Raw genomic sequence first — 57,671 nt, 5'->3', positions numbered from 1 at the left:
GGTCCCCATGACATCAAGCGGTTGCCGGGGTCAGACACGCTGGTCGTCGCCAATGGCGGCATCGACACCCATCCGGACAGCGGCCGGACCAAGCTGAACATTCCCACGATGCGGCCCAACCTGAGCTATATCGCGCAAGGGCGCGCAATCGAAACGGCAGCGCTACCCCCCGAGATGCGCAACAATTCGATCCGCCACCTGGCGGTCAATGCGCGCGGTGACACGGCTTTGGGCATGCAATGGCAGGGGGATGGGCCGGTGAAGGCTTTGGTCGGTCTGCACCGAAGCGGCGCAAAGATCGTCCTGATGGGGGCGCCCGGTGAAGAAATACAGGCGATGAATGGATACGTGGGCAGCATCGCGTTCTCGAAGGACGGGCGCACCATCGCAGCCACCTCGCCAAGAGGTGGCAGGCTGCATGTATATGACGCCGAAATGGCCCGCCTGGTTCACGTAACGCCTCTGGAGGACGTGTGCGGTGTTGCACCACACGTCGATGGGTTCGCGGTCACCTCCGGCACCGGCAGTTTGCAGAGTTTGAAAGCCCCGGAGGTCCGGCAAAGTGCGTACAGCATGCTCCGCTGGGACAATCATCTGATTTCAATCTGAATTGTCGGGACGCTGATCGTGTCGCACGTCATTGCGCCGGTTAAGCAGCGCACAGGCTAGCGGCTTCACGCCACCGTTTCTTCGCAGATGGGGCAGCAGCGGGAAAGACAAATGCTCGCTCAGGCAGAGTACTGACGCCCCCGCGGACCGACACCGCCAGACGATTGCTGAAAGCATCACGAGAAAGGCCCCGCTGCGAGACAGCGAGGCCTGATAGAGACGCGTGAATTCGGCGTGCGGAGGCGCGCGCGCCGCACTGTTTCAGACCCGGCGACGCAGCCAAGCCAAGCCAAGCAGGGCAACCACCAGAAGCGGCATGCCCGCAGGCAGCGGCACCGGGGAAACCTGATCATCATAGGCGTCGACCGCGCGGCGCAGGTAATCGGGGTTGTCGGTGATGAACCCATCCAACCCCCAGTCCAGAAAGGTTTCGGCAAGCTCGAATGCCTCCTTCTGATCGTCGGGCCGGAAGGTCCAGCCGTAAACGCTCAGGCCTTCGCCATGCGCAGCGGCGATCAACTCTTCGGTGATGGTTCTGAAGCTCAATGCGACAGTATCCGTATACTGGGACAGTTGCGTCAGCGTGCCAAAGGCCCCGCCGATGCTAAGCACACCCAACGTGCCATCATCCAACGGCCACCCGACGCCCAACTGTGCGACGCCCATTTCGACACCCGCCGCGTCGAGCAGCTCTGCGTAGTCGCTGACATTGTTAAAATCGAACGACTGCACGACAGATTTTTCCGGGGTGTCGTATCCCTTGTCGATCAGCGTCTGGATCACCGCCCGGCTGGTATCGATATTGTCGCTGTATTTGCCCTCGGTCAGCATGCCGACACTGGTGCCATTGGCGACGTTATAGGCCGTGAGCGCATCCAGCATGTCCGCAAAGGTGGTAATGCGGTAAGGGTTGTCGGCGGAGGGCGTGAAGCCTGGAAAGGTTTCCGCCCCGCTGCCGGTCGGGTTGACGGTCAGCGCGCGCAACTCCTCGTAGGTGAAGTCGCTCACCGCATAGCCACCGTTACGTGGCGCATAGATGTCTTCGACATTCGTCGTCCGTTCCAGCGTCGTGTCGTGCATTGCGATCAACACGTTGTCCTTGGTCATCATCACGTCGGTTTCGATAAAATCGGACCCCATTTTAGCTGCAAGCTCATTGCCGCCAATGCTGTTCTCCGGCAGGTAGGCCGGGGCCCCCCGATGCCCGATCACCAAGGGTGCCGCGCCGGTAAGGGTATTGTATGTGCCAACGGTCGCGGCCTGCCCCAGCGTGGCGGTCAGACCGGCGAAACAGAGAGCGGCGGCACCCAGATACGTCATTCTTTTCATGCTATCCTCATCCATCGGAAATGCTCGTTCATGACGCCGGACGGTAGGCACGCCAGATGTCGTTCGGGTCGCAGTAAGATGACGTATTTATGAACTCTGGCCGGACGGGTCTTTCACAATCTCGCCGACCGCGCCCCGAAAAGGGGTCGTAAGGACGGATGGAACCCGTGCATCACGCCAAGGGCCGAGGGCACATATTCACATTCCTATTCAGCGGCTTATCTCTTCAAGCTCAAGCGGCCCAGCAACGATTGAAGACGATCATAGCCGCGAAAACGCATCTTGGCGCAGCAGCACGCCCTTCAAATTTCAATTGTCTGACATTTGATTCTGTGCCAGCTTTTCCATGGACGCGATAGAATTCCGTCATCTGCGTCCGTCAGGGAGGATTAAAAATGAACCTAAGACCAGACCCGACGTTTTACCCCACACCACAGATGGCCATGCAGGCCCCGGTCGAAACGCTCGCCTTCACGCTGATGCTGAGCCCCGATGGTTCACAGCCCGACGGCCTCGCCGTGGTCGATGTGGACCCGAACTCCGACACCTACGGCCAGATCGTGCATAGCCTGTTCATGCCGAACACCGGTGACGAGTTTCACCACTTCGGATGGAATGCCTGTTCGTCCGCACTCTCGCCACTTACGGGGCACGCCTTCCTTGAACGGCGCTACCTGATCATCCCGGGCATCCGGTCGAGCCGCATCTACATCATCGACGTCAAGGAACCGCTGAAGGCCAAAATCCACAAGATCATTGAACCGGAAGAGTTGAAGGCCAAAACCGGCTATTCCCGCCCGCACACGATCCATTGCGGCCCCGAGGGCATCTATGTCTCGACCCTCGGCGGCGGTGGCGAGGATGGCACCGACGGCCCTCCCGGTATTTTCATCATGGATTGCGAGACCTTCGAGATCCTGGGGCGCTACGAGATGGACCGCGGCGCGCAGGACAAGCACTATGACTTCTGGTGGAACCTGCCGCGCGACTACATGGTCAGCTCCGAATGGGGCCTGCCGCCGCAGTTCGAAAACGGCGTGGTGCCGGAGGATCTGCTCAGCAACAAATACGGCCATTCGATCCACTTCTGGGATCTGCGCGCGCGCAAGAACATCCAGACCATCGATCTTGGCGAGAACCACCAGATGGCGTTGGAGATCCGGCCTGCGCATGATCCGGCCAAGGAGTACGGCTTCTGCGGCGTGGTGGTCGACACCACCAACCTGCAGGGTGCGATCTTCACCTGGTGGCGCAACGAAGACGGCACGTTTGAGGCGAAAAAGACCGTGACCATCGACCCTGTGCCAGCGGATGCAGACGACTTGCCCGAGTTGCTCAAGGGCTTTGGCGCCGTGCCGCCACTGGTCACCGACATCGACCTCAGCCTTGATGACAAATACCTCTATGTCGCCTGCTGGGGGCTGGGCGAGATGCACCAATATGACGTCTCCGACCCGATGAACCCGGTGCTGGCAGGCAAGGTCGAAATCGGCGGGATTGTGAAGAAGACGCTGCACCCCAATGGTAAGGAGTTCGGCTACGGCCCGCAGATGGTCGAAATCAGCCGCGACGGTAAGCGCGTCTACTGGACCAACTCGCTCTATTCCACATGGGACGACCAGTTCTATCCCGGTGACCGCGGAGCCGCGATGGTCTGCGCGGATGTGGGCAAAGACGGCGGGCTGACCCTGAATGAGAACTTCTGGGTTGAGTTCCCCGAGGGCTACCGCAGCCACCAGATCCGGCTAGAGGGCGGCGACTGTTCCACCGACAGCTTCTGCTACCCTTCCGTCTAGGCAGTGGAAAGCATGAACACGGCGGCGTCCCTCTGGTCCGCCGTCGTGGTCTCGGGCATCTATCACGGGGTCAATCCAGGCATGGGTTGGCCGCTCGCCGTGTCGGCGGCGCTGATGGCGCGGAACGCGGGCAACCTCTATAAAGCCCTCGCGGCGCTGGCTGTCGGGCATCTGCTGGCCATGGCGGCGATCCTCTTTCCCTTCTCCGCGCTCATGATGCTGGTCGAATGGCAGGTACAGATTCAGACGGGCGCTGCCCTGCTGGTCATCGGCCTCGGGGTCTACCTGCTGATCAACCGCCGCCACCCGCGCTTCCTGGCGCGCGTGCCGCCCTCGCGGCTGGCGCTTTGGTCCTTCCTCGCCGCCATGGCTCATGGCGCAGGTCTCATGTTGGTACCGATCTATCTGGGCATCTGCGGCACGCTTGAAACCGACGCAGGCCATGCCGCCGCCTATAGCCTCATGTGGAACAATGCGACCGCCGCCATCGCCGTGGCCCTTGCCCACACTGGCGCGATGATCCTCGCAGGCGGAACCATCGCCGTCGGTGTCTACCGCTGGCTCGGGCTCAAGTTCCTGCAAAAAAGCTGGTTTAACCTTGACCTGATCTGGGCCCTCAGCCTGATTATCGTCGGCTGTATCGCCTTGGTATCAGCCCACTGATTGCAGTCCCAACGATACCGTCGGGTTGAAGATGCGCGGTCGCCCGCCAGCCTGCGCGCCGTGGGAAAGGCGCTGGCAGACGGACAAAGCACAAGCGTTCAAACCCCTTAACACCCGTCAGCTGCGCATTTTGTCAAAACCTGGATCGTAAGGAGACGGCGCAATCACCTGCGCGGCAACCGCTTCACCAATGACATCCACCGACAACGCGCTGCCATGGTCCGCAAGATCCGGATCGACAAATGCGTAGGCGAGGTTCAATCCCGTCCGATGTCCCCAATCACCCGACGTGACCGTTCCGATGATACGACCGTCAGCGCGCACCGATGCGCCAGAGGTCGCAGGTGCATGGCCACACTCAAGCGCCAGCGTTACCAGTTTCCGCCTCGGTCCGGCATCAACCCGCGCAAGCAACGCGTCCTTGCCCACAAACCCGGGCTTTTGGAGCCGGACAAATCGGTCCAAACCGGTCTCAAAGGGATCGAACTCGGTCAGAATATCGGACTTCCAGTGCAGAAAGCCTTTCTCCAACCGCATCGACTCCACCGCGCGTGACCCGAACCGGCGTAATCCATGGGCCTCGCCCGCGCGGCACAGGGCCGCATAGGCGGCATGCAGGTTTTCGTTTGGAACATGAATTTCATAGGCAAGTTCCCCTGAAAAACTGACGCCCAGAACAGTCACAGGCGCAATACCTACATACGCCTCGCGCAGGGAGAGCCAGGGGAAGGCCTCGCGCGACCAATCCCCGCGAGCGGCGGACTGCAGGACATCCCGCGCCTTTGGCCCGGCCAGCACAAGGATGGTCTGCGCATTGGTCAGCGACCGGATCGACACGTCTTCATCCGCGCGCACGTGGGCCGTGAGCCAGTCCATGTCGTGATATTCGGACGCAGCCGCTGAGCCATACCAGACCCGTTCACCCCCACGATCAGAGTCCGGGAGCGTGGCAATCGTCGCCTCCGCTTTCACCATACCCTGATGATTCAGCAGATAGCCCAATCCGACCCTGCCGGTTTTTTTCGGCACGGCCCCACAGATCATGCGGTCCAGAAACGTATGAACATCCGCCCCGGTGAGCTCTAAGCGGTTGAAGCCTGACACTTCGGTCAAACCGACGCCCGTGGCCACAGCATCGACCTCTGCCGCGACGACATCATGGACTTCGTTGAACCTAAATCCGAGCGTTTCGTAGAAATCAGGCGAGGGCTTTATGTAATCTACGCGTTCCCACCCGTTGACGGTACCGAATGCAGCACCCTCGGACGCAAGGACCGCCGTCAGCGGCGTTGTTTTCATTGGTCGCCCCGCGGGACGGTGTTCATGCGGAAAATGGAAACGGAATTCGTTCTGATAGTCTTCGATCGCCTTGAGAGCCGTCAGCTCAACCGTAGCGTGGCCAGTGAAGCGCCGCGGGTCGAGCGCCCATGTGTCATACTCCGCTTCGCCGTGAACGATCTGTTGTGCCAAGAGCCAGCCATGGCCGCCTCCTTCACCCAGCCCGGCTCGCAGGCCTATGATACAGAATGCATTTCTTTTGCCCGGGACCGGCCCAACAAGAGGCGCGCCATCAATTGTATAGGTGATCGGGCCGTTCACGATCTCCCGAATGCCGGTCTCCATCAGAACAGGCATACGCTCGAAAGCGCCTTCCAGAACATCGCTCACCCGGTCCAGATCATCGGGGCAAAGGTCGTTTGAGAAATGCGGATCGATCCCGTCCAGTCCCCAGGTGCGGCAGTCCTGTTCGTAAAAGCCGAGCAGCAGGCCCCCCTTTTCCTGCCGTGAATAGTAATCGCTGATCGGGCATCGCAACAGCGGGATACGGTGCCCTGCCTCCGCAATCGCGGGAATATCCTCGGTCAAAAAATACTGGTGCTCCATCGAGGCGACCGGATGGCTGACCGCCATCATCGCGCCGATCTCATTGCAGCGATAGCCGCCGGCATTCACCACAATCTCGCATCGCACATCGCCTTTGTCAGTGTGAACCGTCCAGGTGCTGTCCGGGTGCTGTGTCAACGCTGTCACCGGCGTGTGCCGGTTCACTTCGGCGCCCGCGAGGCGGGCACGGCGAGCGAGTGCCTGACAGAGCTGTGCGGGGTCAATATGACCGTCGGTCGGGTCCCAAAGCCCACCCAGCAGGTTGTCTGTGGAAATCAGCGGATGGCGACGCGCACATTCCTGCGCGTCCAACACCTCGAAGTTGACTCCCATGCCCGCCGCCATCGACGCAAAGTGGCGATAGCCGTCCATCTGCGCTTCGGTATTGGCTAAACGGATGCCGCCATCGCCGTAGTTATACCCCACGGGATAATCCGGATCATCACGCAATTCCTTGTAGAGGGCGATCGAATGCGACTTCAGTCCAACCATGGTCTGCGACATGCCAAAGTTCGTAACCTGCGCCGCTGAATGCCAGGTCGTGCCCGAGGTCAGTTCATCCCGCTCGATCAGCATCACGTCGCTCCAACCCTCTCGGGTCAGGTGATAGAGAGCTGAGCATCCTGCAATACCGCCTCCGATGACGACGACCCGAGCTTGATTGCGCATGACTTGTTTTTCACCCCTCGATTTCCAGGTCACCACTCAGAAACCTGCTGACGTCTGACGTCAAGACAAGGTCATCACTTTCGATATTTTCGAAACTCTTTTCTTCAAAGCACATATTTTGACGCATCTTTCGAGTGCTTAAAAAATGTGCCTTGGGAACCTTGAGTGGGTCGGTTAGTCGTCGCGTTCGAGCACACTGAATGCACTCGAAAGCCACGGATAGAAGGCAACAACAGGCGCAACCGCTTCAAGCGCGATGATCTGTCGTATCAGGGCCGAAACCGCCCGGGCGATCCGCAGGTCAAAATCGCTGCGCGACATCAGGGAAATCTGCCTTGCGAAGGCAGCAACGGACAGGGGTAGAAGCTGAACCCGGTCTATGAAACGCCGCGCACGGATGAACCCCAGCGGGGTCATAACCGCCCATCCGTCACCGTTGGCGATAATTGCCATGATCGACTGCGCGCTGTCGAATGCGTATCGATCCGGAAGTGAAATTCGACTGCGGGCAAGATGCGTTTCGATCTGAGCCCCGATAAGGTGGTTTGGATTGAACCGCAGAAATGGCAAAGCGGTCGCCCCTGAAAGCAGCGTTTCGGATTGAAACTCGACACTCTTTGGTACTGCAATAACAAAGGGATCACGTACAAGCGGGTTGCATTGAACATCCGCCATGCGCTGATCCGCCTCTGACGCGATGACAATGTCGAGCTGTCCCTTGCGTAACAGCGATGGCGCTTCGTGACTCAGAACATTATGAATCGCCAGCCTTGCGCGCGGCATTTGACTTGCAAGCGCCACCGCGAGTTCCGGTGCGACACGGCTTTCGAAGTCTTCCACGATTCCAACATGCAATGAACGGGTACCGATCAGCCCACCAATTGCTGTTTCGCTGGTGGCACGCCGCAAGTGAGGAAGACCTTTGCGCAGATGATGCAAGGCCTCCTCCCCTTCGCGCGTCAGATGGAATGGTCGCGTCGCGCGATCGAGCAAGACCGCGCCCAACTGCTCTTCCAGGCGAGCGATGTGATGCGATACGGTAGAAATCGACAATCCCAGCTCCAACGCAGCTTGCTGCATCGATCCGGAGGCCGACACTCGCTCAAATGCCTCCAAAGCTTGAAGAGAAATGCGTGGGAGAGCCAAGTAAAGTCCTCGAAGAGTTGCGAATTATTCGGAACTCTGCGCGAAGCCACACCACAGGTCAAACGAATTGAAGCTGATCTGCGATATCCCGTTCCGACGCCACCACAAAGCCCGGAGAGCCACGTAAGATAGATGAACAAGAGCGCCAGCACCGACAAGCAAGCCAATGGGGCCACTGCACCCGAGTTCTGAAATCGCTGGCTGAGCCTGAGCAGGATCAGACCGGGAAGCCCGAATAATACCGGTGCAATTTCTCTGATTTGCGATACGATCATGCACCTCAACGCTTTCCACCTCCCTCCCCCTTCTTTTCCGTCGGCACCACTGTTGCGCCAGCAAAACATGCGATAGGTTTCATTTCATGCATGAAATGAACGTCAACTGGGATGATTTAAGGCTTTTTGCGGCTGTTGCGCGCGGTCACGGGTTGGCGAAAGCCAGCAAAGCCACGGGCAAAAGCGCGCCCACACTATCGCGACGCATGCTTGACCTGGAAAGGGCCACCGGACGTGAATTGTTTAGGCGACTACCCAAGGGGTATGAGCTGACTGCTGATGGTGAGGCCCTTTTTGAAAAAGTGACCACGCTGGAGGCGGGGCTATCAACGATCTGGAACCCGCCCGCCCGTGGCAAGCGCACTTTGGTCAAGATTTCAGCGGGGACTTGGATGAGCAAGTACCTGTGTGAGAAGATGGATGCCATCGTAGGATCTGATGACAGCATTTTGGTGCGCCTCATTGCAGCCGAAGAGGTGCTTGATATCAGTCGAAGACAGGCAATTATCGGCATCCGCAATCACCGTCCACACCAACGGGGGCTTGCCGGTCGTCGGGTGGGCCGTGTGCGTTTTGCGTTTTATGCGACCGACAAGGATGTGAACCCGTGGGCACGGTATACGGGCAACACCCCATCTGCGGAGTGGCTCGGCAAACACGCGGATGAAAGAGAAATTATTGAAGTTACCCACCCCCGGAACATGCTCGATTTAGCGCTTGCGGGGTCGGCGCGGGCGCTTCTTCCGACCATTGTTGGCGACAGGCAAAGCGGATTGATGAGGGTGAGCGAAACCATCGATGAACTGGACAGTGATCAATGGTTGGTGGTGCATGATGATGACCGGTTCAGCCCCGCGATTCGACGTACCGTGGATCGGGTCTTTGATGTCCTGCGTGACCTGCACCGCAACCAATCATAGCGAAGCTGATTATGCCGCGCACCGATTTTGCAACCGTACGCACGGAGGCAAAACGTCCGGATGAGTGGTCACATGATTGCAGTTCCAAACCCCGCAAAACCCCACGACACAGGAGTTCCCTTCCCAAGAACAGAGCAATACAAGGCATAATCATGTCTAATACCTGCTGACGTTATGCGGCATGCAAATCATATTGATCGCCCCATAATGTCTTTGCCGCAAAAGCATATCCAGACGTTGTACTGCGGGCCAATCTGGGTGTAGAAGATAAAAAGGCATAAGTATTTTTGATATATGGCTCGAACAGATATTCCACCGCTAACAGCTGTCCGCGTTGCAGAAGCAGCGGCACGGCACGGCAACTTTACAGCTGCCGCGAACGAATTGGGCATGACACAGGCAGCCGTAAGCTATCAGATCAAGATCCTGGAAGAGCGCGTCGGCGCTCAGCTCTTTGAACGCCATGCACGCGGTGTCAGCCTGACGACCATCGGGCGCTCATTGACCTCCAAGGCGACTGAAGCGCTGGATATCCTTGCTGATGCTTATGCCGATGCAAAAGGGTCCAGCCAGGGTACACTTGCCGTCAGTGTCATCCCGACCTTCGGCACTAATTTCCTCGCTCAGAGGCTTGGGAAATTTCAGATTGAATCCCCGGACATCGCCGTGCGCGTTGAAGTGAGCGAAGGCCTTGTTGATTTCATGTCTGATGGGTTCGACGTCGCCATCCGCGGCGGGAAAGGAAACTGGGAGGGCCTCAAGAGCCGCCTTCTGTTGCCAACAGTATTCACCCCGATGCTAAGTCCGGATCTGGCGGCAAGCGTCGGGGGAGTGAAAGAGCCTGCGGACCTGTTGAAGCTGCCAATTCTTTCCGGGCATGATCCCTGGTGGCACCGTTGGTTTGAAGACGTTGATGTGGACTACTCGCCACCGCCAGAAGGCGCTGGCGGGCAGTTCGGCCCGCAAATCCTTGAAGCAAACGCGGCAATCGCCGGTCAGGGTGTAGCAATGCTGACCCCGGCCTTCTTTCAGAGCGAACTCGAAAGAAAGCAACTCGTTCAGCCATTTGAAATGACCTGCGACGATGGCAGCGGGTATTGGATTGTTTTTCCGGAAAGCCGGCGGAATTCAGGGAAAATCCGTAAATTCGAGAAATGGCTTCGGAACGAAGCCGCGGCATTTCGCAAATCATAGAGCTTCTTTACGCGCCCAGTTTTTCCAGTGATCGAATGTCAGGAAATAGGAAAAAAGCTTTGTCGTACGAGTAGTGCGCACCGGCATTTGCCAACGAAAGGCCGGTGCGCCAAAGGTTAGTGCGCGCGCTGCGCCCCTCTCTTCAGAATGTCGACCGTCTGCAGGGATTTTTCGTTCAGCTCATCCATGTCCAGCCATGGAACCACGCCGTCCCGCACAATTTCGCGCCCCCCCACAAAGGAATGCCGCAGTCTTAGCTCTCCCCCTGATATGATTGGCCCGACGGTTCGGTCGTGCTGTCCGAAGTACCGGGGATGATCCAGACCGAGCACCAAAAGATCAGCCGCCTTTCCCGGCTCCAGAGTGCCAATGCCCGACAGACCCAGCGCCCGGGCGCCACCGGAGGTCGCCCAGTGAATAACGTTTTCGGCAGTCGTCGCATCAGCTTGACCGCCGGTCCGGTGCAGAATGAAAGCTGCGTAAAGCGTTTGCGCCATGTCCCCCGCTTCGTTCGCCGCTGTTCCATCCACGGCCAGCGACACCACGCCGCCACGTTCGGCAAAGCGCGGCACGGGCGCGATACCCGACGCCAGACGGGCGTTGGCTTGGGGGCAATGCGCCATGGCTGTACCCGCTTCACTCAACATGTCGATCTCTCGCTCGTCGATCTTGACCAGATGGGCAAACCAGACATCGTCACCAATCCACTCCTGCTCCGCCATCCAGGGCACAGGCCGCTTACCATATCGATCGAGCGTCGTGTTCACATAGGTATCGTTTTCCGAAAGATGGGTGTGCAGACGAATACCAAGGTGCCGGGCCGCCTGTGCCACCTCTTTCACCTCACCTTCGCGCAAATTGAAGATCGTGGTTACTGGTGCGGCAGCGATACGGGTCATCGCCGTCGGGGACGGATCGTGCCAGCGCGCGACATCGCTGCTCAAACCGTCCAGCATGTGTTCGAGGCTGGTTGCCGGTGCTGGCGGGATATCGTCACGGTGCCAGGGCCGGCCATGTGTCAGACCACCGCGCCCCAGAACAAACCTCTGCCCAAACCGTGCCGCGGTTTCACACAGCACATCAGATGGATTGTAATCGTAGCGATCCGAGTAGACGTAGTGATGGTCTGCCACCGTTGTCACACCCGACAAGGCTAATTCGGCGAGTCCAATCGTTACGGTGGTGCGCATGCCCTCCTCATTCAAGTAAGGCCAAAACCGATATGGTGCTTCCATAAGCCATGGATCGAGCGGTTGGTTCAGCGCTTCGGGTACGGCTTTCATAACGGATTGGAACAGGTGGTGGTGCGTGTTCACAAATCCGGGACAGACAACGGAATGCTTGGCATCGACCACCGTTTCGCCTGCTTCGGGTTGCAGATTACCCATTTCGTGAATGACCCCGTCGCGCACGCGCAATGCACCGGAAAACCGCGCATGATCGCCAAGACGTCCGGTCAGCCCATGTTCGATGTTGATGATAATGAAGTTGCTCATTGCCTTCACCTTTCTGGCAGCTTGACCAGTGGTGACAGGGCTGGAATATGCTTGATACAAGCGCGGCCTACGACGTCACCACCGTTCCCGAACCTGTTTTGAACAGTACGTTCTTATCTCCGGCTGCTTAGAGGAGAACGTCGGGAAATGGTTGGTTTCAGTCGCAGCATCTCATCGGTATCGCCGTGCTGTTTCATTGTCAAACGTCGGCAGACATAACCGGGAATGCCTTCTGCCACAGCTAACAGTCGCACCCGGCGCAGGGCCGTTGACGTCCTGCGAGAAAAATCGGGACACACACAGCGCCCCATTGAACCGCAGCCCCGATACTCGCTGGACATCTGAGTTCAATCATTATGCCATTCTTTCAGTTATTTATTCAGATGTGGACTCTCGACCCCAGTCCGGCACCGCATGCAACACGTTCGCCGATGAGCGCCCGTCAGCGCACGGGCGATCGGCGTTTGAGGTGGTCGAAAATGTAAGGCGATGTCTCAGACAGAACCACCTTGCAACGCGCCACTATTTGCCTCGCGCCCGTTAGCAATGCTGTTGAGCTCACCCAGCACAGGATTTGATCTGCGCACTCAAACAGGACGGCGAGGTCTTTCTCCCCGCCAACGGAATGAAGATTGACGGATTAACTGTGCCTTGGGCCTGCGTCTTGTGCCCTTCACAGCAGAGGGGATTGCGGCGCTATCACCAGCGTCGAAACCGAGGGCGCACTAAAGGAAGAACAGACCATACGGACCCATCCGCAGGACGTGAATGACATGCTGTTGGCGAAGGTGTGACGAAGTCCCTATGCTTGCCGGAGCGCGTGACCGAGACCGCCAAGCGCCTTGACAGCCTAGCCGCGGGGTCTCTAGGGGACTGATCCATTGTCATTGCGCGGACCAAGATGTGAGTGACCCCTTCCGATGAAACAGACGCTTGACCCCGACCTGCTGAGAACATTCGTCACCATCACCGAGGGCGGGAGTTTTCGGGACGCCGCGAGCAAGATCGGCCGGAGCCAGTCTGCAACCAGCATGCAAATCCAGAAGCTGGAGCAGATTCTGGGTGAATCACTTTTTACCAGGGAGCGCCCCGCTGTACGGCTCACCAAAAAGGGCGAAGCACTGCTGATCTATGCCCGCCGGATTTTGCAGCTGCAGGACGAGGCTGTGTCCAACCTTGTTGGTACAGCACCCAACGATACGCTGCATTTCGGCATTCCGGACGACTACGCACGCGGCCTTCTTCCGACAATACTGACCCGTTTCGCGCAAGAACATCCTCTGATCGAAGTGACGATCACCTGCGCTCCCAGCGCGACATTGGAGAAGATGGTGGAGGAAAACACGTTGGAAGCCGCCATCGTTTCGCGCTCGGCCAAGGCAGAAACGTCTCGGTTTCTGAAAAAGGAAGCCGTTGTATGGGTTGCATCCCCCAATCACGCCGTCGGACGTCGGGCGGTGGTACCCTTGGCCGTGTTTCAGGCAGATTGCATGATCCGAAGGAATGCCATTGCGGCACTCGCTGCCGAGGGGCGTGATTTTCGAGTTGCCTTCAGCAGCCCAAATCTCGCAGCCCTGATTGCCGTGGTCGACTCCGGTCTTGCGATTGCAGCGATGCCGCTGTCCAGCGTGCCGCCGGAATTGACGGTTTTGAAGGAACGCGAGGGCTTCCCGCCCCTGCCAAGCATTGACCTTTTCTTGACTAGAGGCCGGATCGACGAGCAACCAGCTGTCGACGCCTTTGCCGACTGCTTGGGCGAGATCGAGTGGTCCTGAGCCGAATTATGCCCATTTGATCAGCCCTGATAAGACAAAGATTGATCTTATTTTCGGGATTTGAAATTCAGTTAATTCAATTTGACGAAATCTCATGACTTCGGTAGCCCTGCCCCCGTAGCGTAGCAAAGCTGTGCAACCATTCGGGATTGGGGATTGGGATGCAATTGAGCTATTCAGTCGTGGATGTCTTTACAGACAGCTGTTTTGGTGGAAACCCCCTGGCCGTTGTCTGGGCGCCGGAAGGGCTTGCATCACACCTGATGCAAAAGATCGCGCATGAGTTCAATCTCGCCGAAACCATCTTTCTGCTGCCGCCCCGGCACGACGAATGCCATGTTCGAACACGCATTTTCACACCCCAGACCGAGCTTCCCTTTGCTGGGCACCCAACTGTCGGTGCCAGCTTCATTCTCGGGCGCGCAGGGCGCGCATTTGGCCGGGCAATCACATCCGATGTATTGCTGGAACAGAACATCGGCGCAGTGCACGCCGAACTGCTGACCGAATGCGATGCCGTTGTGGGCGGGATTGTCTCATCCCCGGAACCCCTGGCAATCGGTCCGGATGTCGATCCGGAACTCATTGCACGCGCCTGCAACCTGCGCCCAGATCAGATTGAAACCAGCCGCCACGCGCCCTGCATCTGCACCTGTGGCAATGCGCTAGTATTCGTCGAGGTGACCTCGGAAGAGGCACTCAGTCAGGCCAGTCCTGTCATTTCGGAGTTCCAACAGCACCTGCCGCGTGAGCGGGCCATTGGTGTGCATCTCTACACCCCATCGACAAAAGAGGGGGTCGATTACGCGGTGCGTATGTTCGCTCCGATGGTTGGCATCACCGAAGATCCGGCCACAGGTGCTTCCAATCTCTCCCTGGTGGGGCTTCTGACCGCCCTTGCGCCCGGCAATACGCTCAGGACCAGCTATCGCCTTGAGCAAGGCGTCCAGATGGGACGCCCCAGCCAGTTGCGTGGGGATGCGACCAAGTTGGACGGTGTATTGTCGGAGTTTCGCATCGGGGGCCATTGCGTCCCAGTAGCAGAAGGCACCCTGAATATTCCGTCGTCATTCCAGTAACACTTAAGAAGGATTAAACCATGAGTGAAGTCGAAAAACGTCTCGAAGCCGCAGGCCACAACCTGCCGGATGCACCGACACCAGTCGCAAGCTTTGTGCCATTTGTGAAAACCGGCAACCTGGTCTTCATGTCCGGCCAAGTGCCTCAGGGCCCCAACGGGTTCGAATACCAAGGCAAGGTTGGCGATACGATTTCCGAGGAAGACGCGATCAAGGCCGCCGAGCTTTGTATCATGAACATGCTGGCGCAGTTGAAAGTAGCCTGCGACGGCGATCTGGACCGCGTCACCAAGGTTGTGAAGCTCGGTGGTTTCGTGAACAGCGCCGAAGGATACGTCCGTCATCCTATCGTGATCAACGCGGCGTCCGAGTTACTGATCACCGCCTTCGGCGATGCCGGACGCCACGCACGTTTTGCGCTGGGGGCCCTGCTGCCCTTTGACGTTTCAGTGGAAATCGACGGCGTCTTCGAGATCGCCTGATCCTGCCACGTCTCCGCCCGCAGTTCTGGACAAGACCAGCGCGGGCAGAAACGGCACCTAAAATCCTAAGGAGCGAAAATGGCTTATGCTATCGCCGCACAAACGCCCGGCGACCGGGACGTTCTTAACAAAATACACCTCGACGTTCCCTCGCCGCGTGCTGGGCAGGTTCTACTGAAGCAGACGGCCGTTGGTGTGAATTTCCTCGATATCTACTTTCGCAGCGGTCTCTACCCTTGGCCAGTCGAGTCGGACCTTGTGCTCGGCAGCGAAGCCGCAGGTGTTATCGAAGCCGTTGGGCCCGGCGTTGACGGTTTCAATGTCGGCGATCGGGTCGCCTACACCATGCCGAACAACGCCTATGTCAGCCACCGCGTGATCGACGCGGCACAGTTGGTCACCCTGCCAGACGAGGTGACAGACGCGCAAGCCGCCGCATCGGTTCTGAAAGGCCTGACAGCCTACTATCTCATCCATGACAGTTTTACGCCGAAAGCCGGGGATACCGTCCTGTTTCACGCGGCGGCGGGCGGGGTTGGACTTCTGGCCGGGCAGTGGCTGGCCGAAAAGGGAGTGACAACAATCGGTACGGCAGGCGGCCCGGAGAAATGCGCGATTGCCAAGACCACCGGTCGCTACACCCATGTGATTGACTACAAATCGGAGAATTTCGCCGAAAGGGTCAGCGAGATCACCGGCGGCCAGGGTGTCGACGCAGTATATGACAGTATCGCAAAAGACACCTATCCGGGTTCGCTGAACTGCCTCAAGATGTTCGGAACACTGGTTCTTTTTGGTCAGGCATCAGGTCCAGCAGATGATTTCAAGATTGCCGATCTCGCGGCAGGATCATTTCGTCTGACGCGACCGATACTGTACCACTTCACGCAGGACAAGAAGTGGTTGAATGACGCGTCGCGTTCTCTTTTTGAGATGATTGCTTCGGGAAAGATCAGTGTCGCCATCAATCAGGAACTGCCTCTGGATCAAGCGCAAAAAGCACATGAGCTGCTTGAGAACCGGCTGACGACCGGCTGCACGATCTTGCTCCCTTAGTGTGTTAAGCAGCAGTCAAAACTGTCCCCTGTCCGATCAACGGGCAGGGGACAGGGATCGGCCCGCAAAGCCTCCGTAAACTTGCAGGATTCCTGCCTTTACCCACGAATTGTTCCACTTTTCTGTAAAAAACGTTCGCACATTGTTCCAGCTTAACGGTTCCTAGTCGTCTGACGGCTATGCAAACGTGGAACAACGTAGAACTTGTCCGTGATCCCTGCTCAGATATTCAATCAAATCAATGATAAGTGCACTGAAGGCCTCGCACTCGCTCTGGCGTCAAATGACGACGGTGCCGTCATGGAATTCCAATGGTGCAACAAAGCCTTTTCAAAGATTACCGGCTATGATGCAGACGAGGTTTTAGGTCAACGCGGAACCATTTTGATCGGTCCGGATCTGGAGCAAGGCGTTCATCTCTACATCATCGAAAAACTGATGAACTGGGAGAATTTTTCAACCAAGGCGCTCAACAACCGCAAAAACGGCGAAAAATATCTGCAGCGTATGGGCTGGACACACCTCTCCGATCCCGAAACCGGCAACCATTGGTGGCTCTGCTCAATCATTGAACTGGAGGAGGAACGTGCCAAACCCGCCACGCGACAGGACGATCTTTCCGCGATACCAGATCAGGCAGGCTACGCAAAAGCCGTCGAAAAAATTCATCGACTAGAGAAGGAAAATACGCGCCTGCATGAGCTTGCAAGATCGGTGGCCAAGGACGCAAACGAAGATGCTTTGACCGGCCTGTCCAATCGGCGGCATTTCGAGGTTGAGTTGAAGACCTGGATAGGAAATCTCAAGACGCATGGAACAGAATTCGCGGTACTCTATATCGACCTCGACCGGTTCAAATTCGTCAACGATACGCTTGGTCACGATGCTGGCGACCGACTGTTGGTATCCGTTGCCCATATGCTGCGGGATCTGACCGATGAGACCGATCTGGTCGCGCGTCTAGGCGGCGACGAATTCGTGATCCTGAGACCGCTCGGGACCAGCGCCCTGAATGTAAGCAGCCTGGCCGACGAAATTGTACAAAGGATGCAAGCGCCATTTTCATTTGATGGCAAATCAACCGCCTGCAGCGCGAGCGTCGGCGTAGCGATCGCAAATGCCAGCATGGATGTTCCGGAACAGGTCGTCGCAGATTCCGATGCGGCCCTCTATCACGCGAAATCACAAGGGCGGGGACGGTGGTCGTTTTTCACCGAAGAGATGCACGCGAACTCCATTGCGACCAAGCAACTGGCATCGGATCTCCTTATTGCCTGCGAAAGGCGAGAATTCATCCCGTATTTTCAACCCTTGATCGATGCGGAAACGGGTCGAATTGCTTGCGCAGAGGCACTGGTCAGGTGGCCTCATCCCACCAGAGGACTTCTCGCTCCGGCGGCCTTTCTCGACACCGCTTCACATCTGGGGATTCTTAAGAGGATCGATGAGATCGTCTTTGCCAGTTTGTCGGGTGCCCTGTCGGATTTTGACGAAGCAGGCGTTGATCTGCCTCGGGTTGCGGTGAATGTCTCCGCCGCCAGGCTGGCTGATCCAACCTTCATTCATGATATCAAGAGCTCCGGCATCAATCCAAAGCGGTTGACCGTCGAAATTCTGGAGTCCGTCTATCTGGATCGCATAGGCGACGTGGTTCGGTGGACCATCGACGAGCTTGACGAGTTGGGTGTTACGATTGCGCTCGACGACTTTGGCACCGGACACGCATCAGTGCGGGGGTTGCTGGAAATCAGGCCGACGATCCTGAAGATTGATCGCCATTTCATTCAACCAGTCGTATCGGACGTCGGCGCCAGGTCACTAACCGCGTCTATAATCGGTATCGGGAAGAGCCTCGGCATGCGCGTGGTCGCCGAAGGCGTAGAGTCGGAAGAGCATGCACGGATCATGAGCAAGATGGGTTGTGATTATCTGCAGGGTTTCTATTTTGGCAGACCAATGAGCAAGACCGAATTGCGCGACAGGCTGCTTGAAACAGGGGGCCAGTTCTGGTCGCCAGAGATACGGAACGTCAGTTGAGCGTTTCGACGGTTATCTGGGAACGCACAACTTGCCGACGCTAACCCTTGTCGCCTTGGGTATGAAGCGTCATCTCGTCCCAGCCTCATGCCGCTCAAATAGGCTCAGCCGCCCCAGCGGGTGAGCCATCAATCGCAATCCGCAACAAACCGTCTTACGCTGCAGCAGTTACAGCGAGTTCAATCGCACGAGAAAGCGCTTCATCGGCAGAATATGTGGGTTGAGCAGCGGAGCAAACCTGCCTGCGCCCTGGCCCGACTTCATAGACACAGGACACGTACGCGCCATTCACGATTGCGGACGCGCATGGAATCCACCGTCCTCCAGGGCCTTCGACAGCGTTTCCAATGCATACATTCACCGACCCGGGAGGTGGGCTGCCCACACAGGAAGACACATCAAGAAGTTGATCAATATTCATAGCCGTCCCTTTCTCAAAGCAATATCCAAGCCGGATTTGGCAAAAATATGGCTATGCCTCCGATGCCGCCTTCCGGATGCCACATTTCGAGAAGTCGAGAGAAACAGATCGGACTTGGAGCTCGACTGCGCGAGTTACCTGGAAATCTGGAAAAAAATTAATCAATTAAAAACAACACACTAAGTGCGCTTCAGAAATATGGGAGACTTTCATTAAATTCTATGAATCTTTCTTGTTTTGATCGCCTTTGCCTCGAGTGCCTGAGGCGGGCAGAACAAGAACGATTAATTGCGTAGATTGAATGACGGACCGGATGACACAATCCAAAGAACTACTGCTGTTGCGGCCCCACACCCAACATTCATGGACATGAGCAATCCTCGGAAACCTCTGCGATGCAGCGACGCATTCGAGCCAACGAAGAGCCTTACTTCAAATAATCATTCACGTTTACCGGCAAAAGGTCGCGCGCGCAGGAGACTTCACGCAGATCAGGGGCTCTCTTTCAAACCAACAACCCCAAAGACCTGAGACCGGGAAGCCGTTAAAATTTCTGTTTGCAGATCAAACTTGGCTAACAAATCCTTAACCAATTGATGGGAATGTACTTGCCTGACCGGAAACAATTGGCCAATTGGGTGGGCATGTTACCAAGTAGACTGTTTAATATCACAGCCAGCCTGTCTGGCATTCTTCGCGATCTTGAAGGCATGGGAATTCAGGTTGAAGTCGGCGACGACTTTGCCAGATACCGCGCTTATCGGAGCCAGCAGCCTGATCGCGGTCCGATCTATCCGATGTTCGATGTGGCGACTTCTTACGTCGATCGTACGAACGGCTTCTGGATTTGCGGCTTCAATGCCAATGGTGAGCTCGTCCACACGCAGGCAGTGCGTCTTCTGGACCTGTCGGGCATTTCGCTGGCGACGCACCTGAACGACCACCGCCACAAGTATATCACCCCTGATACGACGCCCGATCCGAATTGTACCTTTTACTCGGGGCCGGAAGCGCTGCAGACGATCACGGGACAGGTTTGCTATCAGGGCGATTTCTGGCTTCGTGCCCACGGCCTTGGCGGTCCGCGGAGCCAGGGCGCGACCGCACTATTGTCACGTGTCCTTTTCGAAATCATGGTCGGAGCCTGGAACCCATCGTTTGTTTTTGCATTAGTGCCCAAACGATTGGGCGCGAAGGGCGCCCACCTGCGGTACGGTTACACGCATTGCGAACCCGGACGATGGCTGGGCCCGGACCAACAGGTAACCGAAGAGGATTACCTGATCTGGATGGGAGCCCGGGACATGGCCAATATGCTTGCGCCGGTGCCGGGAATGTCTCAACACACACTTGGCGTTTCAGCAGTCCGTTCCACCACAATTGTTGATGCAAAGGACCATCTCGACGCACGTGCAAATGTCTGATCGGCGGGATTGATCGATGACGGCCCATACGTCGGATATTGAAAAGGAAGCTCTGGCGTCCGGGCCACCGCGCAAAGCGATCATAGGACCGGTCGCAGCAAACGTCGCGTTCGTGATGGAACTCACACTGGTTCCGCTGCTATTGCCAGCGATCCAATTACACTTCGATCTGTCGATCAGCGAATTGGCCTGGGTTTTCAATTCTTATGGCATTGCGGTTGCGGTTGGCGTGCTGCTCGGCGGCTGGTGTGGTGACGCCTTTAACACGAGGAAAGTCTTCGGTTATGGGGTCGCTTTCTTCGCTGCGGGATCGCTCATCGTGGCCGCCGCGGACAGCTTCGAGATGCTCATCGCCGGGCGCATACTTCAAGGCCTTGGCGGCGGAATCTTTGCACCGCTTGTGCCTCTTCTCCTCACACGAGCCTTGCCGCAGAGACCAGGAAGGGCACTGATCGTCTGGGGCAGTATTTCTGGTTACCTTGCTGCTTTCGCGCCACTTTTCTATGGCGGCTTCCTTGGTGGAGATGGGTGGAAAACCGCATTCCTTTTCATCGCAATCATAGCAGCAATCGCATTATTGGTCCTGAACGGCTCCCCATCCAGCAGAGATCCTGAACCATACACCGGCCCACCCGCCGATTATTCGGCGCTTTTTCAAGCTCGGGACCTATGGGTGACATTTCTCTACGTGTTCTGCACATACGGATCGATCACCTATTACTTGTTTCGACTCCCGGTCTGGCTGTCAGAAAATGAAGTCGAAGCAGCCAGCATCGGCTTTGTACTGTCGATCATGTGGCTTACCTTTTCTTGTCTGAGTACACTGTTGCGAAATATGGTAGACAGTCCGCATCTTGGGGCGATCATGTTTGCAGCACCGCTGCTTATCGTCGCCGGATTTCCGCTTTTGTACCTCGGCGATAACTTCTTGCTGCTTATTGCGTCGGCAGTTCTGGTCGGATCAGGTCTGGCCTGCAGCAACGCACCCTCGACACAGTTGATCCTGAGGTTCGCGCCAAAGGGAATGAGCGCGGTGTCAACCAGCCTCGACATCACCTTCGCGCGCTTCGGTGGAATTGCGGCGGTTGCACTACTCGCGGAGACCGAGTTTGCATATGCCGCAGTTGCGATAGGCCTTTCTTGCCTAGCCGCAGCCGTCTGCGCGTTTACGGCAAACAAGGGGCTGGCTGACGAAGGGTGATATCCCAACAGATGCAATGATCCGCTCCACCTGCAAGAGCGTCGCCGCAGGTCGGATAGGGCTTCAGCCTCTCCCTCAAAGTGCCGCAGTTTTGAGAAGCAATGTGCCTCGGTACAAGCGGCGTTTCAGCTTGAGAGCGCCCCGACAGAATTGCAGCTGTCCCAATTGATGCGAGATAGATTCCTGTGGCTCGCTGAGAGAGCGCGCGTTGACTGTCGGCACCGAGTTCAGGATTCTAGCGGTCAGCGGGTGGATTGTTCAGTATCTCAAATCCTTCGCGGACATCCGGGTGGACGCTGAGTTCACAGAGCGTGTCACCGACACCATCCGCGAAGGGTTGATGTCACTATTCGCGTCGATCCTCTGGAAGATTCGGAGCCTTATGCCCGCAAGATGGGCGACGTCAGGTAAGCGGACCTTCGTCTTGAGCAGTAAGTGACGGCAGTGCTGACTTTTCTTCCGTCCGAGCAAGGTTGTAGCGTGTCTGCCCACCGATCCTTGCGGTATTAGATGACGTGTCTCAGGCTGGCGAGGGAGACCGGACTTCCGGTTTGTCCTTCATCAAAAACACCAAAATGCCCGCAAACACTGCGAGCCAGACAGAAGACCACCAAACCAAATCATACTGAGCATAGAGATCATATAAAAATCCCCCAAAGTAGGCCCCGGCGGCAGCGCCGATCTGGTGTCCTGCCGAGATCAATCCGAAGGCCAATCCCATGACCCCCCTGCCGATATGGGAGGCCACAAGGCTCGCCGTCACCGGCACGGTTGAATAGTCCACCAGCCCAAACAGGATTGAAAAGAAGACAAGCGTCTCGAAACTCGCACCGACGTTGAGCAGGATAATGAAGGTCAGGCCGCGCATCAGATAAATCAGCCCCAACAGCAGCGGTCTGTTCACGCGATCCGTCAACCACCCGGCCAGGATCATCCCGACAAGGTTGATCGCGGACAAGAGTCCGTAAGCGGTGGCGGAAGGCACCGGCCCGAACCCGCAAAACGCAGCATAAGGCAGGAAGTGGGTCTCGATCACACCCGAGGTCGTGTAGCCGCAAATGAAATAGCTCCAGAACAGAATTTGAAACGCTGGTAGTCTCAGGATGTTCCGCAAATCCTGTAGCAGTGTGCTGGCTGAGCCTTTCTCTTTGATGGCGATGTCTGCGCTTCCCACGGCTTTGGGAAACCATCGGAAGACGCAGCCCATAACGATGAGTGTCCCGATGCCAAGTGCCGCAAAGGCCATGCGCCAGTCATAAGTGCTGATGAGCAATGCCAGTAGCGGGACAAAGACAAATTGGCCGCCCGTTGAACCTGATGTCGCAATACCGGTCGCCAGACCTCTGTTCGTCTCAACCTCTTGTTCGACGGCGGTTGAGACGACGTGCGTGGCGACCAGGCCAAATCCGACAGCCGCGACGCCACTGAACGCCAGAAAAAAGGCAATCGGGTTGGCTGTGGCGGCAATCAGAAAACACCCTGTCGCCAAAGCCCCGAGCCCGATTAACAAGATTGCGCGCGCGCCCTGTTTGTCGACGAGTCGCCCCCCGAATGGGGCAATTGCGGCCATGACCAGGAGGGCAACAGCCGCAGCACCTGACGTAAAGCTCCTGGACCAGCCGAGTTCCTGTTCCAGAATAGGCATAACCAATCCAAGGGCCGCTCTTGCCGAAAATGTCAGGGCGAGGGCAACAAAGGACAATCCTATGATCAGTGTTGCTGTCTTGTTTTGAGATGCTAAGGGCAAATGACTGGCTCCGATGTGTATGGCCAGATCGGTTTACATGTCACAAAGAATGGCATAAATGACAATATGCAGTCAAAAACAGCCAACACGATCCGTCGCGTCGTCTTTATCATCTATCCGGGCGTCACTCTTCTGGATGTCACGGGTCCGCTTCAGGCATTTTCAAGTGCGAACAACACTGAGATTGCGAATGGCAAACGGCACTATCAGATTGAAGTCGCCTCTCCCGATGGCGGACCTGTTGCTACAGATTGTCAGGTGGACCTGAGCAGCATCCCTCTCGAACAGGTGGCCCGCGATCCTATCGACACATTGATCGTTGCGGGTGGGGAAGGTGTTTTCGATGCGGTAGAGCAAAGAGATCTTGTGGACTGGCTTGCCGCGACCAGCAAAGGGTGCAGGCGCATCGCCTCAACATGTATGGGATCCTTTCTGACCGCAGCTGCCGGATTGATCAACGGACACAGCGTCACGACCCATTGGCGTCAGGTGGACGAGTTGAAGAGGCGCTTTCCTGAAATTGATGTAAAGCGCGATCCGCTATTCATTCGAAATGGAAATATGTGGTCGTCAGCCGGGGTTACGGCGGGTATCGACCTTGCGCTTGCCATGATCGAAGAGGACATGGGGCATGAAGCCGCCATGCAGGTTGCACAAGCCCTTGTGGTGTTCTTTAAGCGACCGGGCGGACAAGCCCAGTTCAGCGATGTACTCAACATTCAGGCTTCGGAAACCGAGGGGCTGTTCGCTGACCTTCATGCCTGGATCGCAGGGCATTTGCAAAGCGACCTGATCGTTCCGAAACTCGCAGAACGGATCGCCATGAGCCCTCGCAGCTTTTCTCGGAAATACAAGGAGAAGACGGGCATGACCCCCGCTAAAGCTGTGGAGATCATGCGTGTCGATGCCGCCAAACGCGCACTTGCCCGAAGCGATTTGCAATTGGGTGAGATCGCCTTCAACGCGGGTTTTTCAGATGAACAACGTCTTCGGCGGGCGTTTCAACGTCACGTGGGCGTATCGCCTTTGGCCTATAGAGACACGTTCGGCGAAAACTAGTGTTCAACACCTGACGAGCCCCAGAGCGGTCGTTCGCCATTCTGCAGCAATATGGAAATAGGTCTCCTAGCCCTCATGTGAGAGTTTTGGCCAGATGACAATGACCAGCCCAAAGCCGACCTTCGTTTTGGACAGCTTTAGTTGGCAAGGCGGACAAAGCCGACAAACTGCAATCGCTGTCACTTCACCGAAAAGGTCGAAAGGTTTAGGTCACCGCTCCAGCGCCATGCTCCCAAGAACGGATCGTTCATAGTTCGTCGACCGTGGGGGGCCCAAGCCGGATGGTGCACGAAATCGCCCGGTCGATGTTTGATGTAACCTGTATCCCCGACCACCCATTCGGCAACGCCCGACAGGACGAGATAGGTCTCCTCTCCTGAATGGCTAGACACCGGATAGTCTGTCCATGGTTCTGAAACCAATAACCCAACGCGCAGGTCTTCAGCTGGTATGTGCCCGTCGGGACCAAGAAGCTCCGTTGTGAACAATCGCTGAGAAATCATGGTGTCCAACCCTTCTCCTTCCCAACACGTCCAATCCAGTTGAGTTTTGCATTGCATCACTTGCTCAACCAACGGCAAGGCACTTGGCAGCCCGGCCGCGTCTCCTAAAAGGGCCGATGGGTCTTCACTCGACGCAATTCGTCTGTAGCCACTAACGTCCGCACTCTTAAGCGATTGCGCGGCCAACTGTCCTCCGGCTCGAGGCTCCCTCGAGAAAGCATCGCTGAGGGTTAGCAACAAATTTCGGAAATGGGTTGGATCGTCCATTCTTTTCGCTCTGGCGGGTGCAAGGCAAACCTGCAGTGCAGCCTGCCTAAAAAATGAATGTCCGCCAAGGGCTTTTCTGGAACCTTCGCAGCGAGATTCACGAACGGCAGGTCTAGGATGAACCGCCTTTCGCTGCATTCGCCCGAATGTCGGCTTCCATGCAGTTAGACCGATTGCACAATTTCTATTCAGGCTGCATCGTTCAGACAAATGAAGCAGGATATTGCGCTTATGCAGATCGACGGGATGTTAACTGCCACACACCAACGAGGGTTGGACCAGTTCAAAGCGTGGGTGTGTTCGACCTTCCCCAATGGGCCTAAGACCAAGACATACTCCCTTGTCGGTGGAGCCGTGGTGCTTTGGGCGAGCTGGCCTGCGCTTGCCATCATCGCCTATCCGGCTCCTCCTTTGCTGGTTCTCGGCGCATCGGCTTTGATTGGCTTTCTTTTTTCATTTGTGCTGGCTGCCAAGCAGAAGGCGCTCACGTCCTTCGCGACCGTACCGATTGAAACGCTGGCGTTTGTAGCCGTCGGTCTGATGGGCAACAATGCGTTCTATCTTGCCGCAATCGCCCGGATCGGCCCTGCGGAGGCCAATGTGGTTCACTATCTGTGGCCGGTCTTTCTTGTCGGGCTGGCGTCCGTTTTGCACCGGCGCGCGCCTACCTTGCTTCAAACCTTAGGTACCGCCTGCGGATTTATGGGTGTTGCTGTCGCATTGTCTCCGCAGATGGGCGGTGGCCTTGATCTGATCGGTGTGCTCCTTGGTGCATGTGGTGCGCTTACGTTTGCAATCTATTCAGTTGGCCGCTCACTCGCACAAGTCGAAACGAATGTCGTCGGCCCCTCACTGGGGCTGGCCGGTATGGCCGCACTAACCGCACATTTTGTTCTTGAACCGGCCTACTGGCCGACCACGGTTCAATGGCTTGCAATTGTTCTCATGGGCATTGGCCCTTTCACAGTTGCTAACATCTTCTGGGACAAGGCCACGCGAGAAGGGTCTGCCGCAACAATCTCCAGCTTGGCATTTCTCACACCATTGGTTGCGATGATATTGTTGGCTGTGTTTGGCCTTGGCGTCGTGACCATCGCGACGGTCGTCGGGGCTCTCTTTGCAATCGCCGGAGCCGTGTTAAGCTCAGGCTCAAAATGACAGTGTGAAAGACCGCTATGGAATTTCTACCCATCATTGCCGCGATCCTATTTGTTGATTTTCTCGCACTCATCAGCCCCGGCCCGAATTTCGTACTGACAACCTCCGCAGCGGTGTCCAAATCGCGCCGTCATGCCGTCTGGACCGCTTGCGGCATTGCAATGGGGTCACTTGCGTGGGCCGGAGCGGCGGCGCTCGGCATTGCCTCGGTGTTTGAAGCGTTGCCGATGCTAGGTTTCGTGCTGAAAGTTCTGGGCATCGCCTATCTGATCTACTTGGGTATCAAGCTTTTGCGCTCGAAAGGCTTTCAGCCAAACGGAAACCAGACAACCGATACCACAAGCGGAGCGCGCGGATTCTGGCGCGGATTACTTGTTAATATGACCAATCCGAAATCCGCCGCTTATTATGCCAGTGTGTTTGCCGTGTTTCTCACGCCAGACATGCCGATTTGGGTCTTGGTTCTGCTTGTCGCAGCTATCGCAGCTATGTCGCTCTCGTGGCACGTCTTGATCGCCATTAGCTTTTCAGCATCGCGTGTTCAGACCCGATACATATCGGTTTCAAAGTATGTTGATCAGCTTTGCGGCGGCATTTTGATTTGCCTTGGTCTACGTCTGGCGTGGGACAGCAAATAACGGCAGGATCGCGAAGCAGCCATCCGTGCACCTCGCAGTATTGGTTGGAATGGACTCTCTGCGGTCATCTGACGGTTTTGGTCGGTTGACGGGTGGCAGCCCGAAGCGGACCTTGGATTTGGACGTCCATTGACGGGTCAGCGGGACCAAGCTGCCGTTCGTTGTCATTCTCAGAATGTCTGCTTCCCTAGTGATGAACGTTGATGCATGTTGCTGTCTTGATTGTCTATCTAAAGTAGGAAACTGTCGGATAGCATGGTAATCCACTGCGGAACGTACAATGAGCCTTGAGCAGTTGAAAGAGAAAGAGCTTGATAAAGCTATCCGCATCGCGACCAAGCAAGCTGAGTTCAATCGCATCAAGCGAGCGAGCAGTATCGAAGCAATAAATGACTTGGTCGCGTTTGCTACAAAAAAAATTACCGCTTTCTCACTCGTTGGTTTAGGTGGGTTGGAGATTCTTGCGCCGCATATTCTCAATACAATTGAAATGGGTGAAAGTGCATCTGCCGCGGCAGTCGCCGTTGGATTGGGGATGCTTGGTGGAAAGCATCTCGCAGAAGCTTTGCGTCGATTCACGGACGGGGGATAAAATGGAAAACTTTTTGTATAGTTTGCGCCGCTTTCGTTTAAGCTATTTGTTTTGGGTTGTATTCGTAACCTTGGCGTTGTCTTTCCTTGCAATTCAAGTTTTAGTTCAGTTCAATGTTGTGCCCGTTCCCATCCTTGCCGCTGCCTTAGGAGGTCTGCTGCTCGGTGTTTTGATTGATATTGTGACTTCCTTCGGCTCACAGGATCAGTGGACGAAGCGGTTAATGCATACATTGGAAGAGGATGAATACCATACTTCAGTGCAGTCTTTGACCTCTCGGTATATCGGTGTTGTTTCTGAAGCCGCTGAATGGGTGTGTAATACGACGTTTCAAAACGAATATCCAACTAATGGCCAGAGGTATCTTTCGCAAGCATCTGATTTAGCGAGACAAATAATTGGAACCGAAGACTTAAGTGAAAAGGATGTATTGTTTGTTTTGGAAACACAAAATCACCTGGCAAAGTTTGTTTTGATGCGAGGGGAGACAGAAGACGGAGTTGCAGCGCTACTTGAGCGAATGGGATCCCTTGCATTGGTAGGATCTTTGCGAACAAATTCTGGCGTTCCCGAGAACCGCAAGGTTTTACCAGTTGATACTGACGCTTGAGCTCCGCAATTTGGTGGTTGGCGATCAACTCGGCACTACCTTACCTTGAGACCGCAAAGAGGACATAAGCCGCAATGCGGAAATTCGTCGATAAGGGTTCTCTGCGGTCATCTGACGGTTTTGGTCGGTTGACAGGTGGCAGCCCGAAGCGGCCCTTCCGATAGACTATGAGAAACTGCTCAAAGTATCTCGTTCCATGCGTTTGACCTCGCGCCAAACCGAGGAGCCAAAAATACGCGAGATTTGCAGGTCTGACTTTGCGTCCAAGTCTCTGAATTTACCCGGAGCCAACAACTCCAAGTGAGCAATCTTCTGCTCGCGACTATAGGTATCAAAATTTGGGAAGTAGTTACTTTCACGATGAAAGTACTTTATCTGATGGTATGCCTTAACGAACCTTTTGATACCGTGGGCTGCTTCTGGTCCGAATTTCTTCAAGACGGCGCGCTTGATCTGCGTGTCCATCTTGGCAAGGAGGGCGATGTCATCAATCTGTGAGAAATAGAACATCCACCCGACAGGGCTGTCGAAAAATCTACATCCAGTAACTCGCAAGTTAACCCGCCAGATTGCTCTATCTTTAGAGTCAGTGGTTGCGCCGAAAATGATCTCCATGATGCTTGTCATGAGCTTTTTCTCTGTGTCGGGTCTGACGGTTATTTTAGGGCCCCCAATCAAGTAGCCAAGATAGAGGACTTGCGCGCCTGGTTTACAGATAGTCGATTTTCCCGATCCGAGTGGGTGGCAAGTCAATTTCTTCTCTCGCTTGAGGCATTTTGATATCTCTTTCGCGATGAGACCTGCCTCACTTGCAGCAGCAATACAGAGAATATCATCGACGTACCTATGATATGTCAGACCCAACATTGAGCCATATCGATCATCAACTGTTCTTAGATAAATCGATGACAGGATGTTTGAAATGCTGAGACCCTGTGGGATGCCGAGTTCGTTGACCTTCCGACTCGCGACTGTTGCTCCGGTTGGTGTCCTAAGCGCGCTGGCTATCATTTTTAGCGGGTATTCGGCCCGTATACGCGTTCTTAGTGTCCTGAGCAAAATCTCGTGGTTGACTGCGTCGTAGAATGACTGAATGTCGAGCTTGATAAAGCAATCGTCCGCCCGCATTGAACTTACGGACCTCAATACAGAAGTGACTATTGGGTGTGAGTGTTGTGGTCGACAGTCAAGAAAGACCTCCGAAAGAAAATTGTTCAAAGCCCTCAAAGCCACTCTATCCCTAAGGGTAGGAATCGAAACCTGCCGAGGAAGGCTTGCGGCATCTTTTAGAAGTAACTTTTGTCGATATGGTGAGAACACGTATGATCCGCTTAAGGCTCGTCGCGAAATCAGCCTTACTTCATCATCTCGCCGTGCCATGAAACCATCGTAACCTGTACCGTCAACTCCGCGTGCAACGCCTTCTTTCAGGTGTAAATCAACGATTTCTTGGAGATGTTTTTCAGAAAAGTGATGTGAAAAAATCTGAGATGATGTACGGGTCATTGTTAGTTTGAGGATACACTTAAAGCATCAGTTCCGTAGAGTGCCATCAAAGGTGGCATCAAAGCGAATGCGAGCAAAGAAAACCGTGCGAGAAGCCATCCACCTGCATAGACTAGGCGATCCCAGCGACCAAGTTCCACTTTCTTTCCCGGCGGCGACTCAAGCTCCTGTGTGGATCCCCAGATATTGCTAATGGCTAGTCGCATGTAGTCGCCGTATGTGTGATTAGGGTAGTGTCCTAAAACTTCGATAAATGCTCTTTCCAATGCGAGGTGATCTTCGTGCTTGGTAGCTCGAAGTTTTTGTAGCGCTAAATAGCAAGATCGGTGGTGGGCTGCCGTCTCACCAAACTTGAACCCAAAGATGAGTAGAGAAAGACAAAGCGTAGTGATCGAAGCAAAACTCAAGATGCTATCTTTAATCGCATCGACGTTACTGTGGTTCAGCACAGAGATACCAATGGTTGCCAGAGCAAATGACGCTAGAACAATGTGAAAATACAACTCAAGGAAGCGGCTACGCTTCTCAGCCTTCATATGACATCGTTCGGTAATCCAAATTCTATTTTGAACTATTTTTATCTCTTCTTCCATTTACTCGTCTTCATTGTGCGGGCGTATTTTTTCATGGCTTTGATCCTATTCTTGAGAATAAGATAGGCGAACGTTGCCGTTCGCCAGGCTTTCGCCTGTTACTTACAGAGACCAACCGAAAGGTTAGCCGAGCACAAGGCTCACGCCCGCACCCTTACTAGTTACGCATCGAAAGCGCATCTTGCAATGCCGCCGTACAGCGCCAGAGCAATCTGTGCAGAAAGGAAAAAGGCGTTGCCGGTCATTCTTGACAAAACATGGCACCGAGATTGTTCAAAAGGCAGCGCTGCGATTGGGTCAGTCTTTGATGGTATTTTCAACTTTGCAAAGTCAGCTTCCTGCGCATTGCGACCTTCTCGTGAAGCGCCGTGATGATCAGTTCACGCCCACAAGTCTTTGGTCACAAGCGCCGATCACTGGTGGCGACCGGCGTCTAATTCTGGTGCCTTGACGCAAACATGTTTGCTTTGCCTTTCAATTGCCGTCTCCAAGTCCAAGGATTATCTCGCGCTGGGCGTCTGCTGAAACGGGCATGTAGCTGGAAACGGTTGTGACGGCGCTGGAATGGCCCATATTCTGCGACCATGCCTTGAAAGTTTCGCGCGTGGGGCAGAGTTTGTCGCCATGCAAGGCCAGCATATGCCGGAAGCTGTGCGGCGTGTACGGCTCAGGGCGTACAGGCTACAACCAAAAGGCTGAGGATTGCAGGTCATTGGATGTGAACCGCTTTCACCGCGAAGGCATTTTGACTGAAGGCAGACGCGGCAATTGGGTGTGGTCGCGTGATAGTGAAGAAGTTGGGCGCATTGGATACAGCTTCACGCAGTCTGGTTTGGTGCTGGACTATCGTGTCAGGGCATATGGCAGCGACTGGGAGGCGGTAATGGAAACTGTGCCGATAACCTACGCGGCATGTAACTACGGTGGCACACGCCCCTATTTTCAATGCCCTGGCTATGTTGATGGCAGGAGATGCGGTAGGAGGGTGGGAAAGCTCTTTTCAGGTGGACGGTACTTCCTATGTCGTCATTGCTATTCAATCGCCTATCGCAGCCAATCAGAGACCGGATATGACCGCGCGTTGCGACGGGCAAATAAAACCCGCATGGCGCTGGGCGGCGAACCGGGTACAGCCTATTGGATTGCGCCAAAACCCAAGGGCATGTGGCAACGGACCTACCAGCGCCACCGCGAACAGATTGAGCGCGACGAGGGCCAAGCAGACCACCTTTTTCTAAGCAAATATGCGCACATTCTCAGCCGGGAGGAACGTGAGATGTATTTCGGGTCAGACGCTCATTAGTGCTTTGCCTTTGTAGTCAGGTTGACCTTGCAATCCGCACGCTCTCTAATGGCAACATCTGGTATTCATGGGAAATGTTATGACGCCGCAGGAGTTTATCAAAAAATGGCGCAACATGGAACTCAAAGAACGGACCGCATCACAGTCTCACTTTAACGACCTTTGTAAGTTACTCGATATTGATGATCCAACGACTGCAGACAACAAGGGCGACTGGTTCACATTTGAAAAAGGCGCTTCCAAAACCAGCGGCGGCGAAGGCTGGGCAGACGTTTGGCGCAAGGATTGCTTTGCTTGGGAATATAAAGGCAAACGCGCCAACCTGGACAAAGCCTTTGACCAGTTGCTGCAATACTCCATTGCATTGGAAAACCCTCCTCTGTTGATTGTATCGGACATGGACGTGATACGCGTCCACACCAACTGGACCAACACTGTCCAGAACGTGCATACGATCCACCTCGATGACCTGACAAACGCCGCCAACCGTGACCTGCTGCGCCACGCCTTTCTTGACCCTGAAAAGCTAAAACCGACGAAGACCCGCCAATTGGTGACAGAACAGGCGGCACAGAATTTTGCCAACATGGCCCAGCGCCTGCGCGAACGTGGCCACGATCCGCAAGAGGTGGCGCATTTTATCAACCGTCTGGTGTTCTGCATGTTCGCAGAAGACGTCGAACTATTGCCCAACAAAATGTTCGAACGGATGATTAAAACCGCGCGGCCAAAGCCTGCGACATTCGCCACCCATGCAAAAGCGTTGTTTGGCGCGATGAAAACTGGTGGCTTGGTAGGGTTTGAAACAGTTGAGTGGTTCAACGGTGGCTTGTTTGACAGTGACGATGTGTTGCCGCTGGAGTGGGAGGACCTCGACGACCTCATTCGCGCCGCCACGCTGGATTGGTCCGATATTGACCCTTCAATACTTGGCACATTGTTTGAGCGCGGTTTGGACCCTGCCAAGCGCAGCCAGCTTGGCGCGCATTACACCGACCGCGACAAAATCATGCAAATCGTCAATCCTGTCATTGTGGAACCGCTCTTGGCGGAATGGGCAGAGGTGAAAGCCCAAATCGAGGCGCAACTGGATAAAGCGCCAAAAGAAACGAAGGACAAACTCTTACGCGGCAAAGAGCTTGCCGCCCGGACCCGCGCCCTAGACAAGGCAGAGGTATTGCACCTTGGCTTTATCGAACGGCTCAAAGCGTTTCGTGCGCTGGACCCGGCCTGCGGGTCTGGCAACTTCCTCTATATCGCACTGCTGGAGCTGAAAAACATCGAACACCGCGTCAATCTGGAGGCAGAAGCGCTGGGCCTGCCACGCGGCTTCCCCCAATTGGGGCCAGAGGTAGTGCTGGGGATAGAGCTGTCCTCCTATGCGGCGGAACTGGCGCGGGTGTCTGTTTGGATTGGGGAAATTCAATGGATGCGGCGGAATGGGTTTGAAGCGGCCAAGAACCCGATTTTGCGGACCCTGAATACTATTGAGAACAGGGATGCGGTGCTTGCGCCAGATGGGACGCGGGCAGAGTGGCCGAAGGCGGATGTGGTGATTGGGAACCCACCTTTTTTGGGGGACCGCAAAATGATTGCAGAATTGGGCGAAGAATACACGTTCGCATTGCGCAAAGCTTACGAAGGTATTGTTCCCGGTGGAGGCGACCTTGTCTGCTACTGGTTTGCAAAAGCATGGGACCAAGTCACCAACAATGAGCTTTCTACCACAGGCTTAGTCGCCACTAACTCGATACGCGGTGGATCAAACAGAACGGTCGTAAAGAAAATCACTGAGCATGGACGCATCACAAACGCTTGGTCAGACGAAGAGTGGACGGTTGATGGAGCGGCTGTCAGAGTATCTCTTCTCTGCTTTGATGGTTCAGCTGAAGGCACAGCAATTCTAAATGGTGTCCCTATGGACCGCATCCATTCTGATTTGACCTCAAACCTGCTCTCGTTTGACCTGACTAATGCATTAAGATTGAATGAAAATGCTGGTGTTTGCTTTATTGGGACAATGAAAAACGGTAATTTCAACGTCCCATATAAAAAGGCGCAAGAATGGTTGAAGTTGCCACAAAATCCGAACGGACAACCGAACTCAATTGTTTTAAAGTTATGGACCAATGGTATGGACGTAACGAGGCGGCCTTCAAATCAGTGGATAATAGACTTTCCTGAAGGCACAACCGAACAAGAGGCCTCACTATTTGAAGCGCCGTTCGAGCACATATTGAACGAGGTCAAACCAAAGCGCGATGTTCTAAGACGGAAAAAATATCGCGAAATTTGGTGGGAGTTCCAAGAGCCGCAGTGGAAAATGCGCAATTTAGTTTCCAACCTGGAACGTTACATAGTTTCGCCAAGGGTTTCCAAATATCGGCTTTTTGCTTGGCGTAGCCCACTAGTCGTTCCCGACTCAGCGGCCTGTGCAATAACGCGAGCGGACGATACCAGCTTTGGGTTGTTGCATTCAATTTGGCATGAGGTCTGGTCCTTAAGAATGGGAACCTCCTTAGGGAAGGGCAACGACCCCCGCTACACCCCCTCAACCACATTCGAAACCTTCCCCTTCCCCGAAGGCCTCACCCCCAACATACCCGCCGCTGACTATTCCGACGACCCGCGCGCCAAAAAAATCGCCGCCGCCGCCGCGCGCCTGAATGAGCTGCGTGAAAACTGGCTTAACCCTGCCGACCTTGTCACCCGCGTCCCCGAAGTGGTCGCAGGCTATCCCGACCGCATCCTGCCCAAAGATGACGCCGCCGCGAAAGAGCTGAAAAAACGCACTCTGACCAACCTCTACAACACCCGCCCCGCATGGCTCGACCACGCCCACAATGCGCTGGATGAAGCCGTGGCAGAGGCCTACGGCTGGGGCGATGATTGGCGCGCGGGTTCGCTGACCGAGGACGAAATCCTATCCCGTCTGTTCCAACTCAACCAAAAGCGGGCAAAAGCAGAGGCCAAATCCGCCGCCAAAGCGAAAGCGAGAACCAAGGCAAAGCCAAAGACCAAAAAGCCCAACGCGAAAGGCACAAAAAATGTCAAATGACACAACCGTCTGGGGTGTCCATATGGGCCACCACGTTGGCGACCGCCCCGTTGAAGGCGGCTATGTCGCAATCGGCTGGCCAGCGATGGGAGACCTAACCAAACTCGCCCCTAACCGTGACGCGTTCAAAGAAGCCCTTGCCCTCGCATACCCCGACAAGAAAAAAGGCGCGATTCCCGTCGACGCCGGGTCTATGTTCAAGTTCCTGCATGAGATCAAAAAGGGCGACTTTGTCGTGTACCCGTCCAAAGCGGACCGCATGGTTAATATTGGGCGGTTCACAGGGATTACCCAACACCACGAAGGGGATGCAGACGAATACCCCACTCGCCAGCTGGTCGACTGGCTTGGCCACTTCCCCCGCGATGAATTTAGCCAAAGTGCGTTGAATGAAATTGGGTCATTCCTCACAATGTTTCGCGTTAAACGGCACGCGCTCGAATTTCTCAGCAAAGTCGACCCAGACGTTGAAGCGCCAGCGCGCAGCGCAGCAGCAGACCAAGACACCCCAGAGGAAGCCGCAGACGACGACACAGCGACCGTTGCCGCCTCAGCACAGGCAGAGGCTAACACCAGCGACTTCGTTATTAAGCGGCTCATGACGCATCTTACTGGCCACCAATTTGAGGATTTCATGGCGCATTTGATGGAGTGCATGGGGTACACCGCCCGCGTCACGCCTAAAAGCGGCGATGGTGGCGTTGACGTCATTGCTCACATGGACCCGCTTGGGTTTCAGCCACCTATCGTCAAAGTACAATGCAAACGGACCACAGGGCAGACTCCCCGCCCGGATGTTGACCAGCTACTGGGTACGCTAGGGGACGGTGAATACGGGCTGTTTGTTAACCTGGGTTCATACGCACGTGGCGCTTTGGAACTGGAGCGAAACCGCGCCAAACTGAGGCTTATAAACGGCGAACAATTTGTTGAGCTCATTTTCGAAAACTATTCTCAACTTGCTCCACGCTATCGTTCTATGATTCCGCTCAAACAAATATTCGTCCCCGACCTACCTCACGACTAGCGGAAATTCGTAATAAGCTTTGTCTTCGCTCTAATAAGCGGGGAAGCATCAACTAATCAAATTTTAACATTAACTGAGGCTATTCACCAACTTCCGGTTGCGTCACTTCCAAAGAAAAAGATGACCGTGCCATGCAATATTGGCGGTTATAATGGGGGGCAGCCTCACCTAACCTTAATATAACATATTGATTTAAATAAAAAAATTATTGGCAAGTGGCGGAGGAGGTGTCTTCAAATATTGAACCGCCAAAATACTGCATAAAAACGATAAAATTCTTCACATCATTAATAATACCACATTAAATACCACTTCATGGTCTTACTTAAGCGCTTGGCAACAGATTAATGCCCTTTCCTTCCGTTAGTACACGGTGCCGGATGAATATACCCGTGAGGCGCTGTGTGTCGCGGTCAAACCAAAGATGAACAGCGCAGATGTGCTGGACGCGCTCTACCCACTGCTTTTGCAGCGCGGGAAGCCCGAATACATTCGTTCGGACAATGGCTCAGAGTTCATCGCAACTGCACTACAAGACTGGCTGAGAAAGGTCGGGATTAAACCGATCAAGATCTATCCAGGATCACCCTGGGAGAATGGGTACAATGAGCGCTTCAACGGCACACTGCGCCGAGAAGTCCTGAATGCCGAATGCTTCCACACCACCAAACAGGCACAGATCGTCATCAATACCTGGCTCAGACAGTATACTCGTGTCCGACCGCATCAGGCTCTAAACATGCGACCGCCAGTGCCAGAATCCTAGATGCAATGAAATGGCCTGCGTCCGCTTGTTTTTCGGCAAACTTGCGATCAACTGGAGAAGTGACAACCAAGACCGGCAACTCAAACGGGCCGACTATTCAGGATAACTGCTACGACTTGAGGAGCCGACATGTCGGTCATTCCCCCTAAAGCGCACTTAATTGCTGTTTTTATTTGGTTTTACTCGTATCACATCTGAGCATAGCGAAACTTCAAACGAACACAAAATCGCTTTCGGTGATGTCTAATTGACTAGTGTTTAGAAGCTTGATCACGTCACCCGAGCTTATTGTAACATCAACGTCGTTGCCAGATTGCGCGACGATCAAATCGGCAAAGGTTGGCCCGGCGATCTGGACCAAGTCGAAACCGTCTTGAAAATCAGTGACCACATCCGCTGCGTCCCCGGCGGCAAAGACAAACGTGTCTGCTCCTGCACCACCAGTTAGAGTGTCTGCACCGCCTCCCCCGCGGAGCACGTCATCACCCTCGCCGCCATCGAGCGTGTCGTTGCCCTCAAGGCCGTAGATTATGTCCGGCGCCCGTGTGCTGCCGGTCAGGTCATCATTGCCGGATGTCCCGTAGGTTGCGGTATGGGTTGCGATATCTGCACGGCCCCAGACCACCCCGTCACTGAACTGGATGACCTCCACGCCCTGGCTACGCTCATCATAGTATCTGAATTGGTTGAAAACGGTCAGTATCTCGCCCGTCGACAGAACTTCCAGCTCCATGTTCACGCTGCCAGTCGCCCGGATCAGCTTCACATCGTCAGAGGTCACATCTTCCAGCCGCAGCGTGTCCGTTTCCGAGAAGGACATCCCGTAGTCCTGAAAAAAGTCATTGCCATCACCTTTGCGCCAGACATAGGTGTCGCTGCCGTTTCATCCTCGTACGCAGTGGCAAGAATAGATGAGGGCGACACCCCCTTCAAACGCGTCAAAGCCAACGCAAAGCTAAAGTTGCCTTCGTCAACGCTAGAGATTCTTGCACGCCGCGTCAATTTGCACAGGAACTTTTAACCAGATCTTTCCGACAAACAGAGCATAAACTTCACGCCCACGATATGGTCAAACGAACTGGAAGTCATCAGCCCCGAGAATGTCATGCGTTTCTACAACCAAGGTATTCTCCCCAAGAGACAATCGCCAGGCAACGCCCGTGTCAGAGATGCTTAACTCATTCCATGACAAACTAAAGGCAGAGATATCGATTAAGTCAGTACCAACTTCGAAGTCGCTGATCGTCCCACGCCCGGCAATGAATTCAAAAACATCAGCTCCCTCGCCGCCAAAAGCGGTCGAGTTGCCAGATTCCATTACCAATCGGTCATCTCCATCTCCTCCAAACAGACTGTCAAAGTTGACCGAAGCATATTCATTTTTGCCGGTGACACGGTTCAGAACCATGATCTCGTCCGTCCCATCACCATCGAAGTCGCCCATTTCGACTAGTTTATTAGTGCCCTGCAGCAAAGCGGTGTCCAAAAGATTGACCTCAACCTCTTTCACACCGCCGGAGTGGCCCAGTATGGTATGGTTGAAACCTGAAGAACGCGACGCCAAAACAATATCTGTAAAACCGTCACCGTTAAGATCACCGGTCTCGAAAATACCGGCACCGATAAACGAATTGGATTGGATTTCATCTCGCACAGAAAAAGAAGCGAATTCATCACCATATGCGAACCGGATTTTTCCTGTATTCATCCAATGAAAGGCTACATCATCAAATCCATCACCATTGAAATCTCCGGATTGAACAGTCACGCTTTCACCAACTTGATCCCAATTCACAAACTCTCTTTCAATCAAATCAAAAAGCGGAGTGAAACCTCCGGCCCCGTCCCCAAGGTAAGACCGGTTCATCCCCCAGTTCTGCCAATGGAAAAGAAGATCATCGTATCCGTCGCCATTAAAATCTCCTGAGACGAGACCCGAAGCAAGGTCATCTACTGCACCTCTGGCGATCAGGTCCACACCGGTAGAAAACGTCCTGTCTTGATTGCCGTACAGGAAGCGGTTCATCCCAGTATGATACCAAAGAATGGCAACGTCGTCGTAACCGTCGTTGTTAAAGTCACCTGTGACAAAACGCTTAGGATAATCGTCCACAAAACCTTGGTTCACTGGGTTAAGGACCTGTTCGTAAGCTCCCCCTTCCTCGCGGAAGTAAAACCTGTTGAGTCCACGGTCGCCCCAGAAAACGGCCGAGTCATCTTTGCCGTCGTTGTCAAAATCCCCCGAAAGCAGGCGACCGGGGCTATCGTCTACAGTTCCACGGAAAATCTCCAACAGATCTCCCGTCTGATCGAAACCAGTGCGCAGTAAATCGTTGCCTTCGTCACCGAAAAGCTTGTCGCTACCGTGTCCGCCATTAAGTGTGTCCTGTCCTGCACCACCAAAAAGGTCATCGCTTCCCAACCCTCCGTAAATGGTGTCGTTTCCACCGCCACCGACTATAGTGTCACCACCAACTCCGCCGGTCAGAGTGTCATTTCCGGTGTTGCCAAGCAAAGCCGCGCTACCAGCTTGCCCACTCGCATCCAGGACACGATCACGTGGATTGTCCGTTGAGCTTGCAGCAGTGGCGAGGTGATCACCTGCAGCTTCGAGATGGTCGGTACTTTGTGCAAGACTAGCGAGGAATTGGGCCTTTGTTACACGGCCTTCTGAGATGTTTTCGTTCCATATCGATACTTCTTGGGAAGTTGGCTGCTTGCTCAGTGCATTGACGATAGCCTGTTGTACAAACGATTCTCCTTGTAGATTTTGCAAGCTGGATGGCTGAACTTCCTGCGCGTCGAAAACTTGATCCATGATTTTTGAGGCAACATCGTCCAAGTTGTCTGTTCCAGACATCAACAGGCCGCTGTAGTAAGACAACTCTGGATTCGTCGCATCGCGATCATAGACAACATCGATCAGTTTTTTGACGAGTGCTTCCACGTAAGCGCGGTCCAGACTGCGTTCGTATTCCGCCGGGTTCATGATGACGTCGAAGTTATTCGTCGCCATATGGGTGTTGCCGACCACCAGATGCTCAGAGCTTTCCGCAAGCCGCACCAACAGGCCCGCCCGCGTGATTGTGCCACCATCCAGCGCGCGCAGATGCCCGTTCAGCTCCACCAGAGATGGCGCCCGGCCAAAGGTGTTGAGGTAGAACTGTGCCACGAAGGCCGCATCCATGAGAACACCATAGCGGGTCGCGAGTTCTGCGGAACCCAGCAGCTCCTGCGTGAGGGCTGCGCGATCCAGCTGACCATCGGAGACAAAACGCACCAGCTCTTCTGTCTCGACGCGGCCCATGTCGCGGTCCAGAACCGTGTCATAGATGCGTGCGGCTTCTGCGATCAGTCGTGCCTTGGCAGCAACATCGAACCTGGCCTCATGGGTCTCCGATGGGCCCACGTAGAGCCAGGTCTCAATACCGAAGGCATCGATCTCATGCGATACTGTGACCTGGGCGGCGCTGTTCCCGTTGTCCCAGATATAGCTGCCGTTCTCCAGCGCGGAACGCGTAATCGTCTGGATAAAGACGCCCCGGTTGATCGTGGTGATCAGCCCATCCGAGGAGGTGGTCGTTACGAAGGTATTATTTAGCCCCCCCGTTTCGCCAAAGGATTTCTCTGTCAGAATACGCTCTCCGTCCGAACGGATCACCAGCTCCGATGTTTTGTCGACCAGACCGTTGCCGTTATAGTCATGACGCTCCATGATATTCCGGCCATCCCGGCTGATCACCACATCTTCCATAGAGCGCAGATCGCCATCGGCATAACGGGTTTCAGCGGTCGTCCTGCGACTGCCATCGGCATTCAGCGTTGTTGTTGAGGTCATGGTGCCATCCACAACACCGTCACCGTCCAGATCGATGTCCCGGACGACGGAGAGCCCATCAGCCGCTACAGTTGTCACCTCCCTGTCGGCGAGCACGCCATTGCCTGCCTTTTCCTCATAGATGGTGATCTCATCGCCCGCGACATTGAATGTGGTGGTCCAGGTCCGCATCAAATCATCCGACCCGTCGCCATCGACATCCAGATAAACCGACCGCTGCATCCCGTTCGCCGAAACCATGCCGGTGATTTCGTCCAGCACCGTTCCATCTGCGGCCAGATCCCGGTAGGTCGTGTTTACATTCCGGCTGAGATCCACTGTCGAAGTGATCTCGCGATCAGTCGTACCATCGCCATCCAGATCGGTAGACAGGCTGGTGCTCCACCCGTCGGGGCTTTCCACACGCGTTTCCGTCCGGATGACCTGCGACGTATCGCCATATTCTGTCACGACTTCGGTGAAGCCGCCTTCTGCCCCGCGCGTCAGGGCGGTATTTCTGTCCATGGCGTGATCCCCGTCACGATCCATCACAACAGAGGTGGTCAATCCATTCCCGCTCGTCGTTGTGGTTATCTTGGAGAGCCGCTCGGATGTGGCGTTTTCGGTCGTCTGATGCCGAATAACATCGCCATTGTCCTCGAAGGTCGTACTATCCTCGGAGAAGAACTCGAACCCATTCTCTCCATCCACGTCCAGGCGAGTGGTGCGCGTCAGGCCGTCGTCGCTCCGGTCATATTCTGCCCGTGCCAGCGACACACCGCCCCCCGTTGTGTGATCCACGGTGCGCGAGGTCGTTCCGTCGGAGGCTAGCACGGTTGTGTCATGCACGACATGCTCCGCAATCCCATCCGCGTTGCGATCCACTGTCCGGGTCCGGGTCAGCCCATCATCGCTACGGGTGGATACAGCGGTGGCTTCCAGTGTGCCGCCGGAGGAGAAGTAACTCTCCGTCGTGGTCACGGTACCATCGTCACCACGCTCGGTCGTCGTGACTGCGTCCATCAGGCCATTGCCATCCGCGTCCCAGGATGTGGTGAACGTTCGCCCATCGGCGCTGGTCACTGTTGTGGTTGTGCTGAGCAGGGAGGTATCGGCGGCGCGACGTTCTTCCGTGATGGTTTCGATGCCGTCGAAGGACAGATCGAGTGTGGTCTGCACGGTCAGATCATTGGTGCCGTCCCCATTGTCGTCCCGGCTTTCTATTCGTGTGCGTCCATCATCGCTGGTCGTTGCCGTCGAGGTACGGTAGGCCGGACCGGTTATGCCGCTCTCCGTCGTGGTCGTCGTGCGCGATCCATCGGCATTCAGCACCGTGCTGCTTTGCTGGGTGTGTTCAAATGCACCATCACCGTCGGCGTCCATGTTGGTCGATGAGGTCAGTCCATTGCCGCTGGTCACGGTCTGCGTGCGGGTTTGCAAGGTGCCATCGGCGGCAAATTCGGACTGCGTCTGCGTCAATACACCATCATCCGCGATTGCCCGCGACGTGACCATGTCCGTGACGCTATCGCCATTGACATCTGTCGTGGTGGTAACATCGCGACCGTTGTCATTCGATGTTGTTGTCGATGCATTGCGTAACATGCCTGCGGCATCCCGCAGTTCCGAGGTGACCTCAGTTCCACCATCATTCAGCAGTGTGGTGGTCGCCGTTGTGAGCAGATCGAATGTGTCGTCACCATTCACATCAACGGAAGTTGTGGTGATCAACCCGTCATCGTTGATCTTGACCTGTGACTGAGACAGCAGCGTGTCATTGGCAGAGCGGGTTTGTGATATAGTGGTCAGGCTGCCGTCAATCCCCAGCAAGGTCGTGCGGGCTTCTGCGCGCTCAAAGACGCCGTCGCCATCCACATCCGTCTCGACTGTGGTGGTCAGCCCGTCATCACTGATGGTTCCCGCGCTTTCGCTGCGCAAAGAGGCATCACCGTTGTTGGTCGTGACAGTTGTGGTGCGGCTGCCGTCCGCATTCAGAACGGTCGTGCTGGTTTCGGTGATGTCGGTGATATCATCGCCATCTAGATCACGCGCGGTACTGGAGATCAGACCGTTGGCGCTGGTGGTGGTCTGGGAAGATACGATTTTCGAGCCATTCACATTGCTGCGAAGTTCCATGGTGAGGATCGATCCATCGGCGCTTTCCGTTGATGTTGAAGTGACGTCCGTCACGCCGTCCCCGTCCACATCCCGCAGGGTCGTCATGACCAGCCGGTCGGCGCTTTCCGTCGAGGTTTTTTCGCCCAGGAGCGTCGTACCATCTCCGGCGTAGTTCGACATTGTGCTAGTTGAGCTGCCATCGACGTTCAGAACGTGGGTGTCCACGGTTTTCGCATCGAAAAGCCCGTCACCATCCGTGTCGATCTGCGTCGTGGTGGTCAGCCCATCCGCACTGGTCTGCGTCACGGTCTTGTCGCGCATTGTGCCGTCCTGATTGCGCATCTCGATGGTACGAGTCGAGACACCCGCGCCGTCCGTGACGGTGCTATCCGAGACAGCAGTATCCACATCCCCGTCCCCATCCGCGTCAATGCCGCTGCTGCGTGTCAGGCCATCTTCGGAAGATACCGTCGTGCTGCTCGCCAGTACGGTGCCATCCGCCGCACGGATCTGATCCAGCGTTATGCGTTCTTGTGTCGTGTCATCTATAGTTACAGAGCGCACCCGCTCGTCACCGTCAAAAACCCCGTCCTGATCGAGGTCTACCCAGATCTCCGAGCTGACCTTATCCGCGCCCAGCGTGGTCTTTTCCATCCCGCGCACGGACCCGTCGGTGTTTGTGACCGTGACGGTGTTTTCCCGGCTGCCATCCGCCTGGATTACCGTGACGTCCACGCTCGTGCTGTCCACATCGCCGTCGCCATCCACATCCGACGCAATGGTTTTGCTCAGCGCATCCGCCGATTGTGTCTGGGTCACCTGGCTGCGCAGGTTGCCGTCGGCATTCTCAACCTCCAGAACCGACGTGCTGTTGCCACCGGCATCGAGGCTAATCAACAGATCCTCGACCGTCTCTGCCACGCCGTCCCCGTCAATGTCCCGGTTGATCAGTTTGCTCTGGCCATCCGGACCCACAACAAGCGTTTCAGAAGACCGCAAACTTGTGTCCCGGTTGCGCGCCACGGTGCTTTCCGTCCGGCTGTCGTCGGCATGCTCGGTGATGCTGTGGGTGACGGCCAGATCATCCAACCCGTCGCCGTCCTCATCGGTGCCCTTGGTGCGGGTCAGCCCATCTACGCTCGTCGTCTCGCTGGAGCCGCGGATGGTCGAGCCATCTTCGGCCAGATCGTTGATCACGATGCTGCGGCTGCCGTCGGGCAGTGTGCTGCGGATCTCTTCCTGATCGAACCAGCCGCCGCCCTTGCTGTCCCGCTGGATCGTGACATCCGCCCCATCCGCGCTGGTCGTGGTCACGATCCGGCTGGTCACAATCGCCGTCGCCGCGTCCGATCCGGCTTTGTTCACGACGGTTTCTATTTTGTTCCCGCTGACCTCCTGCGTCGAGATCATCTGCAGCCGATCAACCACTCCGTCGCCATCGTCGTCATAGCTGTTGGTGATGCTCGATCCATCCGGGCTGGTCACCGAGGTGATCTCGTAGGCCACATCGCCCGTCGCCGCATAGGCGGTGCTGACCACCACCCGGTTGCCGGACGCATCGGTGCTTTCCACCTGCTCGACGCGATACCCATGCGCCTCGGCCACCAGCGTTGCATTCGCCACCGTGCCCGTCGTGCCATCGGTCCGCGTAAATGTCGTCTGCCCGGTGATCATCGAGCCATCCGGCAGCTCGATCCGCGTGGTATCCGCCGTCAGGTTGATCGAGGTGAACCCCAGCTCCGCCAGCGTCTTCGCCGTGGTCGAGCCATCAGCGTTCGTGACCAGAACCTTGAAGTCTGCAAACCGCGTGTCCGAGGCGTCCAGCACGCCATCGTCATTGCTGTCAAACACAGCCCTCAGCGCGGCCAGATCATCCGTCGCCGTCGGGTCCCACTCGGTAAAGACATACTCCTTCTTCTCCGAGATCGCCCCGTCACCATCATCATCGATGAACAGAACCCCATCACCATCGCCAGCCCAGGCCGTCCGGTGCAGCAATCCATCCCCGCCAGCGTCCATAAATACAGTCGATTTGCTCAGCTCGGTGACCTCAACGCCGTCACCGTCCAAGTCGAGGAGAAGGGGGTAAAGCCCACGAGGGTCATTCGAATCCTCATTGCGGCCTGCTGACTTATTGCCGCCCCCTTGTCCGGTGCCGCTGTTGTTGCCGCCCCCTCTCGTGCCATCACCATCCCGATCCGACCGCGTCGCCCCTTCGTTTCCGCCGGTTTGGTTCCCACCGTCAGAGTTCCGACCCGGACCCTCGCCTCTATTTCCGCCTTCGCCTCGATTACTGGAGGGATCGGGGCGGGACACACGTGATGTAGAAGATGATGGCAGCGAAACGCCGGGACCATCTTCGTCGTAAGGACCGCGATATGAGTACCCCGTATCGGTCCCTAAACTGTAGCCAGGCCTTGGCGTGTTTTCTCTGATACCGCCCCGCTCGCCGATCGGATCGGCTATGCCACGGTCAAGACTACCAGGCCGCCCTGGCGCATCGTATGAGGGACCGCGGCCATCGTCGAATGCTACATCTCGTTGTACGCCCTCTTTTTCCCGAAGCTCTTCCCCAACTATCTTAGTGACGGACAGCATCGATTCTTTGTCTTTCTTAGCCCCCGCCACTACGACAGCTCCAACCTGAGTAACTGTGGTAGCTAAACCCAACGTTGAAATGGTTTTCTTCGCAACTCCTATCACCACATCAAGCAGCGTCGTGCCCAAAAACAACTTTTGCTCAGTGGTTAAGTTGCTGGGATCTAAAGCAAGCGAAGCTGGTCCCTCTAAAGAACGTATCTGCGAGATTAAATGATCGCCAAGCTTGTTCAAATCAGTCGCCGTTGCAGGACCTATGTATTCTTGACCCAATCTTGCAGAATATCCGTTTTCCACCCATTGTTCCGGGTTGAATTTCTTGTCATCAACTAAGTCATATTCATCTAGTAAATCGGGGTTCCCAATTGTGGTTCTTTGATCAAATATTGCTCTATAGTAATCGTATGAATTCAAAACTCTATCTTTCTTTTAACCACAAGTGGAAGTATTTTATGACACCGAAAACCGACAATATCCCAAAAACGGTATTTGGAATTGGCTGTGACTCAAAAAAAAGCACGCTTGCGAAAAACGAAACCGAACAGATAAGGAATCCTAGCAACATTATGGTGTTCGTCCACCTATTTAATGTTTTTTTCCAGCCCATAGCTCATTCCGCCTATTGTCTCATCTCCGTATCAGTTGGAATTACTCAATTGGCAAATACGGAGGGGTGATCTTTCAGTAATTAAGTACGCTTAACTGCGCACCGGCGACAATGTAAACATCGAGCAGCCAATCCATAGTCATTATTCCAGCCTAAACCGTGTCCAACGCCTACTGCCCCCTCAAGTCCAGTGCTCCAACCCCGAATACTGCTTATTGGATCGTTGTAGTATGTTTCATTGTAAGTTACTCATGATCTACGCCAGCTACTGTCCCAAGATGGTAACCTAGTCTGGAGTCCAACAAACTACCATCTGTCGGTGTATAGAGGCTAAAACCTATCTCGCCTCCAATCGCTTTTAAAGTAGTCGCAAATGAAATCTCACGTTCAACATAAGTGACATCAGCTAAGAAATCATTTGATGGGCCAAAAAAATCATACCCGAAGGGGTTTCGCATGCTGCTTCGTTCAGCCGCAAGCGGTCCAACTAAGACCTCCGATGAATCAATATCTGCCATTTGGATAAACTATGCCTCAACTTGGCTTTTCATTAGTTGTCTTTTTCGGTTACGTGATCGGCGTAAATCTTGGTTGTCACATTTATAAGTTTAAGCTTTTGAGAGGTGTGCTTGATCTGGTTAACCCAATCCGGGCGACACTTCTTGTTGGGAAGTTGGCAAGTTCGCCGAAAGCAGCTCCCACAGGGTTAAAAGTCCTAATACGGCTTCTTTCTGCCGTCCTATTCCTAACCTTTGCTGTACTCGCATATTGGTAGGATTCTCTATCAAGTGGCAAAATTGAACAAAAATGGATGCGTAGCTCATCTTTGGCTTTTGCCAGTCGGCCCCGAACCAATTCCGAATAATCTGACCAAATCTCAGGGCAGTGGCTGTAACTGTCGGCAACCGCATCGCGCGGCAACGTCACTGCCATTGCGAAAAAGAAGGCCTTGGCCAGATGCCGACCCCAAGCGTCTATCACCGGCTTCCTCTGACGTCGCGCTGATGCGGCCAGCATTTGTTGCAGACCATGAAAGCCGCCCCGATCCACGCTGAGCTTCGTCTAAACACCGAGCCTCTTCCCCTTTTGTTAATCTTGCCCGCCGACGCTTAACCATTTCTGCGCAGAAATCAGCTTATCCGACCGCGCCCCCACCCAGTCCTTGATCCAGATCAAAGACAAAAGCATTTTGACGCCAAACCGCGTCACTGGAAGACCTTCCCAATAGACCCCGCGCCCAACAAACAGCTCCCCAACGCCTCACAGTGTCGTTATCGTTAAACGGGAACATTAACCAATTCACCATAAATTTAAATCATGGTTAACACGAAGCTCCACGCCCAGCAGCGCGCTCTCTTCTCCAATCCCAATCCTCACCCGCACACCCGCGCCGGCACACTACGATGAGACGTCACATCGCAACGCGCAACAGACAACGAAGGACGCCCCGCTCCGTCCCGCGTCGCTTGGGAAAGCGCAGCTGGCCACACCAAGAGGGGTCATTGACGCCGGGCCATCTGACCGCTTCTGCAATTTGCATCGCCGAACGACCGCTATGCGGACGGAGCTGCCGTTCAGCTCTAACTTATTGTGCCTCTGCAATCTCTGAGAGCAGTACGTTCCATCGTTCTGAGCGACCATGATTGCGTAGCGATAATTTGGTGCTTTCTTTCAGCTGATCCAGGTGGATACCTTCACTCTTCATATCGTCAATTTCGATACGCAAGAACTGACGAGCCTCATCCAGATCACCTAATGCTATAGCCGCATTTAGTGCCCAACTGGCTGAAATCTCTGTTCCTTGAAGCGCAACTATGTCTTTGAATACGATCCGAGAAAAGAATGCGACAGATGCTGCGGCATTTAAGAAGTCAGTCTCCGGATTCCTTGGGTGTGCCTCGTAAGGCAGAAGCAGCGATGCTTGTAAGTCTTTCACCGCTTTCATCAAGGCACGGGTCGCTGAGATGTCTTTCATGTTATTGAGATCTTACCTGATCGTAACCACAGAAACCCTCACCTACCGAAGGCATATGTGCAAACAGAAATGACGGAGGTTTGGGCTCGTTGCCGACATCTGATGATTTTGGTCGGATGAGCGGTGCCATCCCAAAGCGGTCATAGAGATTTGACGCCTCCGGGCGGGAAGCCGACCTTCGCTGCCTTTGCACCTTGGATTCTGTCCTTGTCAAAGCGGACACTCACTTTCGGCTACGAAAAGACAGAAATGGAGACCTGTAGTCAAAAAAGCGGTCCAGAATGACTTGTCCGAGGCCCTTTAATAGCCACTACTTTAGCGTCCGGGTTTGGCCGCGAGGCTTCTTCTGCTAGAACTCGGTGACCGTGATCATGCCACCGTGCTCAGTCCGGGTTTGGCCGCGAGGCTTCTTCTGCTAGAACCTAACACTCGAAGAGCGTGCAACCTGTCCAGTCCGGGTTTGGCCGCGAGGCTTCTTCTGCTAGAACGGCATGGCCGCGCGCCATGTCGGGATGGACGTCCGGGTTTGGCCGCGAGGCTTCTTCTGCTAGAACTCCCGCCGAAAACACGCGTCGGCTGCGGCTGTCCGGGTTTGGCCGCGAGGCTTCTTCTGCTAGAACCTGCTCATAGAGCGCTGCGATAGGCGAGGCGTCCGGGTTTGGCCGCGAGGCTTCTTCTGCTAGAACATGCTCGACCCTGTACAACAGCCGTTCTCGGTCCGGGTTTGGCCGCGAGGCTTCTTCTGCTAGAACGTGACCGAGACACGCGGCATCACTGTTGACGTCCGGGTTTGGCCGCGAGGCTTCTTCTGCTAGAACCCGGAGGTTAATGCCGTTTTGCGTGTTGGCGTCCGGGTTTGGCCGCGAGGCTTCTTCTGCTAGAACTCCATCAGCGTGATCAGCTCCGCCTCTGCAGTCCGGGTTTGGCCGCGAGGCTTCTTCTGCTAGAACTGGCAGCAGCTCGGCATGACCGAAGACCCCGTCCGGGTTTGGCCGCGAGGCTTCTTCTGCTAGAACAGGGGTCGGGGCAATGACCTTAGCCGCCGTAGTCCGGGTTTGGCCGCGAGGCTTCTTCTGCTAGAACGATGCGCATAACCTCAGTCTCGACATTCCTGTCCGGGTTTGGCCGCGAGGCTTCTTCTGCTAGAACCTGAGCAACCTGGGGGCGGTGCACCTGCCCGTCCGGGTTTGGCCGCGAGGCTTCTTCTGCTAGAACCTCAAGACCCAGCTCAATCAGGCAATTCTAGTCCGGGTTTGGCCGCGAGGCTTCTTCTGCTAGAACCGTTGGGCTGACCTCATTCGCATACCTGTTGTCCGGGTTTGGCCGCGAGGCTTCTTCTGCTAGAACGATACCAGAACTATCGCGCTCAGCTTGTGTGTCCGGGTTTGGCCGCGAGGCTTCTTCTGCTAGAACCAGTGCTGCAGACGTGACATTCACGCTTGAGTCCGGGTTTGGCCGCGAGGCTTCTTCTGCTAGAACCAATGTATCTGACCCAGACACAGTTTTCGCGTCCGGGTTTGGCCGCGAGGCTTCTTCTGCTAGAACTCATTCAGAACCTTCCCGTCAGGCACATAGGTCCGGGTTTGGCCGCGAGGCTTCTTCTGCTAGAACTCGCGCCAATGTCATCAACAAGCGCCTGACCGTCCGGGTTTGGCCGCGAGGCTTCTTCTGCTAGAACTGCCCCTGCACAACCCTCTGGTTTGCAGGGTCTTTTTCTGCATTCTGCGGCGCAATTCCGGATATCGAAGGGCTAAAAGAGCGTAAGCTGATCCGGTTTCTTTTGTTCCGGTCCACTTTTGGTGCGGCCCTGAAAGCTCTGGGTGAGCTGATATTGTCGATCTGTAAAAAATAAGATTTGGACGTGCCCCGACGGTGGCACCAGATCACCGACCTTGGCTGCAATGACATCTGCTTTTTCTTTCGAATACGCATGACGCAAATATACCGAAAACTGGGCCATCTGGAAACCAAGATCGAGCAGATCGTTTCGGAAACGTGTCGCGGCCTTACGCTCCGAGCTTGTGAGAACGGGTAGATCAAATAAGGTCCATATCCACATGGTTTTGTACTTTGATAGAGCGGGAAAATCATTCATCGGCAAAAGCGCTGTGAGGTATTGGTTGCCGAGGAAATACGAGGGTGGTTTTGCCTGATGCAAAGCTACCGGCAAGGCTTTGAGAAAGACGTAAAAGAACCTGCGAAAGAGGTGAGCTACCCTGATCGGTTGAAAAGGGGGTGGAAAGCGTTTGGACCAAAGCGCCCCGGCCATCTTCTACCCGATCAATCCCGGTCTCCAACAAGGTATATACGGCCAGGTCGATGGTGGGGCGGAAAGGCTCCATTAAATCATCGGCCAGAGCCAATGCATCACCGCCGCTGCGATGATGTACCGACAGCGATGGGTGCAGTCCGGCCGAGACAATGGCACGAGCAGTCGCTGCGCGTAGCACGGCATATCCATAATTCAGAAGTGCATTGGCACCTTCTTGCCCGGTGTCACGGCGGAAACTCTTGCCAAGCAGAAGCGGCCAATAAGTTTGGGCGGCCTGCGCTTCGCAATTTTTTGGGTCTCCCGAATGAACAGTAGACACAAGTCGTACAAGTCGTTCTGACGGTATCCCAAGGCGGCCTAGTGCAGCCGCCTGTGCGGCGATCTTATGGCGGACCAGACTGGCCCAGATTTGCTTGCGCAAGGGCTTGGATGCAGCCGCCTGATCCGCCATACGATAAGCCTGTTCACCATGTCCGTTCAAAGGCAGCACGACCGCCACAGGTGCGAAATTTGCTCCGAGGATGGTGACAGGCACGTTTTGTGCGGCAAGATGGGCAAGAGCACTGTTGGACCAGGTTAAGCTCTGACCCGAAACCAGCACGGCGTCTATATCGTCGAGTTCCGCTTTACCTATCTCGGTACCTTCCCGACGCACCGACAGAAAACCACGCGCTTTATGGATGGCGAGGTTTTCCCGCGCCAACTCCAGTATTCGTCCTACCATCGAACCCTCCATTTCGGGCCCGATAAGTCACCTGCAAACTCTCACCTTACCATGCGGTATGGTGTGTTCCTTCCCCAACTCATCAATCCGCACCCGACGGGCGCGGCGCACCTTCAGCTTTGATATTGTAGCCAAATCCCAGCGAAAGTCATCTTCCTTGTCGTCATGACGCTTTTGCAGGTCACCAGCCTCATTCAATCCGCAGAGATAAATACGACTGTTGCTTGGAGCGAGACGAACAACACGTTTGATTGAATTGCTGTCGGGAACAACCGCACCTTCGTCATCGTCCCAGTCAAAAAGCTGCAGCGTGTCTTCTTTGTGGACGCGCATGATAAACTTGGCATTGGGATAAAGATCTCGCCAGTGGCGCTGTTGGCCCGCGTTAGCATCCCAGACCGTCAGAGCGTGGCACTTCCAGACACCTTCAACCTCGATGATATCCAGACAGGCATTTTCGCCGGGGACCATGTATTTTTCTGGTTTTCCATTCTTACCAAGGATTGGCAAGACGCTGTCCTTTACTGACAAAACACGCAGACTCTTGTGACCTGTCTGGCGGGACCATTCGGTCAATAGTTCCGTCCGAAACCTTTCCGCTTCCTTTGTTGGCAATCCAGTTTTACGCGACGGGGCCGTGGCCTCCAGAAGGTCATTTCGCAAGGAAACGTCGCGAACCTGCGCAATTTCCTTTGGCGATAACCCTGCAACTGGTTTTCGCCGCACCACCACTTTCTTACCATTGCCAATAGATAGGTTGGCCTGATTTTCGGGAACATCTTTGACAAGCCCGTAGGCAAAATCCTCGTGCAACCTGCCACTGGTCTGAGACGGGTCAGAACTATCCGCATGTACGTGACGTGGGCGGTGGCTGACCCGCACGTCGCGAATGGCAGTCATCACAGCATCTCTGAAGCCTGAAAACGGTTCGGGCGGCGCTGGTAGGACGCGCGCCAGGTTGTCCGCCTCGTGCAGTTTGGCCGCCTTTTGAAGCCGTGCAATCATCCCTCGGTCGATCACCCCGATAACAGCGGCATCAATAGCATGATGGCGGTGATCGTTGCGGTTTTTGCGATTGTGGTCGCCGAGGTTCAGTCCCCAGCGATGGCGCAATAGAGCTGTCATTCGTCCCGGCAAAATCCACACATGACGCCGCTCCTGTCCGTCAAGGTCCGTCTTATCGAACAGGGTTTCGGCATAGCTGCGTACCACCCGGGCAAGATATCCTGTGGCGTGCAGCTGGCGATCTTCGAAGCTTTTTTGCTCTTCAAAAACCTGCATTGCGTCAGCCCGGAAACGCCAGGCTTTGTTGCGTGGCAGGTGTTTGGTGCGCTCAATCATCTGCTCTTGATCAAAAATGCCGCGTTCCGCTGCTGCGCCCGGCGATAATTTGCCTTTGCGCCGGTTCTCGTCCCGGAAAGCTAGGGTTTTGTTCGGGGGCGAGTTGTCGAGTGTCTCGCCATAGGGCAAGATGTGTTCGACCTCGACCGCGTCAGAATGAAGATCGACTAGGCTGATCTGGCGGCCGGTGAAAGGGCTACACCTGTCCGCCACATTGCGGCCGAGTTCCTCCCAAAGCCGCATTTTGAGAAACATTTCGCCCACGCGTTGGCCAGGCTCAAGATAGCCGGCTTCTTCCAGATCCGCGCGAAAACGATTATTTCGCTTTTCATTGGCCTTGATCATCTTGTCGATCTCGTCCTTTTCCCGCGACGATTTTCCCAGGTCTCGGGTGGCTTCCAGCAACACCTGGGCCGGATGGCCATATTCCTTGATCAACATATTGACGACCCTACGAAACTGGTTCAGGGCGATATGCACGGTGGGGTTGGTGATCTTGCCTAACCGGATGTCGTGAGGGTCGTCTGGGTTGTCAGTGCCATTTCCGAGGAGGCGCTGTATATGGGGCAATTCGTTATAGAAGGGCAGGCGGTTGAGGCCCTTCTCTGGTCGGCTGTCGGTGAAATCGATACCGGATAGCAGCGGTGCCCGCTCAACGGCTTCGTTGTAGGTGATGACGTCGCCGCGTATTTCTGCAACCATCGCCTCTGTCGCCTCGTGGCAAAAACGCAGGTGACCGTCCGGCAAGCGCACCTTTTCGACCGAAGACGCGGTTTCGGGGTCGAGGCCAAGCGTGCCGGTGAGCCAATCGATCAACGCTTCGGGATCTTCGGCATTGGCTAGCTTCTGCAGAACGCTCTCGCGGGTGGTGGTGTCATAATCAGGCCAGAAATCCGCCAGTGGTCCGGGCTTTCGTTTAGTACCTAGCAAAGCGGCAGCAACTTGATTGAAGTGAAGATGTTTGAGGCCACCCGTCTCAAGGTTTAACTTGTCTGACCCCTTGCTTGACGAAAGGCCAAGCGTTTTGCGCACCCCGGTCCAGGTTAGATTCTGCCCTCCATTCAGGCTGTTGAAAAGGACACGGTGCTTGTCGAGATCAAGCCTCTCCTCAACCCCGTCGCGGATGATCCGAAGATTGCCAAGCTGCTGGAGAATCAGAAACGCCTGCGCGGCGGGATGCCATCGCGCCAGCCTAGGCTTATCAGGGAAAAAGGTACATCGACCCGGAATGACCGGCCGTAACGGACGTTGAAAGAAGATGGTGCCGTACAAACGATCACGGACAGTTTCGTTTAATTCTGGATGGTGCTTTGCCTGCTCTGTCCAAATCGCATCAAATTCTGCCACGAGCATATCGCGGGTCGGATAGAAGTCGTAGTGTTTTTCCGTACCCTCGCCTTGCGGACGGACACGTACACCATCCCCGGTCTTCAAACGTGACCATAGGTAGGCGCCATAGGTCTTGTGGCCGCCTAAGCTGAGCTTCTTTGCGAGGTCCTTCGCCCCACGTTTGATCAAACCGTCGTCCTTCTCATCCGGATCAGTCTTTCGGTTACTCGCAAATCCTCGGTGCTTAGAGATGTGCCACAAGGCGCGCCCAAGGTCATAGAGTGATATCTTGCCAGCGACCGCGCGCGCCCTCAGCCGGTAAGGGTTGCGGCAGTCACCATCGCTTGCATCGGCACAAGATTGATTGGAGTGCGAGCAGGTGAACAAAACATCTCGAGCCTGACCAGCCGTAGGCAGGAGGCCGGTTTCAACCAAATCGTTTTTCAATCGCTCGCGCCGCGTTAGCCGTCGGCCGTATTGGCGTCGCGCCAACCTGGGATCCCGCCGTGCTGCAGCGTTCGACTGCTTCCCGTCAGACGTCCGCCCGTCGTCGAAAAGGCGAACCCCCAAGTTGCACAGACCTACAGGTTTGCCTTTGCGTTGCGTTTCCCAAAGCGCTGCGTCGAGGTCATAGATTGCCCATCCAATGGATGTCGTTCCCAAATCGAAAGCAAAACGTACCGGCATGAAATCCCCTTCAACTCTTGACGTCAGAAGGAGAGTAGACCACGCTTCGTATATCTTCTAGCAGAAGAAGCCTCGTGGTCTTTCCCGCGATAAGGTGAAATATCCACGAAGTTGGGGCGGGCTGCGGCCCGCCTCTTTCGTGCCACGGTGTAAATTTGCGGTGGCAAAGCAGGAGAACTTTCCCACCCCTGTCCAATGTCGGCTGTGCGTGCTGGGGCTGCAGCATTGGACCTGCATGGTCAACGGCAGCTCCGGGCCGGCCTTGAGCCTGGCTAGTCTATTGTTTCTTGCTTTCTTTTTTTCATCAAACTGAAGCGCTCGATGCGCACTCGCGCGATTTCCAAAGCGTCAACGTTTGGACAGGTCTCTGGGAAATTGTAGTGCCCTGATCCCCCGAAAACGAGATAGGCGGCAGCGTCATAGACTGTTGCCGCCCATTGTTCGTCGTCGTAAGTCCCGATGCTCATCGTGCCAAAGTTGCCCCTAATTTGCGTACGCCACTTGAAGCCTCCATTTGAGGTAAGCGATTTGATCACTCCTTTGTAGCGAGATGAAGTGCCTTTCTTGGGCCTTCGATTTAGCATCACCGATTGGCGCCCGATACGGTACTCCAAATTGCACAACCGGCAATCCAAACTCTGCTTGTTCGCAAACGAAACGTGCTTTAGCTCGTCATATGAACGCTCTGGATGTTCGAGCTTCAGAACGTATCTCTGAAGCGAAATTCGCCTACCATCAATGTCAGCAACAGCATAAACATGATCTCCGCGCGAAAAGACTGCATACCACCGCTGCAGTTGAACGGGCATTTCGAATTTTTGGTCAATAACTGCTACCAACTCCCGGCTCGTTGGTATGACGGCTATTTCGCCCACATCCAGTGTTCTGATCAGGGAGTTTACACTTCCTCTGATTTCTTCAACTTTTTTGACCATCTGACGAATTCCCACCTTGGAATACTCGGCTACCATAGATGGCAATGGATACTAAATCAGAACTCTTCACAATGAACTGGCCCGTCGGCAATCATGATCTACAACTGCGATCAGTAATCCCAGAACTCACGAGAAACGGTTGTTGGGATTGCTTATGGCAGCAATGAGGGCTGCGACCGCAGCATTCTGACAAGGTGTTCAATGACTGGTATGGGCCGTTCTTCGATGGCCGATCGTAAAGATAAGTTGTCGAACGCTGCGACAGCGGTGACATAAGCATTCAGCCAAGCGGTCTTCGGCGAGGCTGGCCTTCAATGCTGTGCTTTCAGGCGAACTTAGTATCTTGTAGGTTGAAGAATGCCTGATCCATCCGTAGAGCTTGCTCTGCTCGCCGTAACAATGCTCGTCTTGGCGTAGTTGGTACTGACCATCATCCCAACCCGGATCGACGGCTGGCATTGGGAGTATCGGAAACCCGATCAGTCTGTATTACTACCGCCACTACCTGCCGTCCCGACACAAGAGAAAGGTGATCCTCGTGCCTGAGATTGCAGAAACTGTACTCGGCTGCTTGGATGCGGGTGCGCAAACGGCGCCATTTAGCGGCCGGAATGAGGGATTGACGCTGGAGCGAGCCTACGAGGTGACAGCGGAGTTGAGGGCGCTTCGGGAAGCACGCGGCGAGAGACGAGTGGGACGTAAGCTCGGCTTCACGAACAAGAGGCTCTGGCCCGAATTCGGGATCGATGCACCGATCTGGGGCGATTTATTCGACACCACGGTGACCGAGAAAGGCATGCCATGGCAGTTTGCCGCTGCCCGGGCCACCGAACCAAAGATCGAACCGGAGATCGCGTTGGGCCTTGGTAAGACACCCGAGCCTGGAATGGATGCGGCGTCTCTTCTCAGATGCGTTGACTGGGTGGCGCATGGCATCGAAGTCGTCCAGTCCATCTATCCCGGCTGGCGCTTTCGCATCTGGTGAAGTTGCTCTCGCGGGATCCGAACAACCCGCAACTGCTGCCAGGCGAATTTGTGACCATTGGAAGTGTCACGCTCGCCTACGACGTCTCGGCCGGACAGGTTTGGCAAACCGCACTGGAGGGTATCGATATTCCTCCGCTGGAGATTGAGTTCATTTAGCCTGCGGTAGACATAACTCGTCTCACACCATCCATCGGGCTGCATCTCTATGACTTGAAATGCAGTTCGAACAAACTCAGACCCGTTGGATCGAAGGACGGATCATACGAGGCGCCTGACAAAGCAAAACAGGCCCGAGCAGCTGACAAGATAGCTGGTGCTGCGAACGGCCCGCTTGTCTGCGTATACGTCATTGGCTTATTAAGATTGCTGCGCCGCGCATCAATGTCCGGTACCTGGAAATTGGAAGGCCGGAGCCTTGGATGGTTGAATGGCTGGTAAGGGCCGTCCGTCGCTCACCACTTTTCACCGTAGGGTCGCAGTTCTACGTCAAACGACCAAGTAGATCGGTCTTGATTGGCGACATGGAACACCTCCTCTGCTATGGCATCGGGTTTACTGAAGAAATCTTCGGGCGCGTCCGGGTTGAAGGGCATACGGGTCCAGGGCGTGTCGATGGCGGCATCGATGACCACATAGGCTACATGAATGCCCTTTGGCCCCAGTTCCCGGGCCAGGGATTGGGCAAAGATCCTCTGGGCCGCCTTTGTCGGGGCAAAGAGCGCGTAATTGGGGACCCCGCGCAAGGCCGAGGTATTGCCCGTGACCACGATGGCACCGCTGCCACGTTCAACCATTGCCGGGGTCAGTTCACGCGCCATGTAAAGCAGGCTTGTGGTGTTGACCCGGAAATTGCGTTCCAGTTCTGTGGGGTCGACCTCCATGAAGGGTTTGAAGGTGGCGCGAACGGCGTTGTGCACGATCACCTCGGGCGTGCCCATCTCCTCCTTCACTTGTCGGCAAACGCAGACAAGCTGATCGAGATCCTCCAGGTCGAAGGCAAAGGCCTTCGAGCCGGGCAACTCTCTTTCAAGGTCGCGCAACCGGTCCTTGTTGCGCGCCAGCAGGGCCACGCGATAGCCGTCGCGCGCAAATCGGCGTGCGACGGAACTGCCGGTGCCATCGCCGACACCTGTGATCAGACAGACCTTGTCATGCATGGTAAATCTCCTTCTTGAAGTGACGTGTCTTTGCCCACGCCGTCAGAACAGGGACTTGAGGTCCGCCGCGAAGGTCGGAAACGCATAGAGCGAGGTCTTGAGATCGCTGGCGGAAATGCCGTGGCGCATGGCCATGGCAAAGAGATGGATCAGTTCCTCGCCGTGATGACCCAGAACATGGGCCCCCACGATCCGGTCGCTGGTCTTGTCGACCAGCACTTTCGACCAGGCCGCTGTTTCGGCATAGGTCTTGGCGGAAAACCAGCCCGACATGTCCGATACCGTCACCGCGACATCGAGGCCTTTCTCCTTGGCCTCGGCTTCGCTCAGCCCGACCGTGCTGAGTGTCGGGACCGTGTAGACCGCACTCGGGATCACGCTGTAATCCGGATTTCTGGTCGGTCCGTTGACGATGTTATGGCCGACAATTTGGCCTTCGTAAGTCGCAATCGGAGACAGCTGGGGGGAGTGTTCCAGAGCATCACCGGCAACCCAGACCGACGGGTTCGAGGTCGAACGCAACGTGTCGTCGATCAGAATGCGACGCCCGTCATGCGCAATATCCCCGGTCTCGAGGTTCAGGCCGTCGATATTGGCGATGCGGCCCGCGCCGTTGACGACACGCTCGGCGGTGACGCTTTGATCGCAGCCATCATGGGAAAACTGCACCGTGAGACAGTCGCCTGTCTTCTCGATCGCCGTGACCGAGACCCCGGTCTTGACGCTCACACCGAGGCGCTCGGTTTCAGCCCGAAGCGCGGTTACGGCATCAGCATCGAGACGCGGCAGGAGCTGCGGCAGCGCTTCGAGGATCGTCACCTTGACGCCCGCGCGCGCATAG

41 protein-coding genes and 1 CRISPR repeat array (2 of these 42 only partly in view) are annotated in these 57,671 nt (G+C 55.2%); of the genes, 23 read left to right on the top strand and 18 right to left on the bottom strand.

Features of this window, described 5'->3' with window-relative positions; all coding sequences use genetic code 11:
* Nucleotides 1–609, top strand: the 3' portion of a protein-coding gene (locus tag Q1A52_RS08690) for a DUF1513 domain-containing protein (RefSeq protein WP_300013644.1). Its footprint begins 474 nt before the window's first position; only the last 609 of its 1,083 coding nucleotides appear in the window; its start codon lies beyond the left edge, outside the window; its stop codon occupies nucleotides 607–609.
* Between the two features lie 261 nt (nucleotides 610–870).
* Here the strand turns inward: Q1A52_RS08690 and Q1A52_RS08685 are convergent, their stop codons facing one another.
* Nucleotides 871–1,938: a glycerophosphodiester phosphodiesterase family protein gene (locus Q1A52_RS08685; protein ID WP_300013642.1), complete on the bottom strand. Its 1,068-nt coding sequence runs from the start codon at nucleotides 1,936–1,938 to the stop codon at nucleotides 871–873.
* Between the two features lie 395 nt (nucleotides 1,939–2,333).
* Here Q1A52_RS08685 and Q1A52_RS08680 point away from each other — a divergent pair, with 395 nt between their 5' ends.
* Together Q1A52_RS08680 and Q1A52_RS08675 are read left to right on the top strand one after the other, a co-directional pair.
* Nucleotides 2,334–3,734, top strand: a complete 1,401-nt coding sequence (locus Q1A52_RS08680) for a selenium-binding protein SBP56-related protein (RefSeq protein WP_300013639.1) — start codon at nucleotides 2,334–2,336, stop codon at nucleotides 3,732–3,734.
* Between the two features lie 12 nt (nucleotides 3,735–3,746).
* On the top strand, nucleotides 3,747–4,397 hold the full coding sequence (locus tag Q1A52_RS08675; protein ID WP_300013636.1) for a hypothetical protein: 651 nt from the start codon (nucleotides 3,747–3,749) through the stop codon (nucleotides 4,395–4,397).
* Nucleotides 4,398–4,514: 117 nt separating this feature from the next.
* Here the strand turns inward: Q1A52_RS08675 and Q1A52_RS08670 are convergent, their stop codons facing one another.
* Both Q1A52_RS08670 and Q1A52_RS08665 read right to left on the bottom strand, forming a co-directional pair.
* Nucleotides 4,515–6,950, bottom strand: coding sequence for an FAD-dependent oxidoreductase (locus Q1A52_RS08670; RefSeq protein WP_300013633.1), 2,436 nt, complete (start codon nucleotides 6,948–6,950; stop codon nucleotides 4,515–4,517).
* 174 nt (nucleotides 6,951–7,124) lie between these two features.
* Nucleotides 7,125–8,066, bottom strand: coding sequence for a LysR family transcriptional regulator (locus tag Q1A52_RS08665; RefSeq protein WP_300014947.1), 942 nt, complete (start codon nucleotides 8,064–8,066; stop codon nucleotides 7,125–7,127).
* A 391-nt stretch (nucleotides 8,067–8,457) separates the two neighbouring features.
* Between Q1A52_RS08665 and Q1A52_RS08660 the strand changes: the two genes are divergently transcribed.
* Both Q1A52_RS08660 and Q1A52_RS08655 read left to right on the top strand, forming a co-directional pair.
* On the top strand, nucleotides 8,458–9,291 hold the full coding sequence (locus Q1A52_RS08660; RefSeq protein WP_300013630.1) for a LysR family transcriptional regulator: 834 nt from the start codon (nucleotides 8,458–8,460) through the stop codon (nucleotides 9,289–9,291).
* A gap of 294 nt (nucleotides 9,292–9,585) precedes the next feature.
* A complete protein-coding gene (locus tag Q1A52_RS08655) occupies nucleotides 9,586–10,485 on the top strand; it encodes a LysR substrate-binding domain-containing protein (RefSeq protein ID WP_300013627.1) in 900 nt (299 codons plus the stop codon).
* Between the two features lie 116 nt (nucleotides 10,486–10,601).
* On the opposite strand, the gene Q1A52_RS08650 is transcribed toward Q1A52_RS08655, so the two are convergent.
* Nucleotides 10,602–11,981 carry an amidohydrolase family protein gene (locus Q1A52_RS08650; protein WP_300013624.1) on the bottom strand — a complete coding sequence of 460 codons (1,380 nt, stop codon included), beginning with the start codon at nucleotides 11,979–11,981 and terminating at the stop codon, nucleotides 10,602–10,604.
* Nucleotides 11,982–12,901: 920 nt separating this feature from the next.
* Here Q1A52_RS08650 and Q1A52_RS08645 point away from each other — a divergent pair.
* From Q1A52_RS08645 to Q1A52_RS08615, 7 genes are all read left to right on the top strand, one after another.
* Entirely contained in the window at nucleotides 12,902–13,756 is an 855-nt protein-coding gene (locus Q1A52_RS08645; protein WP_300013621.1) for a LysR substrate-binding domain-containing protein, read from the top strand.
* 161 nt (nucleotides 13,757–13,917) lie between these two features.
* Nucleotides 13,918–14,835 carry a PhzF family phenazine biosynthesis protein gene (locus Q1A52_RS08640; RefSeq protein ID WP_300013618.1) on the top strand — a complete coding sequence of 306 codons (918 nt, stop codon included), beginning with the start codon at nucleotides 13,918–13,920 and terminating at the stop codon, nucleotides 14,833–14,835.
* 20 nt (nucleotides 14,836–14,855) lie between these two features.
* Entirely contained in the window at nucleotides 14,856–15,317 is a 462-nt protein-coding gene (locus Q1A52_RS08635) for a RidA family protein (RefSeq protein WP_300013615.1), read from the top strand.
* 78 nt (nucleotides 15,318–15,395) lie between these two features.
* Complete coding sequence (locus tag Q1A52_RS08630; protein ID WP_300013612.1) at nucleotides 15,396–16,373, top strand: quinone oxidoreductase; 978 nt, start codon at nucleotides 15,396–15,398, stop codon at nucleotides 16,371–16,373.
* 210 nt (nucleotides 16,374–16,583) lie between these two features.
* Nucleotides 16,584–18,410 (top strand): EAL domain-containing protein, encoded by a 1,827-nt coding sequence (locus Q1A52_RS08625; protein WP_300013609.1) that lies wholly within the window; start codon nucleotides 16,584–16,586, stop codon nucleotides 18,408–18,410.
* Between the two features lie 1,065 nt (nucleotides 18,411–19,475).
* Nucleotides 19,476–20,255, top strand: a complete 780-nt coding sequence (locus tag Q1A52_RS08620) for a hypothetical protein (RefSeq protein ID WP_300014944.1) — start codon at nucleotides 19,476–19,478, stop codon at nucleotides 20,253–20,255.
* Nucleotides 20,256–20,271: 16 nt separating this feature from the next.
* The gene (locus tag Q1A52_RS08615; RefSeq protein ID WP_300013606.1) at nucleotides 20,272–21,456 is read left to right on the top strand and encodes an MFS transporter; all 1,185 of its coding nucleotides are present in this window, start codon (nucleotides 20,272–20,274) and stop codon (nucleotides 21,454–21,456) included.
* Nucleotides 21,457–21,976: 520 nt separating this feature from the next.
* Here Q1A52_RS08615 and Q1A52_RS08610 read toward each other — a convergent pair.
* On the bottom strand, nucleotides 21,977–23,158 hold the full coding sequence (locus tag Q1A52_RS08610; protein ID WP_300013603.1) for an MFS transporter: 1,182 nt from the start codon (nucleotides 23,156–23,158) through the stop codon (nucleotides 21,977–21,979).
* Nucleotides 23,159–23,203: 45 nt separating this feature from the next.
* Between Q1A52_RS08610 and Q1A52_RS08605 the strand changes: the two genes are divergently transcribed.
* Nucleotides 23,204–24,262 (top strand): GlxA family transcriptional regulator, encoded by a 1,059-nt coding sequence (locus Q1A52_RS08605; protein ID WP_300013600.1) that lies wholly within the window; start codon nucleotides 23,204–23,206, stop codon nucleotides 24,260–24,262.
* 179 nt (nucleotides 24,263–24,441) lie between these two features.
* Here the strand turns inward: Q1A52_RS08605 and Q1A52_RS08600 are convergent, their stop codons facing one another.
* Nucleotides 24,442–25,032, bottom strand: a complete 591-nt coding sequence (locus tag Q1A52_RS08600) for a dimethylsulfonioproprionate lyase family protein (protein WP_300013597.1) — start codon at nucleotides 25,030–25,032, stop codon at nucleotides 24,442–24,444.
* A gap of 210 nt (nucleotides 25,033–25,242) precedes the next feature.
* Between Q1A52_RS08600 and Q1A52_RS08595 the strand changes: the two genes are divergently transcribed.
* From Q1A52_RS08595 to Q1A52_RS08580, 4 genes are all read left to right on the top strand, one after another.
* Complete coding sequence (locus Q1A52_RS08595; protein ID WP_300013594.1) at nucleotides 25,243–26,190, top strand: DMT family transporter; 948 nt, start codon at nucleotides 25,243–25,245, stop codon at nucleotides 26,188–26,190.
* A 17-nt stretch (nucleotides 26,191–26,207) separates the two neighbouring features.
* The gene (locus tag Q1A52_RS08590) at nucleotides 26,208–26,828 is read left to right on the top strand and encodes a LysE family transporter (RefSeq protein WP_300013591.1); all 621 of its coding nucleotides are present in this window, start codon (nucleotides 26,208–26,210) and stop codon (nucleotides 26,826–26,828) included.
* A 280-nt stretch (nucleotides 26,829–27,108) separates the two neighbouring features.
* On the top strand, nucleotides 27,109–27,420 hold the full coding sequence (locus tag Q1A52_RS08585; RefSeq protein ID WP_300013588.1) for a hypothetical protein: 312 nt from the start codon (nucleotides 27,109–27,111) through the stop codon (nucleotides 27,418–27,420).
* A gap of 1 nt (nucleotide 27,421) precedes the next feature.
* A complete protein-coding gene (locus Q1A52_RS08580; protein ID WP_300013585.1) occupies nucleotides 27,422–28,030 on the top strand; it encodes a hypothetical protein in 609 nt (202 codons plus the stop codon).
* 165 nt (nucleotides 28,031–28,195) lie between these two features.
* Here Q1A52_RS08580 and Q1A52_RS08575 read toward each other — a convergent pair whose 3' ends face one another.
* Together Q1A52_RS08575 and Q1A52_RS08570 are read right to left on the bottom strand one after the other, a co-directional pair.
* A complete protein-coding gene (locus tag Q1A52_RS08575) occupies nucleotides 28,196–29,536 on the bottom strand; it encodes a reverse transcriptase domain-containing protein (RefSeq protein WP_300013582.1) in 1,341 nt (446 codons plus the stop codon).
* A 2-nt stretch (nucleotides 29,537–29,538) separates the two neighbouring features.
* Nucleotides 29,539–30,129 (bottom strand): SLATT domain-containing protein, encoded by a 591-nt coding sequence (locus tag Q1A52_RS08570; RefSeq protein WP_300013580.1) that lies wholly within the window; start codon nucleotides 30,127–30,129, stop codon nucleotides 29,539–29,541.
* 550 nt (nucleotides 30,130–30,679) lie between these two features.
* Here Q1A52_RS08570 and Q1A52_RS08565 point away from each other — a divergent pair.
* The 4 genes from Q1A52_RS08565 (at nucleotide 30,680) to Q1A52_RS08550 (ending at nucleotide 36,283) form a co-directional block, all read left to right on the top strand.
* Nucleotides 30,680–31,432, top strand: a complete 753-nt coding sequence (locus tag Q1A52_RS08565) for a hypothetical protein (protein ID WP_300013577.1) — start codon at nucleotides 30,680–30,682, stop codon at nucleotides 31,430–31,432.
* A gap of 79 nt (nucleotides 31,433–31,511) precedes the next feature.
* On the top strand, nucleotides 31,512–34,490 hold the full coding sequence (locus Q1A52_RS08560; RefSeq protein ID WP_300013574.1) for a DNA methyltransferase: 2,979 nt from the start codon (nucleotides 31,512–31,514) through the stop codon (nucleotides 34,488–34,490).
* Nucleotides 34,480–35,517: a restriction endonuclease gene (locus Q1A52_RS08555; protein ID WP_300013571.1), complete on the top strand. Its 1,038-nt coding sequence runs from the start codon at nucleotides 34,480–34,482 to the stop codon at nucleotides 35,515–35,517. The genes Q1A52_RS08560 and Q1A52_RS08555 overlap by 11 nt, the downstream gene beginning before the upstream one ends.
* 373 nt (nucleotides 35,518–35,890) lie before the next feature.
* Complete coding sequence (locus Q1A52_RS08550; protein ID WP_300013568.1) at nucleotides 35,891–36,283, top strand: integrase core domain-containing protein; 393 nt, start codon at nucleotides 35,891–35,893, stop codon at nucleotides 36,281–36,283.
* 211 nt (nucleotides 36,284–36,494) lie between these two features.
* Here Q1A52_RS08550 and Q1A52_RS08545 read toward each other — a convergent pair whose 3' ends face one another.
* The 8 genes from Q1A52_RS08545 to Q1A52_RS08510 all read right to left on the bottom strand — a co-directional run bounded on the left by Q1A52_RS08545 (nucleotide 36,495) and on the right by Q1A52_RS08510 (nucleotide 54,722).
* Nucleotides 36,495–37,103: a calcium-binding protein gene (locus Q1A52_RS08545; protein ID WP_300013565.1), complete on the bottom strand. Its 609-nt coding sequence runs from the start codon at nucleotides 37,101–37,103 to the stop codon at nucleotides 36,495–36,497.
* Nucleotides 37,104–37,352: 249 nt separating this feature from the next.
* Complete coding sequence (locus Q1A52_RS08540) at nucleotides 37,353–44,237, bottom strand: FG-GAP-like repeat-containing protein (protein ID WP_300013561.1); 6,885 nt, start codon at nucleotides 44,235–44,237, stop codon at nucleotides 37,353–37,355.
* Between the two features lie 1,431 nt (nucleotides 44,238–45,668).
* Nucleotides 45,669–45,941, bottom strand: a complete 273-nt coding sequence (locus tag Q1A52_RS08535) for a hypothetical protein (RefSeq protein WP_300013558.1) — start codon at nucleotides 45,939–45,941, stop codon at nucleotides 45,669–45,671.
* Between the two features lie 1,067 nt (nucleotides 45,942–47,008).
* Nucleotides 47,009–47,398, bottom strand: a complete 390-nt coding sequence (locus Q1A52_RS08530; RefSeq protein WP_300013555.1) for a hypothetical protein — start codon at nucleotides 47,396–47,398, stop codon at nucleotides 47,009–47,011.
* A 320-nt stretch (nucleotides 47,399–47,718) separates the two neighbouring features.
* Nucleotides 47,719–49,076: a CRISPR direct-repeat array (repeat unit 36 nt; unit sequence GTCCGGGTTTGGCCGCGAGGCTTCTTCTGCTAGAAC).
* 72 nt (nucleotides 49,077–49,148) lie between these two features.
* Nucleotides 49,149–49,493, bottom strand: coding sequence for a CRISPR-associated endonuclease Cas2 (cas2, locus tag Q1A52_RS08525; RefSeq protein WP_300013552.1), 345 nt, complete (start codon nucleotides 49,491–49,493; stop codon nucleotides 49,149–49,151).
* Nucleotides 49,486–50,394 (bottom strand): type II CRISPR-associated endonuclease Cas1, encoded by a 909-nt coding sequence (gene cas1 / locus Q1A52_RS08520; protein WP_300013549.1) that lies wholly within the window; start codon nucleotides 50,392–50,394, stop codon nucleotides 49,486–49,488. The genes cas2 and cas1 overlap by 8 nt, the downstream gene beginning before the upstream one ends.
* 27 nt (nucleotides 50,395–50,421) lie before the next feature.
* Entirely contained in the window at nucleotides 50,422–53,751 is a 3,330-nt protein-coding gene (gene cas9 / locus Q1A52_RS08515) for a type II CRISPR RNA-guided endonuclease Cas9 (RefSeq protein ID WP_300013546.1), read from the bottom strand.
* A 272-nt stretch (nucleotides 53,752–54,023) separates the two neighbouring features.
* Entirely contained in the window at nucleotides 54,024–54,722 is a 699-nt protein-coding gene (locus tag Q1A52_RS08510; protein WP_300013543.1) for a hypothetical protein, read from the bottom strand.
* A 655-nt stretch (nucleotides 54,723–55,377) separates the two neighbouring features.
* On the opposite strand from Q1A52_RS08510, the gene Q1A52_RS08505 reads away from it, so the two are divergent.
* Nucleotides 55,378–55,671 carry a hypothetical protein gene (locus Q1A52_RS08505; protein ID WP_300013541.1) on the top strand — a complete coding sequence of 98 codons (294 nt, stop codon included), beginning with the start codon at nucleotides 55,378–55,380 and terminating at the stop codon, nucleotides 55,669–55,671.
* Nucleotides 55,668–55,829, top strand: coding sequence for a hypothetical protein (locus tag Q1A52_RS08500; RefSeq protein ID WP_300013538.1), 162 nt, complete (start codon nucleotides 55,668–55,670; stop codon nucleotides 55,827–55,829). Before Q1A52_RS08505 ends, Q1A52_RS08500 begins: the two co-directional genes overlap by 4 nt.
* A gap of 296 nt (nucleotides 55,830–56,125) precedes the next feature.
* On the opposite strand, the gene Q1A52_RS08495 is transcribed toward Q1A52_RS08500, so the two are convergent.
* The gene (locus Q1A52_RS08495) at nucleotides 56,126–56,830 is read right to left on the bottom strand and encodes an SDR family NAD(P)-dependent oxidoreductase (RefSeq protein ID WP_300013535.1); all 705 of its coding nucleotides are present in this window, start codon (nucleotides 56,828–56,830) and stop codon (nucleotides 56,126–56,128) included.
* Between the two features lie 42 nt (nucleotides 56,831–56,872).
* Nucleotides 56,873–57,671: the 3' portion of an NAD(P)/FAD-dependent oxidoreductase gene (locus Q1A52_RS08490; RefSeq protein ID WP_300013531.1), read on the bottom strand. 548 nt of this gene lie beyond the right edge of the window; 799 of the gene's 1,347 nt are visible here — the last part of the coding sequence; its start codon lies beyond the right edge, outside the window; the stop codon is at nucleotides 56,873–56,875.

It is taken from the genome of uncultured Roseobacter sp., from assembly GCF_947488185.1.
Classification (GTDB): Bacteria; Pseudomonadota; Alphaproteobacteria; order Rhodobacterales; family Rhodobacteraceae; genus Roseobacter.
The sequence above is the reverse complement of the archived record's forward strand: the minus strand, read 5'-3'. Positions and strand labels throughout refer to the sequence as shown.

What these genes read in the sequence shown, in the direction of transcription:
- Q1A52_RS08650 (WP_300013624.1), bottom strand. Translation starts at nt 11,981, where the DNA reads ATGAGCAACTTCATTATCATCAACATCGAACATGGGCTGACCGGACGT.
- Q1A52_RS08660 (WP_300013630.1), top strand. Translation starts at nt 8,458, where the DNA reads ATGCATGAAATGAACGTCAACTGGGATGATTTAAGGCTTTTTGCGGCT.
- cas1 (WP_300013549.1), bottom strand. Translation starts at nt 50,394, where the DNA reads ATGGTAGGACGAATACTGGAGTTGGCGCGGGAAAACCTCGCCATCCAT.
- Q1A52_RS08635 (WP_300013615.1), top strand. Translation starts at nt 14,856, where the DNA reads ATGAGTGAAGTCGAAAAACGTCTCGAAGCCGCAGGCCACAACCTGCCG.
- Q1A52_RS08575 (WP_300013582.1), bottom strand. Translation starts at nt 29,536, where the DNA reads ATGACCCGTACATCATCTCAGATTTTTTCACATCACTTTTCTGAAAAA.
- Q1A52_RS08540 (WP_300013561.1), bottom strand. Translation starts at nt 44,237, where the DNA reads ATGGACGCTGGCGGGGATGGATTGCTGCACCGGACGGCCTGGGCTGGC.
- cas2 (WP_300013552.1), bottom strand. Translation starts at nt 49,493, where the DNA reads ATGAATGATTTTCCCGCTCTATCAAAGTACAAAACCATGTGGATATGG.
- Q1A52_RS08535 (WP_300013558.1), bottom strand. Translation starts at nt 45,941, where the DNA reads ATGGCAGATATTGATTCATCGGAGGTCTTAGTTGGACCGCTTGCGGCT.
- Q1A52_RS08600 (WP_300013597.1), bottom strand. Translation starts at nt 25,032, where the DNA reads ATGGACGATCCAACCCATTTCCGAAATTTGTTGCTAACCCTCAGCGAT.
- Q1A52_RS08685 (WP_300013642.1), bottom strand. Translation starts at nt 1,938, where the DNA reads ATGAAAAGAATGACGTATCTGGGTGCCGCCGCTCTCTGTTTCGCCGGT.
- Q1A52_RS08620 (WP_300014944.1), top strand. Translation starts at nt 19,476, where the DNA reads ATGTTACCAAGTAGACTGTTTAATATCACAGCCAGCCTGTCTGGCATT.
- Q1A52_RS08645 (WP_300013621.1), top strand. Translation starts at nt 12,902, where the DNA reads ATGAAACAGACGCTTGACCCCGACCTGCTGAGAACATTCGTCACCATC.
- cas9 (WP_300013546.1), bottom strand. Translation starts at nt 53,751, where the DNA reads ATGCCGGTACGTTTTGCTTTCGATTTGGGAACGACATCCATTGGATGG.
- Q1A52_RS08675 (WP_300013636.1), top strand. Translation starts at nt 3,747, where the DNA reads ATGAACACGGCGGCGTCCCTCTGGTCCGCCGTCGTGGTCTCGGGCATC.
- Q1A52_RS08580 (WP_300013585.1), top strand. Translation starts at nt 27,422, where the DNA reads ATGGAAAACTTTTTGTATAGTTTGCGCCGCTTTCGTTTAAGCTATTTG.
- Q1A52_RS08680 (WP_300013639.1), top strand. Translation starts at nt 2,334, where the DNA reads ATGAACCTAAGACCAGACCCGACGTTTTACCCCACACCACAGATGGCC.
- Q1A52_RS08555 (WP_300013571.1), top strand. Translation starts at nt 34,480, where the DNA reads ATGTCAAATGACACAACCGTCTGGGGTGTCCATATGGGCCACCACGTT.
- Q1A52_RS08655 (WP_300013627.1), top strand. Translation starts at nt 9,586, where the DNA reads ATGGCTCGAACAGATATTCCACCGCTAACAGCTGTCCGCGTTGCAGAA.
- Q1A52_RS08585 (WP_300013588.1), top strand. Translation starts at nt 27,109, where the DNA reads ATGAGCCTTGAGCAGTTGAAAGAGAAAGAGCTTGATAAAGCTATCCGC.
- Q1A52_RS08545 (WP_300013565.1), bottom strand. Translation starts at nt 37,103, where the DNA reads ATGTCCTTCTCGGAAACGGACACGCTGCGGCTGGAAGATGTGACCTCT.
- Q1A52_RS08605 (WP_300013600.1), top strand. Translation starts at nt 23,204, where the DNA reads ATGACTGGCTCCGATGTGTATGGCCAGATCGGTTTACATGTCACAAAG.
- Q1A52_RS08560 (WP_300013574.1), top strand. Translation starts at nt 31,512, where the DNA reads ATGACGCCGCAGGAGTTTATCAAAAAATGGCGCAACATGGAACTCAAA.
- Q1A52_RS08570 (WP_300013580.1), bottom strand. Translation starts at nt 30,129, where the DNA reads ATGGAAGAAGAGATAAAAATAGTTCAAAATAGAATTTGGATTACCGAA.
- Q1A52_RS08640 (WP_300013618.1), top strand. Translation starts at nt 13,918, where the DNA reads ATGCAATTGAGCTATTCAGTCGTGGATGTCTTTACAGACAGCTGTTTT.
- Q1A52_RS08590 (WP_300013591.1), top strand. Translation starts at nt 26,208, where the DNA reads ATGGAATTTCTACCCATCATTGCCGCGATCCTATTTGTTGATTTTCTC.
- Q1A52_RS08530 (WP_300013555.1), bottom strand. Translation starts at nt 47,398, where the DNA reads ATGAAAGACATCTCAGCGACCCGTGCCTTGATGAAAGCGGTGAAAGAC.
- Q1A52_RS08615 (WP_300013606.1), top strand. Translation starts at nt 20,272, where the DNA reads ATGACGGCCCATACGTCGGATATTGAAAAGGAAGCTCTGGCGTCCGGG.
- Q1A52_RS08630 (WP_300013612.1), top strand. Translation starts at nt 15,396, where the DNA reads ATGGCTTATGCTATCGCCGCACAAACGCCCGGCGACCGGGACGTTCTT.
- Q1A52_RS08670 (WP_300013633.1), bottom strand. Translation starts at nt 6,950, where the DNA reads ATGCGCAATCAAGCTCGGGTCGTCGTCATCGGAGGCGGTATTGCAGGA.
- Q1A52_RS08495 (WP_300013535.1), bottom strand. Translation starts at nt 56,830, where the DNA reads ATGCATGACAAGGTCTGTCTGATCACAGGTGTCGGCGATGGCACCGGC.
- Q1A52_RS08595 (WP_300013594.1), top strand. Translation starts at nt 25,243, where the DNA reads ATGAAGCAGGATATTGCGCTTATGCAGATCGACGGGATGTTAACTGCC.
- Q1A52_RS08510 (WP_300013543.1), bottom strand. Translation starts at nt 54,722, where the DNA reads ATGGTAGCCGAGTATTCCAAGGTGGGAATTCGTCAGATGGTCAAAAAA.